Below are 57,671 nucleotides of genomic sequence, written 5' to 3' on the forward strand. Positions count from 1 at the left end.
ACCGCGAGTGGGTGGTGCCCCACTTCGAGAAGATGCTGTACGACAACGCCCTGCTGTGCCGGGTGTACGCGCACCTCTGGCGGGCCACCGGATCGGATCTCGCCCGCCGGGTCGCCGTCGAGACCGCCGACTTCCTCGTACGGGAACTCCGTACGCCCGAGGGCGGGTTCGCCTCCGCGCTCGACGCCGACAGCGACGACGGCACCGGCAGCGGGAAGCACGCGGAGGGCGCGTACTACGTCTGGACGCCGGAGCAGTTGCGCGCGGTGCTGGGGGAGGCGGACGCCGAGTTCGCCGAGCGGTACTACGGCGTGACGGCCGACGGTACGTTCGAGGCCGGCGCCTCCGTGCTGCAACTCCCCGTCGGTGAGAGGCTGGTGGACGCGGAGCGCGTCGAGTCCGTACGGACACGGCTGCTCGCCGCGCGCGAGGAGCGGGCGCGGCCCGGCCGGGACGACAAGGTCGTGGCCGCCTGGAACGGGCTCGCGATCGCCGCACTGGCCGAGACCGGCGCGTACTTCGACCGGCCCGACCTCATCGAGCGGGCCACCGAGGCCGCCGATCTGCTCGTACGGGTGCATCTGGACGACGCGGCCCGGCTGGCCCGTACGTCGAAGGACGGCCGGGTGGGCGCCAATGCCGGGGTGCTGGAGGACTACGGCGATGTCGCCGAGGGGTTCCTCGCGCTCGCGAGCGTCACCGGCGAGGGAGTGTGGCTGGAATTCGCCGGATTCTTGCTGGACATTGTGCTCGACAAGTTCGTGGCGGAGAGCGGTGGCACGCTGTTCGATACGGCCGACGACGCCGAACAGTTGATCAGGCGTCCGCAGGACCCGATGGACAACGCGACCCCCTCCGGCTGGACGGCCGCCGCCGGCGCGCTCCTCTCGTACGCCGCGCACACCGGCTCCGCCGCCCACCGCGACGCGGCCGAGGGTGCCCTCGGGGTGGTGAAGGCGCTCGGGCCGCGCGCGCCGCGCTTCATCGGCTGGGGGCTCGCGGTCGCCGAGGCGCGCCTCGACGGGCCGCGCGAGATCGCCGTCGTGGGACCGGCGGGGGACGGCACAAGAGCGGCGTTGCACCTTGCCGCGCTGCTCGGCACCCGTCCCGGCGCCGTCGTGGCTGTCGGGGAGCCGGACGGTACGGCGGGCGGCCCGTCAGGTGGTGCGGGGGGCGCACCTGAGTTCCCGCTGCTCGCGGACCGGCCGCTCGTCGCCGGCAAGGCCGCCGCGTACGTCTGCCGACGTTTCGTCTGCTCGGCACCCACCACCGAAGTAAGCGAACTAAGAGCCGAATTGGGTGTGTTCGAGTAGGGGCAGGTTCTAGGTGCGTCCTAGGTGGCCTGTTTCCTACGGGTCGTGAATCGGACTGAAACGCAGTATTCACCCGATCGGCCCTTCTCCCGTCACAGGTCCCCCTTATGGTCTTCAACGACCGCACACAGCAGCGCGCCAGGGGGGAACCTGCGCGCCAGGGGGATCTGAGCGGGTGGACCGGCGGCCAGGGGGGCCTTGCCGCGGTCCGCCCCGGCCGAGGGGGGCCAATTGTTCCTGTCCGTGTTCACCGCTGCGCTGATTGCGGTGATATCCATCGCTTTGTTCTGGATGGCCGCCTTCACGCTCTGGTGGCAGATGCACGCCTGGCGTACGCCGGAGACACTGGCCGCCACCAGATTCGACCCGCCCGACGGCGGCCGGCAGGGTTCGTTCTCGCTGCTCCTGCCCGCCCGCCATGAGCAGGCGGTGCTGGAGCACACCATCGAACGGCTGCTGGAATCCAGCCACAGCGCATTCGAGATCATCGTCATCGTCGGCCACGACGACCCGGAGACCGCCGCGGTCGCCGACCGCGCCGCGGCCCGCGCCCCCGACCGGGTCCGGGTCGTCGTCGACACCCACGAGGCCAAGAACAAGCCCAAGGCGCTCAACACCGCGCTCCCGTACTGCACGGGCGATGTCGTCGGCGTCTTCGACGCGGAGGACCAGGTCCATCCCGCCCTGCTCACCCATGTCGACCACGCGTTCCGCTCCACCGGCGCCGATGTCGTCCAGGGCGGAGTGCAGCTGATCAACTTCCACTCCAGCTGGTACAGCCTGCGCAACTGCCTGGAGTACTTCTTCTGGTTCCGCAGCCGGCTCCATCTGCACGCGCAGAAAGGCTTCATCCCGCTCGGCGGCAACACCGTCTTCGTACGGACCGAGGTGCTGCGCGCGGCCGGCGGCTGGGACCAGAACTGCCTGGCCGAGGACTGCGATCTGGGCGTACGGCTCTCCAGCGTCGGCAAGAAGGTCGTTGTCGCGTACGACTCCGACATGGTGACCCGCGAGGAGACCCCCGACTCGCTGATGTCGCTGCTCAAGCAGCGCACCCGGTGGAACCAGGGCTTCCTTCAGGTCTACCGCAAGAACGACTGGCGCCAACTGCCCACGCGCGGACAGCGGATGCTCGCCCGCTACACCCTGATGACCCCGTTCCTCCAGGCGTTCACCGGTGTGATCATCCCGCTGAACATCTGCGTCGCGCTCTTTCTCGACGTACCGGTGACGATCGCGTTCATCAGCTTCCTGCCGCTGGTCACCGCCCTGGTCACCTTTGTCTTCGAGGTCGTCGGGCTCCATGACTTCGGCCGGCAGTACGGACTCCGGGTCCGGCTCGCGCACTACCTCAAGCTCGTCGTCGGCGGCCCCTTCTACCAGGTGCTACTCGCCGGAGCGGCCATCCGCGCCGTGTGGCGCGAGCACCGGGGGCGCAGCGACTGGGAGCTGACCAGCCATGTCGGCGCGCATCTCCGAGAGGAAGTCCACGCGTGACCTCCACGCTCCCCGCGGTGACACCGGACGCGGGTTCGAGAACGGGTATGGGTACGGACGGGCGGAGACCGCCTTCCGGACCTGACAGATCAGACGGCGTTACGGGTACGGGCACGGGGGCAGGGGCGGGGACGGACACGCGCGCCTCGCACACCCCGCACACCTCGCGCGCCCCGAAGCTCTTCGCCCGCCCCGTCGTCCGCTTCCGCCGCTCCCGCGCCGACCTCGTCCTCTGCGGCGTCCTCCTCCTCGCGATCCTCGCCGTCCAGGGCTGGAACATCCAGCACTACCCCACGCTCAGCGACGACGAGGGCACCTACCTCGCCCAGGCGTGGGCCGTCCAGGAGGGCCGGGGCCTCGCCCACTACACGTACTGGTACGACCATCCGCCCCTCGGCTGGCTCCAGATCGCCTTCCTGACCTGGCTGCCGGCGCTCCTGTCGCCCGACTCGATGACCGTCGCGACGATGCGCGTCGCGATGCTGCTCGTCAGCGCCGCCAGCGCGGTCCTCGTCTACGTACTCGCGCGCCGGCTGCTGCTGCCGCGCTGGGCGGCCGGGCTCGCGATGGCGCTGTTCGGGCTGTCGCCGCTCTCCGTGGTGCTCCAGCGGGAGATCTTCCTCGACAACATCGCCGTCATGTGGACGCTGCTCGCGTTCTGTCTCGCGGCCTCGCCCCACCGGCATCTCTGGCACCACTTCGCGGCCGGGATCGCCGCCGCCGTCGGGGTGCTGACGAAAGAGACCATGCTCGTCGTGCTGCCCGCGCTGCTTGTCACGATGTGGCGCAACAGCCACCGCGACACCCGTAAGTTCGCGCTGACCGGCGCCATCACCGCGTGTGTGCTGATCGGGCTCTCGTATCCGCTGTTCGCCCTGCTCAAGGGCGAGTTGCTGCCCGGTGGCGGGCATGTCTCGCTCTGGGACGGTGTGACGTACCAGATGAGCCGGCCGGGCTCCGGCTTCGTCCTCGACCCGGGCTCCGGTTCGTACGGGGTGCTCCAGTCCTGGCTCTACTACGACCGGGTGCTGCCGCTCGGCGGGATCGCGGCGGCCGTGCTGCTCGTGGCGGCCCTGCGCTGGTCGGTCACGGCGCGGGCGCTGGCGGGGCCCGCGCTCGCGGTGGTCATTCTGACGGCGGTGGCGATGCGCCCGTCCGGCTATCTGCCCGCGATGTACATCATCCAGGGGCTGCCGTTCCTGGCGCTGGTCCTGGCGGGCGCGGCGGCCTCCGTCAGCCATGCCGTGCTGCGCAAGTGGCGCCGTCCGGGGGAGGGGCGCGGGCTGTCCGCCGTACGGTGGACGGCGCTGGTGGCGCTGGCGGCGAGCGCCGCCGTACTCGTCGTACCGCGCTGGTACGACGGCGACCGTACGGCGCTGACGGCGGACGACAACGCGTCGTACCGCGCGGCGGCCGACTGGATGGCGACCGAGGTGGCGGACCCGTCCCGGGCGCGGGTGCTGGTGGACGACGCGCTCTGGCTCGACCTCGTCCACGCGGGCTACGAACCGGGCCTGGGCGCCATCTGGTTCTACAAGGCGGATCTCGACCCGGCGGTCACGAAGACCATGCCGGGCGGCTGGCGCGACCTGGACTATGTCGTCGCCTCTCCGACCGTACGGCGCGACGCGCGCGACCTGCCCAATGTGCGGGCGGCGCTGGACCATTCGACCGCTGTGGCCGTCTTCGGGGACGGCGAGGACCGGATCGAGATCCGGCAGATCGTGGGAGGCGACGAGCGATGAGCGATCTTTCCGAGAACGGCGCGGAGCTGCCGGGCGCGGGCGGCGGTAACGGCAGCGGTGGTAGCGGCAGCGGCGGTAACGGCAGTGGCGGTAGGGGAAGTGGTGGCAGCGGCAGTGACGGCGATGTACGCGGGCAACTGAGCCTCGGCGCCCTGGAGTCGACCGCCGTCGCCGAGCCGGGTGCCGTGACCGTCATCATCCCGACCTTCAACGAGGCCGGGAACGTACGGGAGTTGCTGCGCCGGCTGACCGACGCCGTACCGGCCAGGCTGCCCTGCGAGGTCCTCTTCGTCGACGACTCGACGGACAACACCCCGGCCGTCATCGCGTCGGCCGCGCTGGACTGCCCGTTCCCCGTCAACGTTCTGCACCGCGAGGAGCCGGTGGGGGGACTCGGCGGCGCGGTCGTCGAGGGCCTCAGGGCCGCCGGGTCGGACTGGATCGTCGTCATGGACGCCGATCTCCAGCACCCGCCGGCGCTCGTGCCCGACCTGGTCGCGGCCGGGGAGCGCGAGGGCGCCGATCTCGTGGTGGCCAGCCGGTATATCGAGGGCGGCAGCCGGGCCGGGCTGGCGGGCGGTTACCGTATCGCCGTCTCGCGCTCCGCGACCTGGCTGACGAAGGCGCTGTTCCCGCGCCGGCTGCGCGGGATAAGCGATCCGATGAGCGGCTTCTTCGCGATCAGACGGTCCGCTGTGGCTGCTGCGGCCGGTTCAGCGGCCGGGTCCTCGGCGGGTTCCGCGGCCGGGTCCTCGGAGGCTGCATCGGAGGGAGCGGAGGTGCTGCGTCCGCTCGGCTACAAGATCCTGCTGGAGCTGGCCGTACGCTGCCGCCCCGAGCGCCCGGCGGAGGTGCCGTTCGTCTTCGGCGACCGGTTCGCCGGTGAGTCGAAGTCGACGGCGAAGGAGGGCCTGCGTTTCCTGCGTCACCTGGTCGAACTCCGCACGGCCGCCCCGGCCGCCCGGATGGTCGCCTTCGGGCTGATCGGCCTGACCGGCTTCGTACCGAACCTGCTCGTGCTGTACGGGCTGACGGCGGCCGGGGCGCACTATCTGCCGGCCGAGGTGGTGGCCAACCAGTTCGGGGTGGCGTGGAACTTCCTGCTCATCGAGGGGCTGCTGTTCCGGGGGAGGCGAGCGCACCGGCACTGGGCGGACCGGGTGGGCCGGTTCGCGCTGCTGGCCAACGCGGATCTGCTGCTGCGGATTCCGCTGATCGCGCTGCTGGTGACGTACGCCGGGATGGGGGTGCTGCCGGCGACGGTGTGCGGGCTGCTGGCGACGTTTGTGCTGCGGTTCGTGGGGACGGAGGCGCTGGTGTATCTGCCGAAGCGGCAGCGGAGGGCGCCCCGGAAGGGGCGGGGGAAGGGCCGGGGGACGGTGGTGCGTACGGGCAGGCCGGGCGCGCCGGCCGAGCGGATGGAGACGGTCAGCGAGGCGAGCCGATGAGAACACGTACCGGCGCACGGCTGCGCTCCCCCTTCCTCTCCGACCGCACTCGCCCCTCCCGCCGCACCCGTACCGCCTTCCTCGCCGTCACCGCCCTCACCGGCGGTCTGCTGCTCGGCACCCAGCACCCCGCCGTCGCCGGCCCGAACCTGATCAAGAACCCGGGCTTCGAGACGGCGGGCACCGGCGCCGACGGGATGCCGTACTGCTGGGAGCGGTCCGGCTGGGGCGACAACGACTTCAGCTTCGATGTCGTGGCCGACGCCCATTCCGGTACGAAGGCGCTCAAGGTCGAGCTGACGCGCAGCGTCGACGGTGACCGCAAGGCGCTGATCACGGAGTCGGCGGCGTGCGCGCCGGCCGTGACGGAGGGGGCGCAGTACGACCTCTCCGTCTGGTACAAGTCGACGACTCCCGACGCGGCGATCACGGTCTTCCGCCATGACACGGTGGCGGGCTGGCAGTACTGGACGGACCTCAAGACCCTTGATCTGAGCGCCGGTTACCAGCAGGCGTCGGTCCGTACGCCCGTCGTCCCGCCCGGCACCGACCGGATCAGCTGGGGTGTCTCCGTCTACGGCACGGGCAGTGTGACCACCGACGACTACGCGATGGAGGAGGTCGTCGCGGAGCCGCCGGACCCGGTGTGCACGGGGACGGCCGAGGAGTGTGCCGACGGGAAGTGGGAGGTCCTGCCGACGGACAACCCGGTGCGCTCGATGCACTCGGTGGTGCTGAACAACGGCAAGGTGCTGCTGATCGCGGGTTCGGGGAACGACACCGACCTGTTCGAGGCGGGCACGTTCACCTCCGCCGTATACGACCCGGCGACCGGCTCGTACCGTACGATCCCGACGCCCGACGACATGTTCTGCTCCGGCCATGTCCAGCTCTCCGACGGCCGGGTGCTGGTGATGAGCGGCAACAAGGGCTATCCGTCGGCGGACGGCACGGTCGGCTACCAGGGCTACAAGGACTCGTACGTCTTCGACCCGGCCACCGAGACGTACACGAGGACGAACGACATGAACGACGGGCACTGGTACCCGTCGGCGACGATCATGGGCAACGGCGATGTGATGTCCTTCGGCGGGCTGCGCGAGGACTCCAGCGGCTCGGTGACGGCGGAGCGCTGGTCGGCGGCCGAGGAGAAGTGGCTGCCGCTGTGGCAGGTCAACCAGACGTGGTCGTACTGGGGGCTGTACCCGTCGATGATCCTGATGCAGGACGGCCGGCTCTTCTACTCGGGCAGCCATGTCTTCGGCAACGGCACCCCGGGCACGGGCGCGTCGATCTACGACTACGACGCGAACACGGTGACGGATGTCGCCGGGCTCCAGAACAAGGACGAGCGCGACCAGTCGGCGAGTGTGCTGCTGCCGCCCGCGCAGGATCAGCGGGTGCTGACGATCGGCGGCGGCAACATCGACTCGAACCCGGAGGCGAACCGCCTCACGGACCTCATCGACCTCAAGCAGCCCAACCCCACCTATACGCACGGCCCGTTGCTGCCTCAGGGAACGGTGGATCTCGGCACGGGCGCGGGCCCGCAGCCGCAGACGGGCGCGCAGGGCAAGATGTACGGCTCGGCGGTGCTGCTGCCGGACGGCAAGGTGCTGGAGACGGGCGGCGCACTGCACAACCGCGCCAACCCGGTGTTCTCGTCGTCCCTCTTCGACCCGGCGACCGACACCTTCACCCCGGTGGCCCCGGACCCGGAGGCGCGCGGCTACCACTCCTCCGCGTTCCTGCTGCCGGACGGCCGGGTGATGGCGACGGGCGACAACCCGGGCAACGGCACCTGGAACCACAAGGTCTCGCTCTACACCCCGCCGTATCTGCTGAAGGGCCCGCGCCCGGAGATCACCTCGGTCGCCGGGGACCACTGGCTGTACGGCGACACCCGGCGCATCACCGTCGACCGCCCCATCGTGAAGGCCGAGCTGATCCGCCCGGCCGCCGTCACCCACTCCTCCGACCCCAACCAGCGCTTTGTGGACCTGCCGCTGACGGTCGACCCCGACGACCCCCGCACCATCGACCTCAACGTCACCAGCAACCCCAACCTGGCGCCGCCCGGCTGGTACATGCTCTTCGCGGTCGACGCGGCGGGTGTCCCGTCGGTCGCCGAATGGGTCCACCTGGGCGGCCCGGCGGCCCTGGCGGAACGTGCGCTGGAGTCGGCGCACATCCACGACTTCGCGACGGACCTGGCGAAGCCCGAGAAGAAACCGCAGAAGCGGCGCGCGTCGGCGCCCGTACCCCCTCAAGTCGCGGGCTGCGACCGCCACTACGGCCCGCCCGACGTCTGCGTCCCCGCCACCTTCCCGGACAGCCTCGCCACCCCCGCCGCCCGCTGCGACTGGCTGGCCGCGCACGCGTACGGTCGGCTGAAGCTCAACGGCAGGGAGGACCCGCTGGGGCTGGACCGGAACGGGGACGGGCTGGCGTGCGGAAAGGGCGATGTGACGGGAGGCGGTGTGACGGGAGCACACCACCACTGACGCACGACTGACGGTCCGACGTCTGTACATGGGGCTGTTCCTCACCCGGACGGGGAGAGGACCAGCCCCGTCGACGCGAAAATCCGTGGACGGACCGGTGGAGGGGCACATACGGTGTGGCTCCACGCCCTGAGATGGCCGGAAGGAGGCGAGTGCCGTGCGGTTCACACCATTCATGCGCTCCCTTTTCCGCTGTCCCGGCGTGGTTCGCGAGTTCTGACCGGGAGCGCTTCACGCAGTCCGTATCCCGGAGGAATTCCATGACCGGTCCGGTCATCATCCGCGCGCTCTCCGCGAGCGACGCCCATCTCTTCGACGCACTCCCCGACCCGCTGGACGCCCGCGAAGGCCATCGGCGTACGCGCTTCCGCCCCGACTGGAAGCGCGTCGCGCTGCGTGACGGCGAGGTTGTCGCGCGTGGTGCGTGGTGGGGCGGCCCCGACGACGCGGAGCCCGTCAACATCAACTGGTTCGATGTGGCCGAGGGCGAGGAGGCGGCGGGGGCCGAACTCCTGCGCTCCGCGCCCTGGCGGGTCGAGCTGGAGATCAACCTGCCCGGCGGCCGACGGGACGAGCCCATTCTGCGCGCCGCCGCCGAGGCGCGCTTCGCCGCCGCGCGGGCCGCCGGTTACGAACTCCTGGTGGAACGCTTCCTGTACCGCTGGACCCCGGAGCGAGGACTGCCCGAACGGCCCGGACGCCTGCGCTTCAGCCCCGAACCCGACGACGCCGTGTTCTTCGACGCGCTGCGCCGTATCCACTCCGCCACCCTGGACGCTCACGCGATCAGCGCCATCGCGGAGGGCGGCCTCGACCGGGCCGCCCAGGAGGAGCTCGACTTCTTCCACTGGTGCCCCTCCCCGCGGGAGTGGTGGCAGCTCGCACACACCCCGGACGGCGACCTGGCCGGCATCCACATCCCGGCCCACAACCCCAGCGGCCCGACCATCGGCTTCATCGGAGTCCTCCCGGAACACCGCGGCCACGGCTACGCCTACGACCTCCTCGCGGAGTGCACCCACTACCTCGCCGAACGCGGCGCACAGTACGTCAGCGGAGCGACGGACCAGGGCAACTTCCCCATGGCCGCCCACTTCACCAAGGCCGGCTTCCCCATCATCAGCGAACGCGTCAACTTCCACCCGATGGCTACTGACTAGGGTGCCGCTCATGCTCTTAGGCTGGGACTGACCTCCCTGGGCATCGGCCACACCCCAGGGGTGCGGCCGCCGGAGCCGGCCGTGGCGCGACCGGCTCCGGACCGCGTGCTCAGCCGATGGTCTGCCGTGTCTTCCAGTAGCTCGCCGGCGCGATGATCTCGGTGCCGCTGCCGGAGAGGGCCGTCTTGCTGCCTGTGTAGAGGCGTACGGATCCGTTGGCGAAGACCGCCCAGATGTCGGGGATGCCATCCCCGGTGACATCGGGGGTGCCCATGAGATGCGGGATGGACGAACTCAACCAGCCGGAGGCTCCGTACTGAGCATCGGTTCCGGTACCGGAATTCGCCGCGGAGGTAAGCGAGTTGAAGTCGACGCCGCCCGAGGCCGCCTTGATGCCGGTACGCAGGAGCAGCCGCCCGGTGACGTCGGACCGGTAGACGATGTCGGTGACACCGTCGCCGGTGACGTCGAGGACGGTGACGAGGTCGCGGTTGCCCCAGGCGGAGCCGGAGAGCCGCGTGGCCGTCTCGACCGTCGCGCCGTTGTAGCCGATGAGCACCCACAACGCCTCGCCGACGGTGACGAAGAAGTCGGCTTTGCCGTCACCGTTGGCGTCGCCCGCCGAGACGATCTGGCTGAAGGTGTCGGGGGCGGGCGCATTGGCCGGGAGGAGGATCTCGCGGCGCTTGCTGATGTTCACGGCGCCGTAGCCGTCGCCGGGGTAGACCCAGAGCTTTCCGTTGACGCGGACAATGAGGTCCTGGATGCCGTCGCCGCCGTACACATCCCCGTTGTGGGTGATCAGGGCATTGTTGAAGTGGGCGCTCGGAGCCGAGACGAAGGGGGCGAGTTTGTCGCCGTTGGGGTCCTTGTTCGGGTTGTCGCGGTACGCGCCGGGCATCGAGTAGCCCAGTTTCCCGCTGACCTTGGTGAGGTCCTTGTTCATCTGTCCGGCGTACAGCCCCAGATTTCCCTTCTCCGTGACGGTCATCAGGTCGGCTATGCCGTCCCCGGTGAAGTCGCCGGGGGCATCGGCCTTCGACTTGGGCGCGACGTAGAAGAAGTACTTGGTCGGGACGGATACGTTGCCGGCGCCGTCGACAGTCCGTACGAAGAGCACGTTGGGGCCGGCCGACGGGGGCTTCGCGTCCTTGATGGTCGCGCTGACCGTCGTCTTGGTTCCGTCCTTGCGAGCGAGGGAGAAGGGGTAACTGGAATCGTTGAAGCCGTACTCGTAGGCCACGACGTCTTCGTTCAGCGCGCGGAAGGTGAAGCTGCCGGCGGTACCGAACTTGATCTTGCTCCAGATAGTGTCCTCTTCCTTGTTGCCGAAGCCATCGTTGTCCTCGTCGGCGTCGGGGAAGTCCTTCGACGTGACCTCGGGCGGGGTGGGCGCCTTCGTGTCGAAGACGAAGCGGCAGGGCACCTTCTTCGGCGAGTAGCCCGAGGTGGCGCCGATATCATCAAAAGCCTGCACCCGCCACGAGTACACCGTGCCGTTGGTGAGCTTGCTGGTGGAGAAGGAGTTCGTGGTGACCCGGGCGCTTCCGGTGTTTATGCCGACGGACACCTTCCCGGTCGACTTGAGCAGGTCACCGGTGGCGGCCCACTTGCCGGTCGGCCACAGATCGAAGTCCAGATAGTCGAGGTTCTTGTCCTTGTCGGTCGACGATGCGGTGAAGGTGATCTCCCCGGCGGCCATCCGTGCGTACGGCTTGGTCGTGGTGCACTTGGCCTCGGGGTTGAGGTAATGGCCGGTGGGGGCGGTGGGACGGCGGTTGTACTCGATTTCGAGCCTCGGGCTGAAGTCGCTGTTGGCGGCGAACTTCTTCCAGGCGTACTGGGAGTCCTCGTTGACGGCGCGCATGCCGAAGGTGATGGTTTTCCCACCCTTGTCGGCGGCCTGCTGGGCGGCCTTCTTGACGTCGAAGTTCTCGAACGCGTCGGGGCAGCTGGATTTCCAGCCGTGCGCGAAACTCTTGGTACTGATCTTGTTGCCGTTGTGGAGTTTGGGGGCGTTCTTCCAATTGGTCTTCGAGTCGATCTCGCCGGTGAGGTGGACGCTCATGGCCCGCTCGCTGCACGACCAGGCATAGGTTTCCAGGACCGTCAGCTTGGCCGATTTGATGACCGCGCCCTTGATGGTCCCGTCCGTGTCGAAGTCGAGGTTGAAGAAGGAGCGTGAGGTGCCCCAGGTGTCGGACTCGAAGCCGACCCGCGCCTCGTGGGTACCACCCTTGTTGAAGCCCTTGCCGTTGTAGAAGGTCGCCTTCGGGTAGCGGTTGTAGACCGTGGTCCAGTTCTGTATGCCCTTCTTCACCGAGGGATCGATGAAGACAGGAAAGACGGTGGACGGGTCGGAGAGGAGGTTCTTGTCCGGGGTGATGACCCAGTTACCGCCGGAGAGATCCGTTTCGACCAGCGCGCCGTGGGAGTCGGGGGACGGACCGTCGAGCGCGGGCAGCGACAGGGTGGCGGCCGGCCCGCTCTTCGACGGTTCCGGTGTCGGCTCCGGAGGAGCGGTCGGCAGGGGTGTTTCGGAGACCGCCGGAACGGGCTCGTCGCTCGCGGTCGGCAGCTCCTCCTCGTCCTCGTCGGTCTGTTCGTCGGACTGGGGCTCGTCGTCGGCGTCGGCCGAGGGGGTCTCCTCCGGCTCCTCGGGCTCCTCCGGCTCGGACGGCAGCACCTCGGGACCGGTGGGCTGCGCGGTCGCACCCACCTCGCTGTCGGTGACGGCCGGAGCCCCGGCGTTGTCCCACATCACCGGGGTCGGTGACATCGCGACCTCGTCTCCGTAGGCGTTCTCGGCGCTGACGATGCCGGAGGAAGGGTCGAGCCGGAAGGTGAGGGTGGGGGAGGAGAGGCCGTACGAGAGCTGGGCGACGCGCGGGTCGGCGGCGGCGGTGCGGTTCTTCACCACGAGGAGCTGGGCGAATCCCTCGTCGTCGGCGGTGAGCACCAGATCCGCGCCGGGGATGATTTCGGGATAGAGCGCTCGGTTGGTGTCGATGATCGGTTCCGGTATCGGTCCCGGCCAAGTGAGCCGAATGTCATGGCCGTTGGTGTGCAGGGTGACCAGCGGACTCGCCACTCCGTCCGCCTTCGCGGTCGTACCCTTCAGCAGCGAGACCCGGTGCTCCGACGCACGAGACGTACGCGCCTCGCGGTCTCCGTCCCCCTTCCCGCCGGTGTTCTCCGAGCCGGCGGAGAACACCATGCCGGTGTTGGTGGCCCGGGGTTCCCAGCCGCGGTCTGTGCGGTGGAGTGACCGGTCGATCGGCTTCCACTCGCCATCGACCTTGGCGCGGATCGGAGAGGAGTGAACCTCACGGAGCATCTGCCCACCCGGGCGGGCCCAGGTGGTGGAGTTGGCGGTTCGCAGGGAGGCGACCTCCACTCGCTTGCCGGTCTTCGCCGCAGTGGTGATGGCATCGCTCTCGCTCGCCGCCGTCCCCGCCGTCCCCGTCGGCCCCGCCGACCGGGACGGCGGCGGAGCACTGCCGGACCCCGGATCGGCCCCTCGCAGACCCACGTAGGTCAGACCGGTCGCGGCGACGGCGACCGCGCAGGCCGTGGCGATGGTGCGCCGGCCCGGCAGGCGGAAACGGCGTGGCGGCGACGACATGAGTGAGATCCCTCCCCCTTGGCCCCGGTGGCCCGGTGGATCGCCGACCGGAGAAACGACGCTCCTCGCGCGAACCCGGGCAAAGGAGTCCGAGAGCACGGAACAAGCGAGCAGATCATGACCCATCGGTGAACATCCGTCACCCTCCGCGGAGCCGGCCGGCCTCCGGTGTGGAGCGCGGCTCGGCCGGAGCCGCCGCCTCGCTCACTCCTTTCTCGTAGCGGCACGGCCACCCGAGAAGATGTCATAAGGGTGCAAAAGGAGTGAATCTCTCGAACAATTATCCGATGGTGAGGTGTTTCTGGTGTGGTGACCGATGCGGGTCATGTCGCCGGTTGGCGGCCTTTTTGATCGGATGCCTCACGATTCCCGTTCCCTGATGGGTAATTGATCTGCTACCTACCGTGATGATGATCACGTAGTCGCTTTTTCCCTGGTTTTTCTTCACAGCGCCCCCACAGAATCAGCCCGTTCTTGCATGACGTCCTGTGCGGCCCAGCCCGGTGCCGTGCCACATGGTCCGGGGGGATCTGGCGTGTCTCGTCTGTCTGAAACTCGCCGTCGTCGACGCCGTGTCCGCCGCACCGTGGTGCCCGCCGTGGGCCTTGCCCTGCTGGTGACCCTGCTGCCGGCCCAGGCGTTCGCGCTGCCACCGGATCCCGAGAGCGTCGGACTCACCGAAGTGTTCCTGGAGGAACTCGACCAGGAAAAGGAGATGCCGGGCACGATCGTCGACAAGAACCTCGAAAGCCTGAAGACCGAGACCCCCAAAGACCTGGAGCAGGCTCCCACCGGCACGACCACCGTGCCGCCCGCCGCCAGCGGTGAGGTCACCTTCGGCTCCGGAACGGCAACGGCCCCCGCCCGTACGGTCCGTACCGACGGCACGGCCTCCCCGGCAGCCACCCCCGTCGGGAACCTGCCGGTCAGCCTCGGGCAGGCAGAAGGAGAGCCGACGCCCACCGGCACGTGGAAGGTCGCGGTGGCCGGCCGCGCGGAGACCGTGGAGCGCGGTGTGGACGGCGCGGTGGTCACCGTGCAGGCACCGCCCGCCGGAGTGGTTCCGGTGTCGGTGCGGTTCGACTACAAGAAGTTCAAGAACCTGTACGGCGCGGACTGGGCCTCACGGCTGCGCCTGGTGCAGTTCCCCGAGTGCTACCTCACCACGCCCGATGTCGAGGAGTGCCAGGAGTACGAGGAACTGGAGTCGGTCAACAACACCCTCGACGGCACCGTCACCGCCACGGTGGACCCCGCAGCCGAGGGCCTGGCCGCGCCCGTCTCCGCGCCGTTGTCGGCCAGTGACAGCCGTCCCACCGTCCAGCAGGCCGCGTACCGCGGTACGACGAACACCGTCGCGGCGGCGGCCGGTGGCTCCACGGCCGTACTCGGAGTCACCGACTCCGGCGCCGGAGACGGCGGTTCGTTCAAGGCCACCCCGCTCGCGTCCAGCGGAAACTGGGCCGCCGGCGGCTCCTCCGGCTCCTTCTCCTGGTCGTATCCGCTGACCGTGCCGCCCACCCCCGCCGGTCCCTCGCCGAACATCTCGCTGAACTACGACTCACAGCAGGTCGACGGCAAGACCGCGGTCTCCTCGCCCCAGGCGTCCTGGATCGGCGAGGGCTGGGACTACGAACCGGGCCACATCGAGCGGCGCTACCGCTCCTGCAAGGACGACACCAAGAAGCTCAAGGCCGGTACGCCCAACAACACGGCCACGAAGACCAAGACGTCCGACCTGTGCTGGCTGTCGTACAACGCGGTGATGTCGCTGGGCGGTCGCACGGTCGAACTGGTCCGGGTGGGCACCACGAACCTCTACCGCCCGCAGAACGACGACGGCACCCGCGTCGAGCTGAAGACCGGCGGTACCAACGCCGACGACGACGGCGAGTACTGGGTCGTCACCACCCCCGACGGCACGACGTACTACTACGGTCTGAACGCCGTTGGCGGTGGCCATGCCAACACCTCCTCGGTCTCCACCGTTCCTGTTTTCGGCAACCACCCCGGTGAGCCCTGCTACGCCGCCACCTTCGCCGCCTCCCGCTGCGGCGCCGGCAAGCAGCAGGCATGGCGATGGGGCATGGACAAGGTCGTCGACGTCCACGGCAACGCCATGGTCGTCAACTGGAAGCAGGAGACCAACTACTACGCCGTCAACAAGAAGACCAAGACACCGGAGAAGTACGACCGCGCCGCCTACCCGCTCTCCATCGAGTACGGCATGCGCGCCTCCGACCTGACCAAGCCCTCGGCCACTGTCGAGTTCGGTGTCAAGCAGCGCTGCCTCAAGAGTGCCACCGCCTGCGACGCCGCCAACTTCGCCAAGACCGACGACCCCGGCGCGTACCGCCCCTGGTGGGACACGCCCGGCAACCTCAACTGCAAGTCCAACTCCAAGCTGTGCCCGGCCTTCCCCTCCTTCTGGACGCAGCTGCGGCTCGACACGATCACGACGAAGGCGGCCCGCCCCGGCCAGAGCGGGCTGGGCAAGGTGGACACCTACACACTTCGCCAGTCCTTCCCCGCGGAGTGGTACGACACCTCGCCCGGCCTCTGGCTCAACTCCGTGACCCGTACGGGTTTCGCGCCCGGGGACACGACCGGCACCGTCCAGTCCGCGGACGGCGTCAGCTTCGGCCACTACACCGTCGGCTCGTCCTCCCCGTTGCGCGACCGGCTGCGGGACCGTCAGCTTCCCAACCTCGTGACCTCGGGATCGGGGACCAAGAACCCCGGATTCACCCGCCCGCGCATCGGTGTCGTCGCCACCGAGAACGGTGGGGACATCGAGGTCGAGTACACCGGCGGCTGCGCCGCCGAACCCGCCACCGACAAGGGAAAGAAGAACGACACCTGCTACCCGGTGCGGTGGTCCCCGGACGGTGATGTGAAGAAGCCGGCCAAGGCGTGGTTCAACAAGTATGTCGTCGACTCGGTCACGGAGAGGGACCGGGTCACGTCGTTCGGCAAGAACGTCAAGACCTCCTACACGTACACCTCTCCTGCCTGGGACAAGAGCGACGACGAGTTCACGCGGCCGTCACTGCGCACCCACAGTGTGTGGCGCGGCTACGGACAGGTCGCCGTCACCCGGGGCAGCAAGTCCAGCTCGGAGCAGGGCGACCCGAACTCGCAGTCGTACACCGTGACCCGCTTCTTCCAGGGCACGGGCGGCGCGGTCAAGGACTCCAAGGGCGCGGTGGAACTGCTCGCCGACGACGCGGTGCAGTTCGCCGGAATGACCGCGGAGACGCTCACCTACGAGCATTCCGAGGGCCGGCTGCTGAAGCGCGCCCTGACCTTCCCCCGGTCGAAGCAGACCGCGTCCCGCGCACGCGAGGCCGAGGACGGCACGGAGATGGATCCGCTGCTCGCCCAGCGTGTGTGGGTGGCGCGCACCGACGCCATTCAGAGCGTCGAGAGCAGCTGGCAGGCGGTCCGGACCGAGACCACCGTGGACGACACGTACGGGCTGCCCACGCAGCTGGAGATGTCGGTCGTCAAGCCCAACGGAACGGGTGAGACGCGCAGTAACCAGGTCTGCGTCCGGACGACGTATCTCCACAACACCTCCGCCTGGATCATCGGCAAGGCCAGGGAGACCCGCTCCACCGCGACGCCCTGTTCCGCATTCGACACGGCGGACCCCGAGACGCAGCTGCTCAGCTCGGTCCGTACGTCCTACGACGACCAGGCGTGGGGCACCGCCCCGACCAAGGGCCTGGAGACCACACTGGCGGAGATCAACGGCACGGGCAGCGCCCACTCCGTGACCACCACCAGCTCGTACGACGACCTGGGCCGGCTCCGGAAGGTCAGCGAGCCGCTGAGCGGCACGTCGGAGACCGTCTTCACACCGGTCGGCGGTGGCCCCGTCACCGCCGTCAAGACCATCAACGCGATGGGACACACCTCCACCACGACCTACGACCCCGGCCGCGCGCTGCCGCTCACCGTCACCGACACCAACGGCCGCGTCACCCGTACCGAGTACGACGCGCTCGGCCGGGTCGTCAGGGGCTGGTCCCCGTCCCGCGCTGGCAGCAAGAACGCGGACGTGGAGATCGCCTACCAGCCCGCCGTCGCGACGAATAAGGTGACGACTCCGGCCGCCGTGACGGTGAAGTCCCTTGAGGACGACGGCGGTTACTCGCACCAGGTGACGATCTACGACGGTCTGATGCGCCAGGTGCAGACCCAGAGCGAGGCCCACGGCGCGGGCCGGATCATCAGTGACACCAAGTACGACGACCACGGCCTGGTGCGGGAGCAGACCAGCGGATACCTCGCCAAGGGTGGTCCGGAGACCAAGCTCTTCGCCCGTAAATCGGAGTCACTGGTACCGAGCAAGGTCAAGACGCGGTACGACGGCATGGACCGAGTGGTCCGCTCGTCCGTCTACCACGGCGCGGGCTTCAAGTACGCCACGTACACCACCTATACCGACACCACGGTCTATGTGAAGCCGCCCGGCTCCAGCGTTCCGGCGACCAAGAGCTACACCGACGCGATGGGCCGTGTCACCTCCGTACGGCACTACACCGCGGCCGACGGCGTCTCGTCCTACCGGACGACGAACTACACGTACGACGCCCGGGGAAACCAGACCAGGGCCACCGACCCGGCCGGAAACGCCTGGACGTTCAGCTATGACGTACGGGGACGGCTCACCGCTTCCACCGACCCCGACACCGGCTCCAGCTCCTTCGGGTACGACGACGCCGACCGCCAGATCCGAACCACCGACGCGCTCGGCAAGAGCCTCCACACCGAGTACGACGTGCTGGGCCGCACCACGGCGATCCGTGAGGGCTCGGCCACCGCCGCCCCGATCAAGGAGTACAAGTACGACACCGTGTCCGGTGCGGTCGGCCTGCCCGCGGCCTCGATCCGGCGCGACGCGTCCAAGGCCGAGTACATCAACCGGATCACCGGCTACGACACCGACTACCGGCCCACCGGCCGGGAGACGGTCATTCCCGTCAACTCGATGACGACCGGGCTCTCGGGCACGTACGCCTACTCCTACGCCTACACGCCGACCGGGAAGCCACTGTCGGTCACGCTCCCGGCCAAGGGCGGCCTGGCGAAGGAGAAGGTCGTCACGCGCTACGACGACGACGGCCTCCCGGAGTCCACTTCGGGTATCGACTGGTACACCTCGGACGTCACGTACTCCCCGTACGGCGAGGCCCTGCGCAGCGTCAACGGCTCGCAGCCGGGCCGGGTCTGGACGACGAACTTCGTCGACCAGCACTCCGGCAGCCTCCAGCGCACGGTCACCGACCGGGAGAACGGCGGCGTCGGAGAGCCCCGAGTCTCCGACAGCTACTACTCGTACGACGCCTCGGGCAAGATCTCCTCGAACGCCCGCAAGCTCACGGAGACGACCGGCTCCTCCACCTGGGACAACCAGTGCTACACCTATGACGCGCTGGGCGAGCTGGTCCATGCCTGGACGTCGAACATCACTCCCAACCAGGGCGGCACCGGATGCCGCTCCTCGGGCGGCACCAACTGGGGCTACACCAAGACGGGCGCCCCCTCGGGCGGCCCGGTCGCCGACGCCCCCACCCTCGCCACGGACGCGGCGAGCCCCAGCACCAGACTGGCCGCCTCGCTGACCACCGCGGCCCCACTCGCCTCGACGGTCTCGACCGGCACCACCGCCTACCGGCAGACGTTCACGTACGACTGGCTCGGCAACCGCGCCACGCTGACGGACCACAACACCGCCGACGCCACGAAGAACACCACCTTCAAGTACGGCTACGGCACCACGGTCGCGGGCCAGAGCCTCGTCCAGCAGCCGCACATCCTCACTTCGGTCGCCTCCACACCGACCGGCCAGGGCAGCGCCTACTCGAACAACAAGGTGGGCAACACCACCCTGCGCGACCTCGCCAAATCCACCCAGAGCCTGGAGTGGACGGCCGAGGACCAGCTCGACACGATCACCGTCGACGGTGTCACCACCCGCTACGTCTACGACGCCGACGGCAACCGCCTCCTGGAGAACTCGCCCACCGGCTCCACCCTGTACCTGGGCGAGACCGAGCTGACCACCGACTCCACCGGCAAGATCACCCGTGCGTCCCGCGCCTACGCCCAGGCCGGCGCACCCACCGTCGTACGCACCACCACCAACGGCGCGAGCACCGGCCACCAGCTCAACGTCCTCATCACCGACGCGGTCGGCACCGCCAATACCACCGTCAGCCTCACCACCGGCCAGAGCGTCACCCGCCGTGCCTTCAAACCGTACGGCGAGACCCGTGGCACCAAACCCGCCACCTGGCCCAACAAACGCGGCTACCTCGGCTCCGGCATCGACGACACCGCCACCGGCCTGACCCACCTCGGCGCCCGCGAATACGACCAGGCGGCAGGCCGCTTCCTGAGCGCCGACCCGATCATCGACATCACCGACCCGCTCCAGATGAACGGGTACGCGTACAGCAACAACAGCCCGATCAGCAGCAGCGACCCGACGGGGCTGTGCCCGGCGGACATCTGTGGCCACGGAAAGCAGAACCCCTCACAGCACTACGGCGGAGGCCCGAAGGATCCGCCCGCTGACAACAAGAACAGCGGCAACTCGGGCTCCTCCGGCGGTTCCCAGAAGACGGTCACCTTCACCCAGACCGAGACCGTCACGGTGACCAAGCCCGAACCCTGCGGCGGGCTGTGCAAGATCGGCGGCTGGTTCAAGAAGTACAAGACGGAGATCATCACGATCACCGTCGAAGTCACCGTCGGCGTGACTTGCGGCGCCGTAGCGGTGGGCGCCGGCGCAGTCACCGGTGGAGTCGGCGCAGTCGCCGTCGGAGCGAGCTGCGGTGCCATAGCCGGTGCGGCAGGAGCGGCCGTCGGTAACGCCATGAACTCCGACGCCGACCACAGCATCGGGGGCTACGGCGCAGCCATCGGCAAGGGCGCCGTCATCGGCGGCATCAGCGGCGCGGCAGGCGGAGCGCTCGGCAATGTCGCCGCCAAGGGAATCAAAGCCGTCGGCTCAAAGCTCGTCAGCAGAACAGGCGGAGCCAAGGCGGGCGGTGCCGTAGCAGGCGCCAAGGCGGGATCGAAGACGGCAGCAAAGCCGGTCCAGGCATGCTTCCTTGCCGGCACCCCCGTCCTCCTCGCCGACGGCACCACCAAAAACATCGAGGACATCAAGGTCGGCGACCAGGTCCTCGCCACCAACCCCGCAACCGGCGAAACCAGCGCCCAGCCCGTCACCGAACTCCTGCCGAGTGAGGGCGACAAGGAGCTGAACAAGCTCACCATCGCCACCCCCGACGGCAACAAGAACATCACCGCCACGGCCGAGCACCCCTTCTGGGCACCCAAGGAAAACGCCTGGATCAACGCCGCCGACCTCAAACCCGGCACCACCCTCCACACCCCCAACGGCACCACCGCGCGCATCGTCCGGAACGACGCCTACACGGACCACGTCCGCACCTACAACTTCTCGGTCGCCAAACTCCACACGTACTATGTTGTCGCGGGGAAGACACCGGTCCTGGTCCACAATTCCTGTGGCCCGGATATGGGCACTGCTGCTCGTGCCGCTGCAAAGCAGGCGCCGGAAGATGCCACGATGGCTTCGGTTGCACGCATTAAGGGCACGGACATGACGGAGGTTGGCTATTCCGGAGCTTCCTCTCGTCCTGCCTACCTGGAACCTGAGATTCAGAAGGCTGCTGGAGATGGCGGGCAGATGTTTGGGGGCGATGCGGCCAACTGTGCCGAAATACGCGCCTGTAATGCGCTGTTTGCCAATCGCGCGGCTGACTTTGAGGACATGTTCGGACGTTCGCTTGAGTTCAGTGATATCGAATTTCTCACTGTCAGAAGTTCTACGGGCCTACCCGAGGCGGCGTGTCTATCCTGCCAGAGTGTACTAGTGAGGCGTGGCGCGACTGACCTATCGGTCGGAAGGTGAGCATGGAGATGGCTATCTACGGACGGGGTCGCCAGTTGATCGAAGCGGCAGGCTGGAGGCCGGGACGCGCTACCGATGTCTCTGGGCTCGTCCGTGAGATGAGGCTCGTTGGTTTCGATGTGCCGACTGTGGCGCGCCGATTTTTGGAGGAGTTCTGGCAGCTTCGGATCGAGCACCCGCCCAGCATCGAGTTGAATGGCGGAGAGATATTCTGTTGGACCGAGTTTGACCCCATGAGGGTGTGCACTGAGCGTGACGTGAGGATTGCTGGGCGCTGTTCAGGGGTGGCTGGTGAATTCCTGTGCCCTTTGGGTATTGACGCGTTTCACCTCACTGTTTACTTGTCGTCGTCTGGAAAATTCTTCGCCGGTATGGACGCCTCGGTGTTCGCATATGCGGACCGAATTGACGAGTTCTTTTTGAAGCTGGCTGATGGATCCAGGCCGCAGCTCATAGGGAATTGGGGGCTATAAAGCAGCCGTTCGATGCTTCCGAGAAATTGCAGCGGCTCCACCGAGAGGCTTCCGGTGGGGCCGCTGGGGTGTCTGGCGGCAGTAGTTGACGGCGACGTCAGCGGGACGGGTGGTGTACAAAGGGGTGGTTCGTGGGTAATCGGCCCAACAATTCCTTGATCGCGACTGAAGGACTTCATCGCCGCGAACGAGGACTGCTTGACCGTCTTCCACTTCCCGTCCAACGATCGGGAGCCCTGTCAGGATTATTTCTGGCGAGGTATCCGGAGGCGGGGCAGTAGAGCGGCCTCCGGCCGCAGGGCCTCCTGGGACCGGACCGCGTACAGGCCATCGCACTCGCCACCGCGCAGGTGGCGATCGAGCGGCTCAGCGAGATCGCTGCCCATGCGCGGATGTCCGCCGGGCTTGCTGGCATTGCCTGCTAAGGGCGACAGGCGCGCGCCCTGATCGCGTAGGTGATCAACATGCTTGAGTGGGGACGGCCGGTGGGGCTGGGGCCGGGTCGGTCAGATGGGGAAGTTCCCGCGCTTGAGCGACGTGACGAATGACGACCAACTGCCGACGGGGGAGGTGAGAGCCGCTCCGTGTGGGGTTTTGCTGTCCCGTACGGCGGCGGAGGTGGTGCTGGCGAGGTCGGCGACCTCGACGCAGTCTCCGCCCGAGCCGCTGTAGCTGCTCTTGCGCCAGGCCGCGCCGTGCAGGTCGAGGGTGGTCATCCGTGGTTCCTCTCGACTTCCCTGCGGGGCGTATCCGCGAGATCAGGTCGAGGCTGTCCCCTGGGCTCAGGGCGATCGACCGGAGTGCATCAAAGATGAGCGTATATTCCTCGGTCTCCGACGGGGTCTCCATGTAAAGCGTTCCTGTGCGGTGCTCCACGCATCCGACGTCCGAGAAGGCCAGGTTCGGGAAGCTGAACAGGACGAACGACCCGAACAGGCCGGCGTGGGCTCCCGCCCGGTCGGCGATGATCTGGAGTTCACGCCTGGACGGTCCGCCGTCTTGGGCAAGTGCTCAAGCTGCCTGTCCATGACCTCGGCGCTGTCCACTCGGAGTCGCGATGCCACCTCCCCCCGGATCACGCACAGGCTGGGCGGTTTGGCGCCGGTCGGTGCCCCTTGGCGCTCGATCCCTGCTGTGACGAGTGCCTTTACTCCGTCGTGGGTCAATGCAGTCTGAAGCTGCGTTGATGACTGCGCGAGCATAGGTGGGTGTTTGCAACAGGCCCGCGGCCAAGGTGGACTGAAGCGATCGGATGTAGTGCGAGGTCTCCTCGTACCCGATGAAGCCGAAGTGTTCAGCCGCGTCGTCGAGTGTCTTGTTGGTCCGGGGGCGTGGACAACGCTTCGAAGGAGCGTCATCAATGGTGAAGTTTATTGTCCATCTCTTCGAGGAGCCGCTGTTGCGGCGAACTGTCGTGGAGGTCGTCTGACGGGCGGCGACGGAGAGCGGCGCGCCGTTGTATTGCGGTGGAGTCGGCACCCTCGGTGTGTTGGGCTCGGCCCTGCTGATCCTCTCGGAGTTACTCACCAACGCGGCACGCGCACGTGTCGCCCGGGCGGGAGATCGAGACGTGGTACGTGCCACGTGCCTGTGGTGGGCTGCGGATTAAGGTGAATGACGCCTCGGACTAGGTCCTGTCCGGCGGATCACTGGCGGAGCCAGAGTCGGATCGCGGCGGCGGTGACGGTGCCGTGGAAGACGTAGGCCCGTTTGTCGTAACGAGTGGCGACCGCGCGGGAGTTCTTGAGCCGGTTGATGGTCCGCTCGACCTCGTTGCGGCGCCGGTAGCGGTCGCGGTCGAAGCCGGCGGGTCTGCCACCGCTGCTGCCTCTGCGTTGGCGGTTGGCCCGCTGGTCCTTCGGTTCCGGGATCGTGTGCCGGATGTGGCGTCTTCGCAGGTAGCGGCGGTTTCGGCGGGAGCTGTATGCCTTGTCGCCGCTGACGTGGTCGGGCCTGGTTCGGGGGCGTCCGCCCCGTGGCCGGGGGACCCGGATTCGGTCCAGGACCTCGACCATCTGCGGGGCGTCGCCCCACTGACCCGGCGTGAGCAGGAGGGCCATGGGGCGGCAACCGCCTTCGCCGGCGAGGTGGATCTTGCAGGTCAGGCCGCCCCGGGACCGTCCGAGTCCCTCGTCGGGGCGGTGGTGCCGGGGCGTCGTCCTTTTTTCGGGATCTGCGGACGGGCCTTGCGGGCGCCGGCCGCGTGCTGATGGGCCCGGCAGGACGTCGAGTCGATGCCGATCATCGACCAGTCGATCCGCCCGGCCAGGTCGGCGTCGGCCTGGACCGCGTGCAGGATCCGGTCCCAGGTACCGTCCGCCGACCAGCGGCGATGCCGTTCATGGACGGTCTTCCACGAGCCATAGCGTTCCGGCAGGTCACGCCACGGGACACCGGTCCGGACCCGGAAGAGGATCCCGTTGACCACGGTGCGGTGGTCGTTCCACCGGCCGCCCCGGCCACCCAGAGATGGCAGATGCGGCTCCAGCAACGACCACTCGCGGTTCATCAAATCCCCCCGACCCATACCCGAACCAACGAGCGACCGGTCAGAAGGTCACATGATCCGCCGGACAGGACCTAGCGGCCTGCGCCGCGTGTGGCGGGCGTGGATGACTGCGACGGGCCCGGGAAGGTTGTCTGGTTGCATCTCGCCGCTCCTGCCCCGCACGCCGCCTTCGGGGGCGTGGTGGGGTTGTCACGTCTTGTTGTGTGGCGAAGTGGCTGTGGTGGTTGTGGGGGTGCGGTCGGGGTGGACGCTTTGTGTTCATCGTGACAGTTGTCGGCGTTCATTGTGTTCGCTCTGGGTGTTCCCGGGGCGGGGTTACGGTGCGATCGTGTTCGTGGTCGACACAGGTGATCGGCGCGGCTGTACGGCTGATCGGCGCACGTTGGGGGAATCAATGCGCGGGATGGAGAAGTTGGCCGGGGTGCTGCCTCGGGGTGTTGAGGTGTTCAGCCTGCGGCCCGACGGTGTGGTGCTGTTCGTGGACCGGGGTGGGGCGCGGGAGTTGGGGCCTCGGGAGGAGTTTCTGCGGTTCATCGACACGGGGCAGTTCGCCCACTATCTGGTGGGGGACGCGCGGACCTCGCCCGAGCGGCCGTCGAACGCCACGTTCAAGCTCGGGGTCGTCGGGCCGCGCAGCGCGTTCACGCCGCACGCGCACGGCGGGGAGCACATCGTGCTCAGCCTCGGGCACGCGGCGTGCGGGCTGTACGACGTGGAGCGGGGGCGGGTGAGTGAGGTGCGGCTGTTTCCCGGGGCCATGATCCGGATCCCGTCGATGATGCCGCACTCGTTCGCCAACCGGGGCGGCCGGCCGCTCCACATCCTCGCCGCCAACACCGGCTTCGGCATCGACCACGAGGACTACGCCATCACCGCCGACGAGGCCGAGCGCCGGATCGGGGAGACGGGGCGGGCGGCCCGGTCCCTCGGGACGCTTGACCGGGTCGCCACCGACTACGCCCTCCTCGCCGCATCCCTCCGCGACATCGAGCGCCTCCAGTCCACCCGTGGCATCGGCGCCGTCTCCGTACGGGAGCGGCTCGCCGCCCGGTTGCGGCGGGCCGCGTACGCGCTGGAGGGGCCCCGGTGATCTGTCCGCACTGCGCCCAGAATCTGCTCCGCAAGGAGCGGCCCAACATGACGTGTTCCAAGTGTCACCGGGTCTACGCCTTCGATCCCAAGGGCAACGCGCTCAGACTCCATGACCTCCGGGTCCGGAGGCTCGTCCAGAAGCTGTCCGGCGACGGTCAGCTGTCGGTCTCCGTCAGCCAGCTGTGGTTCGCGGCCTCCCGCAGGACACGGCAGCAGGGAAGCGATCTCCCGGGGACGCTGGGGTGTTCCGCCGTAGCGGTCGTGGTGGGGTGCGGGCTGATCGCCCTCGGGGTCAGCATCGGGGAGGAGGCGGCCGTCGCCACCGCGTTCGGGGGGCTCTTCCTCGTGGGTACGGTCATCGCGCTCATCGTGAGCGCCGCCGCCCGCCGCAAGCGCAGACAGGCCCTGCCCTACGACCACTTCAACGCCCTCATGATGGCCCGCTGGATGGTGGTGTACGGCGCGCTCCCGACCGGGGTCGTGGACGAGCGGGTGCTCAAGGGCGTCGTACGGCCGGAGCGGCCGGCGGCCGTGCTGCTCTGCCCCGACACGTCCATCGCCGCGTTCCTGGCCGCGAACGGCGTTCCGCAGCGGTACGGGCTCGCCCTGGTCACCGACGTCGCGGGTGTACGGGACGTACCGGGCGAGGCGCCGGTCATCGTGCTGCACCACGCCGATCCGTTCGGCTGCCGGCTGACCGGACTCGTCCGTGAGGCGCTGCCCGGCCGCCGGGTGGTCGACGCCGGGATGCCGCCGCGCTCCGTGATGAACGTGCCGAACGCGCTGCCCCTGCGCGGCGAGAAGCCGCGCCCCGAGGTGGTCGCCGCGCTCAAGGGCGTGAGCGCGACCGGCGCGCTGACGGGCGCCGAGGTGGCCTGGCTCGCCGACGGATACACCGGCACGCTGGCCGCCGTACCGCCCGCCAAGCTCCTCGCCACGGTCACCCGGGTCGTCGAACGCGTCGCAGGCACGGGTGTTCCGGCGGACCAGCGGGCCAAGGACCTCGGCTTTCTCACCTGGCCGGTGGAGGGCGCCGCGTGAAAGGGCGGCCTCCGCTGATCAATCCTCTGATGGATCCGCTGATCGACCGGGCGCTCGCGCGCGCCCTCGAACGCGCCGTCGCCCGCGCGGGCGCGCCCGGACTGACCGGCCGGATCCGCTTCACCGAGCGCCAGTTGTACTACGAGGTGTGCCGCGCCCTGCGCCCGCTGCACGCGTACCCCCGCCGCGTCCGTCGTACGCCCGCGCCGCCCGTACCGTACGAGCGGTTTGAGGCGGCGCTGCGGCGGTACGCGGACGGGGGCGGTGACCTCGGGGGGCTGCTGGGCGGGGGTGGCGGTGGCGGTAGCCGCGTGGCCCCGCTTGCTGAACCGTGCGAACCCGACCTCTACGACTACGGGCTTCCCCGCCTCCTCGTCTGCCAGAGCCGCTCCGTGGCCCGGATGCTCCTCGCCAACGATCTGCATCTGGAAGCCGCCTGCCCGGTGCTCGCCGCCGACGATCTGCCGCTCGATCCCCGGCTCGTGGCCGGTCTCGGCCGGGTCGACGGCGCCACCGTGCACGTACTGCACGACGCGAGCGCGGCCGGAATGGCGCTCACCGCGCGCGTACGGGACGGGGTGGAGGGGGCGCCGGGACCCGTAAGGGTCGTGTCCCTGGGGCTTGTGCCCCGGCACGCGATGGCCCTCCATCTCGTGGCGGGGAAGGGGAAGGGAGAGGGGCCAGGGAAGCGTGCGGGAGAGGGGCCGGGCCTCCCGGCCGGGCTGCCCGCCACGCTCACCGCCCGCGAGCGCGCCTGGCTGGCGGCGGGACGTTTCGCCGAGGTGGAGTCCGTACCCCCGGCGCGGCTGCTGCGTACCGTCCTGCGCCTGGTGTGCGGACCCAGGACGCCCGTCCACTCCGTGTGGACGGGGCTGCGCACGCTGCGTACGGCGGGATTCATGACATGGCCGGCGGAGAACCGGCCGGGCGGCGAGACAAGGACGACAGACGATGAACCGGCCACGCGAAACCCCGTACAGGGATGAACTCCTCGCCGACAGCAGCGTCCACCGTACGTACGAGGACGGGCGCGAGGAGTGGCGGCGGCGCGATGTCGCCGACGGCCGCCGGGTCGTGCGCTGGCACGACAACCGGGGCGCCGCCGGCACCGACGAGCTGCTCGGCGACGGGATCATCAAACGCCGGTACGCCGATGGCACGGTGACCTACGGCCGGGACATCGGCTACGGCCGTACGGTCTGGGACGGGGGCGAGCGCGTCCTCGTCAACAGGACGTCGTTCGGCGGGCGTATGGGTGCGGTCCTGGGCGGCATCGGGCTCGCGACCCTCGCGGTGACCGCCGCGCAGCTGCCGCCCGCACATCTCACTCCCGAAGAGGAGGAGGCGCTGCGGCAGCAGCAGGCCAATTCCTCGGCCTCGGGCGGTGACAGCGGTGGTGGCGGTGACGGTGGCGGCGGCGGAGACGGCGACTGGTCCTCCGACGACGACAGCGGCTGGAGCGACGACGACTTTGGATAGAGACGAGGACTTTGGACAAAGAGGGAGCTGAGGGAGCCATGGCGCGCTTCGTGGCCTGTCTGGCACCGACCCCCGAGCGGTCGGCGGGCCATCTCGCCGCCATGGGCGCGGCGGTACGGTACGGGGCCGGCGCGGGCGGTGGCGCGGTCCGCACGCCCCATCTGGCGCTGGTCACGGACGAACCGGGGTACGCCACCGGGCCCTTCGCCGCGTACGGCCGTACCGCCGTCGGCGAGGTCACCCTCCACAACCGGCCGGACCTGCTCGAAGCGCTCACCGTCGCCGGTGACCCCGCCCCGCCCGGCTGCCCGGACGGGGAGCTGCTGCTGCGCTGCTGGGTACGGCTCGGCGCGGCCGGGATCCGCGCGGCGGAAGGCATGTTCGCGCTCGCCGTGCACGAGCACGCGGAGGGCGGTGGTCCGGATGAACTCGTCCTGATACGTGACCATATGGGCGCCCGTACCCTCTTCTACGCGCGCGCCGACGACACCTGGACCGCAGCCACCTCCCTGCGCGCGCTGCGCCGCTGGCCCGCGCTCGTCGCCGCCGGCGGCACCGGGCTCGACCTCGCGGCCGTACGGTCCTTCCTGACGTTCGCCTATCTGCCCGGCGAGGAGACACTGCTGCGCGGCGTACGCGAGGTGCTGCCGGGCCGGTGTCTGCGGCTCGCCGCCGACGGGACCGTGACGGAGACGCACTACTGGGAGCCGGAGGAGCGTCTGAAGGCCGGCGGCGACGGTGCTGCCTCGCCCGCGCCGTACGTTCTGCGCCTGCGCGAGCTGCTCGAAGAGGCCACCGCGATGCGGCTGCCGCCGGGCGAGGACGTCGGGGTGCTGCTCTCCGGCGGCGTCGACAGCTCGCTGGTCACGGCCCTCGCCGCCAAGCTGCACGATCACCCCGTCCACACGTACTCCATCAGCTTCGGCGACGAACTCCCCAACGAGCTGGGCTACTCCGGGCTCGTCGCCGCGCACTGCCGCACCCGCCACCGGATCCTCACCGTCTCCGGCGACGCCGTCGCCGCGCGGCTCGCCGAGGCGGCGGCGCTGCTCGACAGCCCGGTGGGCGACCCGCTGACCGTCCCGAACCTGATGCTCGCGGAGGCCGTGGCGGGTGACGGGCTGCGCGTCGTGCTCAATGGGGAAGGCGGCGACCCGGTGTTCGGCGGGCCGAAGAACCTGCCGATGCTGGTGCAGGAGATGCACCGCCGCCGCGGCGACCTTCCCGACGACGGGTACGGGGACGGGTACGGGCACGGCGACGACGTACGCGCCACCGCCTACCTCCGCTCGTACCGCAAGTGCTTCGCCGACCTGCCCGACCTGCTCACCCCTGAGGCGCTGCACGCCCTCACCGGCCTGCCCGCGCCGCAGCGCTTCGTCACCCCGTATCTGCGGCCGGAGGCCCGGGACGGCCGGATGGACCATCTGCTCAACCAGCTCCTGCACTGCAATCTGCGCACCAAGGGCGCCCACCACATCCTCACCAAGGTCGAACGGCTCACCGCCTCGCAGTCCGTCCAGGGGCGCTCCCCGCTCTTCGACCGGCGGGTGGTGGACCACGCGTTCGCGACCCCGCCGCGCTGGAAGCTGAACGGCGCGACCGAGAAGTGGGTGCTGAAGGAATCCGTACGGGACCTGCTGCCCGACACGGTCGTGGACCGGCCCAAGAGCGGTATGCGCGTCCCCGTGCAGCAGTGGCTCGGCGGGCCGCTGCGCGAGCTGGCGGACGATCTGCTGCTCGGGCGGGAGGCGCGCGCCCGGGGGCTGTTCCGGCCCGACACGGTACGGGCGTGGCTGCGCGGCGAGGGGGCGCTGCTGCCCCGGCAGGGCGGGAAGCTCTGGCTCGTGCTCACACTGGAACTCTGGCTGCGCGCCTATGACATCAGTTGATCAGTTCTGGAGGAACCGACCGTGCCCGAAGTCCCCGTGCCTGACACGACCTTGATCGATCCCCGTACGGGCCGGGCCCGCGGCAGCCGCCCCGCCGCCCGTGCGCCCCAGGTCACCGCCGCCGTCGCGGCGGCCCGCCGCGCCCTGCCGGACTGGCGCGCGCTGACACCGAAGGAGCGCTCCCGGCGGCTCCACCGGCTCGCCACGCTGATCGAGGAGCACGCCGACGCCTACGCGGAACGGGAACGGGCCGGTACGGGCAAGCCGGCGCACGAGGCCGCCGGCGAGGTCGAGCAGATGGCGGACCTCTTCCGCTTCTACGCGGGCGCGGTGCGCGCCCAGCCCGCCCCGGCGGCGGGCGCGCTCGTCGCCGGTCACGAGAGCTGGGTCCGCTGGGAGCCCCTTGGAGTCATCGGGGTCGTCGTCCCCTGGAACTACCCGCTGATGATGGCCGCGTGGCGCTGCGCCCCCGCGCTCGCGGCCGGGAACACGGTCGTGGCCAAGCCCGCCGAGACCACCCCGGACGCGCTCGAACTGCTCGCCGAGCACGCGCGCGAGGCACTGGGCGAGGGCGTGCTCACGGCGCTGCCGGGCGACCGGGAGACCGGCCGGCTGCTGGTCGCGGGCGAGGTGGACATGGTCGCCTTCACCGGGAGCGCGGGGGCCGGCGCCGAGGTGGCGGCGCGCGCGGGCACCCGCCGGGTCAGCCTGGAACTGGGCGGCAACAGCCCGGTCGTCGTCCTGCCCGACGCGCCCGAGGACACCTGGGCACAGCTGGCGGCGGCGACCACGTACAACGCGGGCCAGAGCTGCGCCGTCCCCGCGCGGGTGATCACGCTCCGCGCCAACTACGCGTCCGCGCTCGCGGGGCTCGGCGCCGCGATGCGCGAGCGCGTCGCGGGCCGCGACTTCGGCCCGCTCAACAACGCGGACCAGGCGGCCCGTTACGACCGGATCGTGGCCTCCTCGGCGGCGAAGGTGACAGTGAGCGGGGATACGGCGCCGGGCGCGGGCGAGGACGGCGGCTACTGGCGGCCCGCGACCGTACTCGCCGATCTGCCGGACGACGATCCGGCGGTGCTGGAGGAGGTGTTCGGGCCGCTGCTCACCGTGCAGGCGGCGGAGAGCGTCGAGGCGGCCGTCGCCCTGGCGAACGGTGTGCCGCAGGCGCTCGCCGCGAGCGTCTGGACACGGGACCTGCCGACCGGGCTCGCGCTCGCGGCGCGGCTGGACGCGGGGGAGACCTGGCTCAACTGCCATCTCGTCCAGACGGCGGAACTGCCCCACGGCGGCCGGGGCGCGTCCGGCCACGGGACGGACCTCAGCGCGCTGGCCCTGCATGAGTACCAGCGGCCGAAGACGGTGACGGCCCGGCTGCTGATGGCACCGCCCCCTTCCCTCACATGACGCGGCCGTCGCCCTGAGCGTCCCCCTCGGCGGCCGAGTCCGTGCGGCTCGGGTCCGTACAGCTCAGATCCGTGCGGCTCAGAGAGGCAGTCCGTTTTCGAGGCTGTCCAGGGCGCGGTGCACCAGTGCGGGCAGATCCCCCTGGCAGTCGTGCTCGGCCCAGTACAGGCTGACCTCGTTCAGCGCGCTGAGGACCGCCGAGGTGAAGACGCGCAGTTCGAGGTCGTCCGGCTCCCGGCCGGTGCGTTCCGCGAGGATCTCGATGAGCATCCTGGCCGTGACCGACGTGGTCTCGGCCATGCGGGCCCGCAGCGCCGGGACCTGGACCAGCAGCCTGCTGCGCAGCACCAGCTCTTCGTGATCGTTGACCAGGACGTCGCGCAGGGCCTGGTCCATGATGAAGTGGAAGGAGTCCAGCGGGCTTTCGTCGAGGGGCCGGGAACGCAGACTGGCTGCCATGAGCGGGTCGTACTCGTCGGTGAGGACGATGTCCTCTTTGGTCGGGAAGTACCGGAAGACCGTGGACGGGGACACCTCCGAAGCCTCCGCGATCTGCTCGACGGTCGTCGCCTCGTACCCCTGCTCGGCGATCAGCCGGAACGCCGCCCCTCTGATCGCGATCCGGGTCCTGAGCTTCTTGCGCTCGCGCAGCCCCAGGGAGGCCAGCTGCTGTTCGAGCGGGGTGTACGAGGTGGCGGCCATGGTGCTTATTGTCGGGCATCGGTGGTCTCCGGAGCCACCTCCGGCCCAGGTACGGGGCCCGGCCCGCCGTCTCCGGTGGCCGGCCCGGCTCCAGTGGCCGGACTGTCTACGGGGGCCGGCCCGGCGGCGCGGTCCCGGTCCGGGGTCTCCCGCGCCGGATTCGGCAGCAGCAGTGCCACCAGCAGTGCGGAGAACAGCGCCGCGATACCGCAGACCAGCAACGCCAGCCCCAGACCGTGGACATACGCGGCATCCGCCGAGCTGACGAGCCCCGGCGCCCCCAGCCGCTCGGCCACGATATGCGCCGCCACCACGGAGTCCCCGGCGGCGTCCGCGGCGGGCCCCGGCAGCCCCGAGGTGTCGAGCCTCGCCGCGTACCGCGCCGCGACCAGCGAGCCCAGCAGGGCTATGCCGACCGCACTGCCCACCTGCCGGACGGTCATCAGCAGCCCCGAGCCGCTGCCCGCCCGGTCCGCGGGGAGAGCGCCCAGGGCGCCGTCCATCGCGGGCACCACCGAGAACCCGAAGCCGATGCCCGCTATGGAGAGCCACAGGGCCGTGAAGCCGTAACCGCTCTCCACCGAGGTCCGGCTGCCGAGCAGCGCCGCGAAGGCGAGCACCACCAGCCCCGTACTGATCACGGCGCGCGGTCCGAAGCGCTGGGCGAGCGGGCCGCTGATCCGGGCGGCGACCGCCAGCCCGCCCATCATCGGCAGCAGCCGCAGCCCCGTCCCCAGCGCGCTGTTGCCCAGGACGATCTGGAGATAGCCGGGCAGCAGGAACAGCAGCCCCGACATCACGAACATGACCAGGGTCGCGGCCACCGTGTTGAGCAGAAATCCGCGCTCCCGCAGCAGAGCGAGATCCAGCATCGGCCGGGCCGTACCGCGCTCCCGCAGCACGAGCAGGGCGAGCAGTACGACGCCCGAGCAGAGCGCGGTCACCACGAGCGGATCGCCCCAACCCCGGCCCGGGGCCTCGATGATGCCGTAGATCAGCGCGCCGAGTCCGGCCGCTGTGAGCGTGGTGGAGAGGGCGTCGACCTTCGGCGCGGCCGGATCGCTGGTCTCGGGGAGCAGCAGCACACAGGCCGTGATCCCGATGGCCACCATCGGGACGTTGACCAGGAAGATCGAGCCCCACCAGAAGTGTTCGAGCAGCCAGCCGCCGATGACCGGACCCAGCGGCAGCCCCAGGGCGAAGGTGCTGGACACGATGCCGACCGCTCTGGACCGGTCCTTGGCGTCGGGAAAGAGCGACGGCAGCACGGCGAGGCCCAGGGGCATCACCAGCGCGCCGCCGACACCCATCACGGCGCGCGCGACGACGACCATCGCGACACTGTGCACGAGCGCGCCCACGACCGAGCCGGCCAGGAAGAGTACGAGCCCGGCGATCAGCATCCGGCGCCGGCCGAAGCGGTCGCCGAGCAGACCGGCCGGGAGCATCAGCGCGGCGAACACGACGATGTACACGTCCGCCATCCACTGCTGCTCGCCGGTGCTCGCGCCGAGCTGGTCGGCCATCGTCGGCAGCGCGACATTGAGGATCGTCAGATCGAGTCCGAGCACGAGCATGCTCGTGACCAGGGCGCCCAGCGCCCACCAGCGGCGGGTCATGGCAGCCTCCCTTGCGAGTTGATGTCAAGTGACAGTAACTCTCAAAATCGAGGAGCCGTCAATGCCTGCCGGTCAGGTTGGCGACTTGACGCCATCTTGTTTTGTGCGTGTGGCATGTGACGATGAGTAAAGGAATGGCGAACGGTCGGTGATCGAGTACGCGATCGGATGTGGTGATCAAGCGCGGTGATCGGAGTGGTGGTCGGCGTACGGAGGGGAGGCCGGAATGGGGTACGTCATCCACGCGCTGGCCGCTGCCGTGGCGGTGCTGTGCGTGGGGGGATTTCTGCTGGGCGGCGAGATGGCCGTGGTCGGGGTGGTCGTGCTGACGGTCGGGGCCGGGACCTGGCGGGTGGCCGTGGCGTCCCGGCCACGGACACGGCCGCGGCTGCGCTCGCCGTCCTGGCGAGGCAACCGCGGCCGTGGTGTACCGGATGAGGTGCCGGATGCTCGAAATGTGCTGGAAGTTCCGGGTGTTCGGGGCGGTCGGGGTCTTCCCGGCCCGGGTGGGTCAGGAGTGCTGGTAGGCCACCAGCGAGATGCCGACGAAGTGCACGACGAACGCGGCCAGGGTGAAGGAGTGGAACACCTCATGGAAGCCGAACCACCGAGGTGACGGGTTGGGCCGCTTGAGGCCGTAGATCACACCGCCCGCGCTGTACAGCAGCCCGCCGACGATGACCAGCACCAGCACCGCGATGCCGCCCGCGCGCAGGAAATCGGGGAGGAAGAAGACGGCGGCCCAGCCCATCGCGATGTAGCAGGGCGTGTACAGCCAGCGCGGCGCGCCGACCCAGAACACCCGGAACGCGATCCCCGCGGCGGCGGCGGCCCACACGGCCCAGAGCAGGGTCCGCCCCGTCGACGCGGGCAGCAGCAGCATGGTCAGCGGGGTGTAAGTCCCCGCGATGATCAGGAAGATGTTGGCGTGGTCGAGCCGGCGCAGCACGGCCTCGCCGCGCGGTCCCCAGGTGCCGCGGTGGTAGACGGCGCTGACGCCGAAGAGCAGGCAGGCCGTCAGGACATAGATCCCGCAGGCGATCCGGGCGCGGGTGGAGTCCGTCAGGATGATCAGCGCCGACCCGGCGACCAGGACGGCGGGGAACATCCCCGCGTGCAGCCAGCCGCGCAGTTTCGGCTTGACCGGGCTCGACGGCAGGATCCCGGCCGGCCCCCCTTCGGTGCTCGGGGGGTTCGCGGACGGATCGGACGCGGCAGGGTTCATGGGGCTCATGCTACCTACGGTTCCGTAGGTTACGTCTCGGTACAGCGGGTTCCGGACTCGGTGTGATCGGTTCCGCTTCGCGCGCGGAGGGTTCGGGAGGGGTGGGGTACGGAGGGCGCGAGGAGAAGCCGGAAGCGCGGAGGGTCCGGGGAAGCCGGGGGAGGTCCGGGGAGACCCGTGGGCACGGGAAGGGTCAAGACCTGGAAAACGGCCTGGAAAACCCCGGAAGTCGCGCCGGTCTGCCCCGGAACGAGTGGCGATGCTCACGTGTGAGGCCCTCTGGACAGATGGGCACGATCATCGGATGATCAAATGAGTGCGGTCGGCACCGGATGAGCGGCTACGAAGCATCCGGGTCGCAGCCCCCAAGGGGCACAACACCCGAAACCCTCACCAAGGAGCAATCGTGGCGCGCGAAAACGCGGCTCCCCTCACCATCCCCACCCAGCATCAGGACTTGATCTCCTGGGTGGACGAAATCGCAGCCATCACAGAGCCGGACAGGGTGGTCTGGTGCGACGGGTCCGAGAGCGAGTACGAGAACCTGTGCGGGGAACTCGTCGCCAAGGGCACGTTCCGGAAGCTCGACCCGGTCAAGCGGCCCAACTCGTACTACGCCGCCTCCGACCCCTCCGACGTGGCGCGCGTCGAGGACCGTACGTACATCTGCTCCGAGAAGGAGGAGGACGCCGGCCCGACCAACCACTGGAAGGCGCCGGCGGAGATGCGCGACATCTTCACCGGTGACCGGGGTATCTTCCGCGGCGCCATGCGCGGCCGGACCATGTACGTCGTGCCGTTCTGCATGGGCCCGCTGGGCTCGCCGCTCTCCGCGATCGGTGTCGAGATCACCGACTCCGCCTATGTCGCGGCCTCCATGCGCACCATGACCCGGATGGGACAGCCGGTCCTCGACGAACTCGGCGCCGACGGCTTCTTCGTGAAGGCCGTCCACACCCTCGGCGCACCGCTCGCCCCCGGCGAGGCGGATGTGCCGTGGCCCTGCAACTCCACCAAGTACATCTCGCACTTCCCCGAGGCGCGCGAGATCTGGTCGTACGGTTCCGGTTACGGCGGCAACGCGCTGCTGGGCAAGAAGTGTTACGCGCTGCGTATCGCCTCCGTCATGGCGCGTGACGAGGGCTGGCTCGCCGAGCACATGCTGATCCTCAAACTCACGCCTCCCCAGGGCGACGCGAAGTACGTCGCCGCCGCGTTCCCGTCCGCCTGCGGCAAGACCAACCTCGCCATGCTGGAGCCGACGATCGCCGGCTGGACCGTGGAGACCATCGGCGACGACATCGCCTGGATGCGCTTCGGCGAGGACGGCCGGCTCTACGCGATCAACCCGGAGGCAGGCTTCTTCGGCGTCGCGCCCGGCACCGGCGAACACACCAACGCCAACGCGATGAAGACGATGTGGGGCAACTCCGTCTTCACCAATGTCGCGCTCACCGACGACGGCGACATCTGGTGGGAGGGCATGACCGACGAGCCGCCCGCGCATCTCACCGACTGGAAGGGCAACGACTGGACCCCGGAGTCCGGCACCCCCGCCGCCCACCCCAACGCCCGCTTCACCGTGCCCGCCGGACAGTGCCCGATCATCGCGCCCGAGTGGGAGGACCCCAAGGGCGTGCCGATCTCGGCCATCCTCTTCGGCGGCCGCCGCGCCTCCGCCGTCCCGCTGGTCACCGAGTCGTTCGACTGGCAGCACGGCGTCTTCCTCGGCGCCAACGTCGCCTCGGAGAAGACGGCGGCGGCCGAGGGCAAGGTCGGTGAGCTGCGCCGCGACCCGTTCGCCATGCTGCCCTTCTGCGGCTACAACATGGGCGACTACATGGGGCACTGGGTCAAGGTCGGCCAGGACAAGGACGCGGCCAAGCTCCCGAAGATCTACTACGTGAACTGGTTCCGCAAGGACGGCGCCGGCCGGTTCGTCTGGCCCGGCTTCGGCGAGAACAGCCGGGTGCTCAAGTGGATCGTGGAGCGTCTGGACGGTACGGCCGAGGGCGTCGAGACGCCGATCGGCATCCTGCCGACGAAGGAGTCCTTCGACACGGACGGTCTGGCGCTCTCCCCGTCCGAGCTGGACTTCCTGCTCTCGGTCGACAAGGAGGTCTGGCGCGAGGAGGCCGCGCTCGTGCCGGAGCACCTCAACATCTTCGGTGACCACGCGCCGAAGGAGCTGTGGGACGAGTACCGCGCGCTGGTCCAGCGCCTGGGCTGACACACCCGTCCGTACGTTCGCCGGATGAGCGAACGTGCCGCGACCCCCGGAACCGTGCGAGGGCTCCGGGGGCCGCGGTACGTCATACCCGTACGGGGCGAGTTCGTCACGGCCCCACCGAGGAGGACTCCATCGAGGAGGACTCCGCCTACGAGGACTCCGCCGCCGAGGACTCCACCGACGACGGCGAGGCCGCCGATGGCATGGGGGAGGGCCGTCAGCGCGCGCCGATGAGGTCCGGCGTGGCCAGTGCCGCTGTGTGGGCGTCCATCCGCTCCGCCGCGAGGATGGCGGCGCCCGTGTCGGCGCGGGAGGCGGCCACGACCAGGGCGCGGCCCGCCAGGGCCAGGGCGCGGCGGTGGAGGGCGGCCGGGTCGTGGCCGGTGAGGGCCGCGTGGCGGACCGGCGGGGTGCCCCGGAGTCCGGCGATCCGGGTGGCTATGGCCTCGGCGGCCGCGCCCAGCCCCAGTTCGTCGGTGACGGCGAGGAGCGCGGACAGATGTCCGGCGAGCTGGATGTCCAGCTCCTCGTCGCGGCTGCGGTGCGGGAACCCGGCGTCGGCGCCGGCCATGGTGTGGACCGACTTCGTACGGATCGGCTCGTACATGAGAGGGCCTCCTGGCATCGTCAGGAGGCCATCCTACCTTGGATTCAGTCTAAAGTTGAGTGGTGTCCGGGGAGGTTCGGGGGGCGTCCGGGGAAGTTGCGGAAGAGGCATGGCCGCCCGCGCCCCTTCCCTACGGCTGCGCGTACCCCTCCAGGAACGTCCCGATCCGCGTCACCGCGTCCGTCAGGTCCTGCACCGTCGGCAGCGTCACGATCCGGAAGTGATCGGGCTCGGGCCAGTTGAACCCCGTACCGTGCACGACCATGATCTTCTCCGCGCGCAGCAGATCGAGGACCATCTGCCGGTCGTCCTTGATCTTGTAGACCTTCGGGTCCAGCCGGGGGAAGAGATACAGCGCCCCCTTCGGCTTCACACATGTCACGCCGGGGATCTGGGTGAGCAGGTCGTACGCCACGTTCCGCTGCTCCAGGATCCGGCCGCCCGGCTCCACCAGCTCCTGGATGGACTGCCGGCCGTTCAGCGCCGTGGCCACCGCGTGCTGCGACGGCATGTTCGCGCACAGCCGCATATTGGCCAGGATCGTCAGCCCCTCGATGTACGAGGAGGCGTGCGCCTTCGGGCCGCAGACCGCGAGCCAGCCCGAGCGGAAGCCGGCCACCCGGTAGTTCTTCGAGAGCCCGTTGAACGTGAGGGTCAGCAGGTCGGGCGCGATCGCCGCCGTCGGGGTGTGGGTCGCGCCGTCGTAGAGGATCCGGTCGTAGATCTCGTCGGAGCAGACGACCAGATTGTGCCGCCGCGCGATCTCGGTGAGCGAGGCGACCATCGCGTCGTCGTACACGGCGCCGGTGGGATTGTTCGGGTTGATGATCACGATCGCCTTCGTACGATCGGTGATCTTCCGCTCGATGTCGCCGAGGTCCGGCATCCAGTCCGACTGCTCGTCGCAGCGGTAGTGCACGGCCGTACCGCCCGCCAGCGACACCGACGCCGTCCACAGCGGATAGTCGGGGGACGGTACGAGGACCTCGTCCCCGTCGTCCAGCAGCGCCTGCATCGACATCTGGATCAGCTCGGAGACGCCGTTGCCGAGGTAGATGTCCTCGACGTCCAGCTCGATGCCCTTGGTCTGGTAGTGCTGCATGACCGCGCGGCGCGCCGACAGGAGCCCCTTCGCGTCGCCGTAGCCGTGGGCGTCCCCGAGGTTGCGGAGCATGTCCTCAAGGATCTCCGGGGGGCACTCGAAACCGAACGCCGCCGGGTTCCCGGTGTTCAGCTTGAGGATGCGCTGGCCCGCCGCCTCCAGCCGCATCGCCTCGTCGAGGACGGGGCCCCGGATCTCGTAACCGACGTTTGCGAGCTTTGTGGACTGGATGACCTGCATGTCGGCCACCTTACGGCCGTGTAACGGAGGCCGCCTGGTGTTTTTCCCCACGTTGCCCCGCGCGGGTGACGTGCCCGGATGCCCTGCCGGGATGCCCCGCCCGGACGCCCTAGCGGGGGCGGGGCATCCGGGCTCCGAGGCGGCTCCCGGCGCCCCCGGCCGCCGGGCCTAGCGGACCGGGAAGCTGAACGCGTACCCGTTCTCGCGCAGCCACGGCAGCAGCTCCCCGAGCGCCGCCGCCGTCTGCGACCTGTCGCCCCCGCCGTCGTGGAAGAGCAGCGTCGGGCCGTTGCTCAGCTGGTTGCGCACGGTGCGCAGGATCGCCGCCGCGCCCGGCTGCTCGAAGTCCTTGGAGTCCACGTTCCAGCCCACCGGCCGCATCCCGGCCGCCGCCGCGATCTGCCTGCTGTACGGGGTGAACGCGCCGCCGGGGGCCCGGTAGTACAGCGGCTTGACGCCGCCCGACGCCTTCTCGATCTGCCGGGCGGCCTTCAGGATCTGGTCCTTCTGATAGTTCTCCGGCTTGTGGTCCATTCCGGTGTCGTGCGACACCGAGTGGTCGCAGAGCAGATGGCCCTCGGCCACCACGCGCTTGACCAGCTCCGGGTGCGCCTCGGCCTGCGGGCCGACCATGCAGAAGACCGCCTTGGCGTGGTTCTTCTTGAGGATCTTGAGGATCTTCGGGGTCCAGACCGGGTCCGGGCCGTCGTCGATGGTGAGGTTGACGGCCTTGCCGCCGTCCTCCGCCGCGTGCGCGATGTCCATGTTCACCAGCGGGGCGGGGAGCCGCGCGTCGGGCTTCGACGTCTGTTCCGGGATGCTCGGCGCCGTACGGGCCGCGGGGGCCGCCGGGGCTGTCGGGGCTGCCGGGGTCTCATGGCGCTGGGAGGGTACGGACAGGCCGGCCCCGTTCCCCGCCCCGGCCCCCGGCGCCTTCGCGTCGTCCGTCGGGACCGCCTGCTGTCCGCCGCATCCGGCGACCAGCGCCGCCCCGGCGAGCACGAGCGCCGTCGCCTTCAGCGCCCGGGCGCCCGCCGACCGTACGCCACCACGTGCCCCGCGCGCCGCTTTGTGTGTCATGTCCCCCACCACTTCTGCTTCTGTTCCGCCACGTACGGGAGAAGAGACGAGCGAAGGCGCGCGGAGGATCCGCTTTCGGCGCTTCGGTCACCCGTTTGTGACTCCGCCCCCGGTCCGATCCGCCCAGCTCAGCCCGCGACCGCGCGCAGCGCCCCCGGCCGCCGTCCGGTGAGGGAGTCGAGGGCGGCGGCCGTCGCGTCGTCCGCCGGGAGGTGGATCAGCAGCCGCTGTCCGTCGGCCTCCGGGAGGGCGAGGGTCTCCTCGACGAGCCGCAGCTCGCCCGCCGCGGGGTGCGCGATCCGCCGTACGCCCGCGTTGCTCGCCGGCGCCGCCGGCAGGTTCGCCCAGCGGTCGGCGAAGGGAGCGCCCGCGGTGAGGGTCAGTTCATGGACGACGGTACGGAGGTGCTGGTCGTCGGGGGCGGAGTCGGCCCTGAGCCGGGTGACCATCCCGTCGGCGACGCCCTCCCAGTCCGGATGCGCGGACCGGGCCCGCGGGTCGGTGAACAGGAACCGCGCCAGGCTGGGCGCCGGCGCGTCCAGCAGCCCGAGCGGGCCGAAGACCTGCCGGTAACCGTCGGTGTGGGCCAGCACCTCCGTCAGCCGGTTCAGCAGTACGGCGGGCGTGGGCTCCAGCCGGTCCAGCAGGGCGCGCAGCGACGGCCGTACGGTACGGGACGGGGGCCGGCCCGCCCCCGGGCAGAACTGCGTCGAGCCGCTGACCGCCTTGAGCGCGTGCACCAGCGCCGTACGGTCGTCGGCGGTGAAGCGCAGCGCCTGGGCGAGCGAGGCGAGTACCGCGAGCGACGGATTGCGGTCCCTGCCCTGTTCGAGACGGGTGAGGTACTCGACGCTGATCCCGGCCAGCGTGGCCAGCTCGGACCGGCGCAGCCCCGGCGTACGGCGCCGGGAACCGGCCGGGAGCCCGACATCGGCGGGGGACGTGGCCTCGCGCCGCGCGCGCAGGAAGAGGCCCAGTTCGTTGTCGCTCACCCGGGCAATCTACCGGCTGCCGCGGACCGGAGGCGCGGGACCGGGCCCGTACCGAGAAGGCCGAGGCGCGGAAACGGGATCGTACCGGGAGGACCGAGGCGCGGAACGGGCCCGCACTGAGAGGACCGAGGCGCGGAACGGGCCCGTACCGAGAAGACCGAGGTGCGGAATGGACCCGTACCTCGAAGATCGAGGCGTGGGACGGGCTCGCGGCGGGGAGTGTCAGGGCGGGCTCGTATCGTGGCCCTGGCGCTACCAGCCTGCGCCCGGCCTTCCTCCGCGCCTCGGGAGCAGTCATCCTGACCCGGTTCCCGAGCGCACCGCGCCCGCACCTCCTGACCCGTGCCGTGCCCGCGCTCACTTCGCTGAGAGGTCCCCCGTGTTCATCGCCTTCGCCGTCATCGGCATCCTGCTCGCCCTCGCCCTGACCGCGTCCGCCGTGGGCGACATCACCCGGGCCGAGGCGATCGTCGCCTCGCTGTCCAAGGTCGGGGTGCCGGACTCCTGGTACGTCCCCCTCGGCCTCGTCAAGATCGCGGGCGCGGCCGGGCTCGTGATCGGGCTCTGGGTGCCGTTCCTGGGCGCCGCGGCGGCGATCGGCGTGATCCTCTACTTCATCGGCGCGCTCATCATGCATCTGCGCGCCAAGGACAAGGGGTTCGCTCCGGTCATCCTCTTCATCGTGCTCGCGGCGGCGGCGCTGGTGCTGCGCCTGGCGTCCGCCTGAGGACGTAGGCCCCACAGGGCTCAGAAAAAGGTACGGACGAGATCCGTCACCGTGCCGTCCGCCGTCACCAGCGGGATCAGCTGCCACTTGTCGAACGACGTGCACGGGTGCGACAGCCCCATCCCGACCCAGTCGCCGACCTCCAGCTCGGCCCCCGGTCCGGTCGCCAGCCAGCCGTGCTGGTCGGACAGGCGCGTCACCGTGATGCCGGCCGCCGGGCGGATCGCGCCCGTACGCGCGTCCCGTACCACCTGGGCCTCCGGCAGATGCAGGTCGTACGCGGCGTCCCGCTTGCCCGCGTTGACGAACGCCTGGCCGGGGGAGGGGCGGGAGACGACCTGGGCCCAGAGGCGGAAGGCGGGCTGGAGGGCGCCCTCCTCCGGTACGCGGTTGAAGGGCGTGAGGGCGCGGTACTGGCCGTCGTCGTGTGTGACGTACGCGCCGGAGCGCAGCAGCTTCAGTACGGGACGCGAGAGCGCCGGGATCTCCGCGAAGACGTCCGCCACCGTGTCGAACCAGGCGCTGCCGCCCGCGCTGACGATGATCTCGTCGGTTTCGTCGGTCTCCGCGAACCGGCCCGCCGCGTCGAACTCCACGGCCAGCGCGGTCAGCCGGCGCAGCCAGGCGCGGACGCTGACCTCGTCGGCCTCCGGCACCTCGCCCTCGTACCCCGCCACCCCGACCAGTCGCAGGGTGGGTACGGCGGCCACCGCGTCCGCGACGGCGGCGCACTCCGCCTCCGTACGCGCGCCGGTACGCGCCCCCTCGCCCGCGCCCAGTTCGACCACGACCTCCACCGGACGGCCCGCGCCCGCCGCCCGGAGCGCCTCGTCCATCAGCTCGACGCCGCGCACGGAGTCCACGTAGCAGACGAGCCGGAAGCCGGGATCCCGGTCCAGCTCGGCGGCGAGCCAGCGCAGCGCCACCGCGTCGACCAGCTCGTTGGCGAGGAAGATCCGCCGGATCCCGAACGCCCGGTAGACACGCGCCTGGTGGGGGACGGCGGCGGTGATGCCCCAGGCGCCGTGCGCCAGCTGGCGCGCGAAGAGCCGCGGGGACATGGAGGTCTTGCCGTGCGGCGCGAAGGCGAGGCCGTGGCGTGTGGAGTAGGTCTCCAGCAGGGCGAGATTGTGCTCGACCGACTCGGCGGAGAGGGCGAGAACGGGGGTGGTGAAGCCGCCGGTGAACAGGGAGCGGCGCTCCGCGGCGAGCGCGCCGACGGTCATCCCCTCGGCATCCGGGGGCAGCCCCTTGAAACGGTGGTCGATCCGCTCGGTGCTCAGGTCTTCCGCGCTCAGGAACCGCGTACTCGGCTCGTCGGTCACGGGCCCTCCCCCTCGTCCATAGACGCGTACGTTGCACTGCGTGCAACGCCCATTGCGTATGTCGCTCGGCGCTGTCTAACATCCGAGCCGACAGCGGGTCAATGGTGCCTTCGAGATCCGGTGCCTTCGAGATCTGCCCGGCCAGGAGGAGTGCCCCGAGTGACCGCGACCGCAGCCACGGCAGCAGACGACCACCCCGGCGGGGACGGCATGGAAGCCGTGGAAGGTGTGGAAGTCGTCTGCCTCGGGGAATCCATGGTCACCTTCCTCCCCTCCCGCCCCGGCCGCCTCGCGGACGTCCCGTCCTTCGACCGTACGATCGGCGGCGCCGAGTCCAATGTGGCCTGCGCGCTGGCCGCCGCCGGACACCGGGTCCGGTGGGTCAGCAGGGTCGGCGCGGACGGCTTCGGCGACCATCTGACCGAGGCGATCGCCGCGTACGGCGTCGACACCTCGGGGGTACGCCGCGACCCGGAGCGCCCCACCGGCGTCTACTTCCGTACGGCCACGGACCGCGCCACCGACGCCCACGAGGTCGCCTACTACCGCGCCGGCTCGGCGGCGAGCGCCATGGCGCCGGGCAATCCGCCCCGGGACGGCCTGTGGGCGGGCCGTGTCCTGCACCTGTCCGGTATCACGGCCGCGCTCTCCGACGGCTGCCTCGTCCTCATGCGCGAGCTGACCGCCCGCGCCCCGGGCCGTCCGCTGCTCTCCTTCGACGTCAACCACCGCCCCGGCCTGTGGCGCCGCCGGGACTCCGACACCCGGGTCCTGCTGGAGCTGGCCCGGGGCGCCGATCTGGTCCTCGTCGGCGAGGACGAGGCGGCGGAGGCGTGGGACCTGCACGGCGCCGACGCGATCAGGGCCGCGCTTCCCGAGCCTGCGACGCTGGTCGTCAAGCGCGGCGCCGCGGGCGCCATCGCGTACACCCGCGCACAGGACAAGGACAACACCGACACTGTCATCTCCGTCCCCGCGCCGCGTGTCGACGTCGTCGCGCCCGTCGGCGCCGGGGACGCGTTCGCCGCCGGGTTCCTCTCCGCCACCCTGCGCGGCCTGCCCGTCGCCGCCCGGCTGCGCCACGGCCACCTCATGGCCGCCGCCGCCCTCACGGTCCCCGGCGACCTGGGCGCGCCGCCCTCCCGGGCCATGGCCGACCGGCTGGCCGCGCTCGACGAGGCCGGCTGGGGGACACTTCGGCTGGGCCCCGGCTGGACGGCGGACACGGAAACGGGCACCGAGACGGTGACAGAACCAGACACGGAGGTACGCAGTCCATGAGCCAGAGTGTCGACCGGGCGCTGAGCATCCTTCCGCTGCTCGCGCGGGGCCCCGCCGACCTGGGGCAGGTGGCCGACGCCCTCGGCGTCCACAAGTCGACCGCGCTCAGACTCCTCCGTACGCTCCACGACCACGGCCTCGTCTACCGCCAGCAGGACGGCCGCCACCGGCTGGGCGCGCGCCTCTTCGCGCTGGCGGCGGAGGCCGTCGAGAACCTCGACGTACGCGAGATCGCGCACCCGCATCTCCGCGCGCTCAACGAGGAGTGCGGCCACACCGTCCACCTCGCGGTGTACGAGGAGAACGAGGTCCTCTACATCGACAAGGTCGAGAGCCGCTATCCGGTACGGATGTACTCGCGCGTCGGCAAGCCCGTCGCGATCACCGTCGCCGCCGTGGCCAAGCTGCTCCTGGCCGACCTGCCCGAGGGTGAGCGCCGCGCGGTGGCCGGGCGCCTCGACTACCCCCTCTACACGTCCCGTTCCACGCCCCACGCCGCCGCCTTCCTCAAGGAGCTGGCGACCGTACGGGAACAGGGCTGGGCCGCCGACCTCGGCGGCCACGAGGAGTCCATCAACTGCGTCGCCGCGCCCATCCGGGGAGGTGACGGCCGGGTCGTCGCCGCGCTGTCGGTGTCCGCGCCGAATGTCGTCGTCACGGCGGAGGAACTCCTCGGCCTGCTCCCGCTGGTGCGCCGCACGGCCGAGGCGATCGGCGGGGAGTACTCGGGCACCACCGTCCCCGCCCAACAGCCGCGCCAGAAAGCCACGTGAGGCCAAGGGCCAAGGGAGGCGCGGCCGGCCTTCTCAGCCCTCCCAGCCCTCTCAGTCCTCCTGGAGCCGCTCCACCGCGTACCCCGTCACACACCCCACCACCAGCACCGCGTTCGACATCAGCACGCCCTCCGCGACCAGCCCGTCCCACTGGAGCGCCATATTGACCGCCTGCGCCGCCACCGGGACGGCGAACACCGCCAGCAGGTGCTGGAGTTGGTGATCGCGGTACGGATCGCTGTGGACGCGGCCCGCCGCCCAGGTGGCGAGGGCGATGCACACGGCGTTCGGCAGATGGATCAGCATCAGCCGGCCGGCGAAGGTCTCCAGTCTGTCGTCGGAGGCGAGATAGTCGTAGACCAGCGTGGCCTGGAGATACTCCGTGAAGAGCAGCGCGATGATGCCGGCCGCCCAGGCGCGCATCAGGGCGAACACGGGCGCGCCGCGTCCGTCGTCCCGCCGCGCGGGCGCACCCGGGTACTCGTACCGCGTCATCGCCCCTCACATCCGAACAGATCGCCGTGCATCAAGTCCCCGTATGTTGATGAGTGTGGTGTGTCACCGACCGCGCGATCGCGCTGTTCCTCAGACCACCGTGAACAGGAACACGGCCGTGAAGCCCGCCGCCGCCAGTCCGCACCCCGTCACCAGCAGCACGTACTGCGCCACCGGCGACCAGCTGCCGCGCCCCGCGACCGTCGCCGTGCGCTCCGGGTCGGCCGGGTCGTACGCCACCGTGACGGGTGCGCCCACCTCCATCGCGCGCGTCGCCAGGTCCTCGAACTCGATCTCCCGGCCGGCCGGCAGCCGGAAGGTGAAGAAGTACCGCTGCGCGTCGGACCGGTTGAACGGCTCGGTCTCGACCCGTACGCAGCGGCCCACCGCCCGGCCGCCCGCCCGCAGTGCCCGGAGCACCGCCGCGAGCCGGCGGCCGTAGTACGCGGTGAGCCAGCCGAACAGCAGCATCATGCCCACGAAGAAGACGTAGTCACCGCCCGGGATGTCCATGGGCGCCGCCTACTTGAGGGTGATGGAGTCGAGGATCCGCCGCAGGTCGTCGTCGCCGAGCTTCCCCTTGACCGCGTCGATCCGTACCGCGTACGCCTTCTTCGCGGTGTCGATGCCCGCGACGATCACGCCCTTGACGCGGGAGCCCTTCTCGGTGAACTCGAAGTCGACGCGCCGCGCCTCCGCCTTGGCGCCGTCGGGGCCGTTGACCTCGATCTCCGTCTGCCGCTTGAGGGTCGAGCCGAGCGCGATGCCCGCCTCGGCGCCGATCGCCGCCTCCTCCGGTGTGTCGGCGTTGGTGAAGCCGAGCTGGACGCTGATCATGCCGACGTCCTTGCCCTTCTCGCCGTCCTCGCTCTTCTCGCCGTCCTCGGTGAGTTTCGCCGCCGCCGCGTTGTACTTGCCGCGTTCGGCCGCGCTCAGCGGGGTGAAGGCGGGCGGGTACGCGACGGTGACCGTGGCGGTGCGCAGGGTGCCCCAGCCCTCGGGGAGGGCGCCGCTCGCGCCCGTACCGCCGCCGCCCGTGCCCGATTCGGCGCCGCAGCCGGCCGTCAGGGTGAGGAGGACGGCGGTGACGGCGGCGGTGACGGCGGCGGTGACGGTGGTGGCCGGCCACCGGAGGGGCCTGTGGCTGTGGACTCTGGTGTTCATGGCGTCTGCGCTCCTGTCGCCGGCGGGTCAGTTCGCACAGTAGCTGTACGGGACATAGGTACGGCTGTCTCCGTGCGGAGCGCCGAGGAACTCGGCCTTGTTGAGGGTCTCTTCCTTCTTGTGCGTGGAGACGGAGAAGCCGAGGCTCAGCCCGAGATTCAGTTCGAAGCCGTACTCCGCCGCCTGTGTGTCGCCGGTGTAGTTCGTCCGGCTGGAGAGCCCCTCGTCGAAGAGCAGCTGCCCGAACGGGTCGTCGGCGCCGGGCCGTCTGGTCGGGGCGTGATCGTCGAACATGTACGAGAAGGGGGCCGCGTTGTCGCCGCCGCCGTCCAGCCACTTCTGGGCGATCGCGCGCTGCCGGTCGCCGTCGGAGCCCGGCGGGATGATCACGGAGTTGGTGACGATGTCGATGCCGGTGGTGCCGGAGCCGTCCGTCGCCTTTCCGCCGCCGCCCCGCTTGTCCTTGCCGCTCTTGCCGTTGTCGCCGCCGAGGCCCCCGCTGTCGCTGGTGCTGTCCTTCTCGACCGTACGGGTCATGTCGATCCGCAGCAGCTCACCGGACTTCTTGTCGTACGTGACGGTGATCGTGCCGGTCTGGGTGGAGGAGATGGCGGCGCCGCCGCTGATCGGCCCCGCCTCGTAGCCGACGTTCGAGCCGTACTCGATCGCCGCGCTGTATGTGTACGCCTTCGTCCCGTTGAACTTGTTGTCGGTCCAGGTCACTTCGGGGGAGAACTTGAAGTTGCCGCCGAGGGTGGCGCCCAGCTTCTTGTCGTCGCCCGCCGACACCTTCAGCCCGGCGGACGCGGCGGCCTCAAGCCCGATCTTGCCGTAGGTGATGTGCCGGTCGCCGAGCCGCTCGTTGATGCGATTGCGGAGCTTTTCCTCCTCGGCCATCGGACCCTTGCCGAAGAAGTACAGGATGCTGTTGCCGAGACCGCCGCCCTGTGCGTTGGTGTTCCGGTTGGACAGCTCGTACGCCTTGAGCAACTCGATGTCGTCCCGGAAGGCGGCGGCCTCGGCCTCGCTGTCGAAGACCCATGTGTCGCCGTTGGTGACCTTGATACCGGCGCCGAGTTCGACCTTGTCGGCTCCGAACTTGCCTATTTTCGCGCCCGGTTTCCAGTCCTTCTTGGCGGCGACGGAAGCGGCGTCGGTGAACGTCATCATGACCCGCTGGTCGTTCTCGTCGACCTTGCCGTCCCCGTTGATGTCGGTCTTCGACTGGAGGGTCGTCTGCTGGAAGCCGTACTCCTGGCCCCACTCGATGAAGAGCACCTTCGCCTTGGCGCCGGCCTTGTCGGCGAACGAGGTGACCTGGCAGAGAGCGGGCTCGTAGGCGGCGTCGGTCTTGGCCTCCGGGTCCTTCTTCCCGGGCGCGCCCGGCACGCACGGGCCGCTGAAGGTGACAAGACACCGCAGCTGGGCGGCGACGGTCCGGTCGACACCCGTGCCGACCATCGCGCCCGCCACGGCCGCCACCACCACGATGACTCCCACGTACTCGGTGCCCGTGGCGCCCCGGTCCCGCCCAGGACGCCTCCGTCTCCGTACCGTTTGCCGACTCATCCGAACGCCCCCGTGCACGACCGCGTATCTTTTCGCACGCGGAATCGGAATGGGAGCGTACTGACGTGGGCACAGGGGTGGCGTGGGCCCGTGGGCCCAACGTGGGCCCAAAGGGGAGCTGGGGCCGCGGAATTCACAAACATGGAATTTTCATTGAAACACCAGTGAACTGCTGACTGCTTCGCCCGACTTTGCCAGTGGTTACCGCCCGGTTAGCCGATCACCGACATCCGATAGGTGTTCTCCGCACCCCAGGTCGTGGATAAAGTGCTCGACCAGAAGCCCAGAAGCATCCAGCGGGAGAGAACTGCGGATGCCGGATAATCCGGTGTCCGGAGCCGAACGGGGAACCAGCGTGCCGACCGCGATCGCAGTCACCAGCCCTGATCTGGTGCTGCCACCAACGGACCATCAGACGCCCACCGCTGCGCTGCTACAGTCGCCCGAAGCCCAGCCGCTGGACGCCGCGCTCGCCGACATGCAGGTCCTTGTCGAGCAGCACGGCTATGTCGTCGCCCTCTACCCCGCCACGATCCCGGTGGCGCACGAACGGCGGCTGCACACCGTCCGGTCGATGCTGGAGAGCGACCGGATCGCGCTGCTCAAGCTCGATCTGCCACCGCTCGGCATCGCCGTACTCGTACGGCAGTTGCGGCAGCTGTCCATCTGCGACTTCAGCGCGGGCGTGGTCGCCTCGGCGGCCCGGCTGCTGTCGCACTACATCTACGCCGGAGCGCTGCTCCACACCGTTGCCAAGCTCGACCGGGTGCCGGTGACCCTCAAGGCGCACGCCAAGTCCTGGGTGCCCGGTTCGCAGTTCGGGGTGGTCGCCAATCCGGCGCCCCAGCTGATCAAGATCGGGTCCGGAGAGCTGACCGGACCCGACTTCGCCACCCGGCTGATGGTCGCGAAGGGACAGTCCCAGTCGGACTGGGTCACCGCGACACTGGCGCCGGCGTGGCAGGTCCGGGGTATCGAGGAAAGTGCCCTTCCTGCCGATTCGCGGCGCTGGTGGGGAACGGCCAAGATGGTCGAATTCGCCGCCTTCATGCCGGATATCTCCACTCTTTATCAACTGGTCTCCTCGGTCCGCCGGGAAGTGTGTTCCTGGTGCGGTATCGAACTCATAGGTGACCGCTGCGGTTTCTGTTCGGCGCCACTCATCCCGGCCGGTCCGCCGGCCGCTTCGGCGTCGGCGCCGAGCGGGTCCTCCACGTCGAGCGCGTCGACCGCGTTGGCCATACGGGCCGTGTCGGGTACGTCGGTTGTGCCGGTCAGGTCGGTCGCGCCGGCGGAGAAACAGGGGGCTCCCCAGCGGCGGGGCACCTGACCCGACCCGCACCGCACCCCGTCCCGGACTCTCCCCGCTCCCTCTCCTTCGTCCCTCTCCTCCCTCTCTCCCCCTCCCGTCCCCGCCCAGGCTCTACGTCCCCCGTCACCGAACGAGGTTGTCCCGCTCATGAATTCACGGCAACGCCGCGGCGTCATACTGCTTCTCCTCTCGGTCCTCTGCGCCTTCGGTGCCTTCGCCGGTGTTCTCTCGGTGATCAGCGACGTGAACTCGAAAGTCGGCCCCGAAGTGCGGGCGTACCGACTGAAGTCGGACATCGCGCCGTACACGCCGCTCTCGCCGGACCAGTTCGAGAAGATCACGATGCCCCGGCGCTGGCTCTCCAAGAACGCCGTGACGGATCTGTCCATCGTCAGCGGGAAGATCGCCGTCACCCAGCTCAAGGAGGGCTCGCTGCTCCAGGACGACATGATCGTCAAGCGGCCCGCGCTCGCCAACGACGAGCAGGAGATCGCCATCATGATCGACGCCGCGACCGGTGTCGCCGGCAAGATCACCCCGGGCGCCCTGGTCAATATCTTCGCCACCTTCGCCGGCAACAACGACGGCGCCAAGGCGGAGTCCCGGATCATCGTCCCCAACGCCAAGGTCATCGACGTCGGCCGGCTCACGGTCCTGGAGCCCGACGAGAACGACCGCAACCGCAGTGCGGTCAAGCAGGCCGTGCCGATCACCTTCGCCCTCAAGACGAAGGACGCCCAGCGCGTCGCGTACGCCGAGTCCTTCGCCCAGCACGTACGACTGGCCCTCCTCGCCGACGGCAGCCCGACGACGCTGCGGCCCGGTGAGAACTCCTACACCCTCGAAGGGGACAAGTGAGGGACGCATGACCACCCGAATCCTCCCGGTCGTCGGCGAAACCGACGCCGCCCGGTCCATCACCACCCTGCTCAGCCAGCTCCCCGACGCGGAGCCGGCCGGGCCGGTCGGTGACTCGACCACCCTGATCGACACCCTGGCCCGGCTGGCCGCCGAGTCGATCGACGAACTGCCGGAGGTCGTGCTGGTCCACGAGCGGATCGGCCCGGTGCCGGCGCTCGAACTGATCCGGGAAGTCGCCCTCCGTTTCCCCGCGGTGGGCGTCGTCCTGGTCACCACGGACCCGAGCCCCGGGCTGTTCTCGGCCGCGATGGACTCCGGCGCGCGTGGTCTGGTCAGCATGCCGCTCTCGTACGAGGAACTGGCCCAGCGCGTCCAGGCGGCGGCCGCCTGGTCCGTGGGGGTACGGCGCCATCTCGGCCAGGGCGCCGATGTGTTCACCGGCCCCGGCGGCACCGTGATCACGGTCAGCGGCGCGAAGGGCGGCGTCGGTACGACCCTCACGGCGGTCCAGCTCGCGCTGGCCGCGAAGGCGTCCGGCATGAACACCGCGCTGGCCGATCTCGACCTCCAGTCCGGCGACATCGCCTCGTACCTCGATGTGCAGTTCCGCCGCTCGATCGTGGACCTGGCATCGATCCAGGACATCTCCCCCCGGGTCCTCCAGGACGCGGTCTTCATCCACCCGACCGGGCTGGGACTGCTGCTGGCGCCGGGGGAGGGGGAGCGCGGCGAGGAGATCAACGAGCGGTCCGTACGGCAGATCGTCAGCGCGCTGCGCAACCGCTACGACGTCGTGGTCGTCGACTGCGGCACCCAGATGAACAGCGCGAACGCCGCCGCCATCGAGATGGCCGACACGACCGTACTGCTGACGACGCCGGATGTGGTGTCGGTGCGCGCGGCCAAGCGCATGGTGCGGCTCTGGGACCGGCTCCAGATCCGTAAGGCCGAGGAGACCGTGACCGTCGTCAACCGCCATACGCGCAGCACCGAGATCCAGCCCCCGCTGATCGAACGGATCACCGGCACCCGGGTCGCCAAGGTGACGATCCCCGCCAACTTCAAGGAGTTGCAGGCGTCCGTGGACGCGGGCCGGATGCAGGACCTGGAGGCCAAATCCACGGTGAAGCAGGCGATGTGGGGGCTGGCCGGAGAGCTGGGGCTGGTGAAGATACCGGAGCCCACGGAGAAGAAGCAGGGCAAGTTCAAGGGCGAGGCGGACCGGGGCTCGATCCGGGTCCGCCGCGGCCGTTCGAAGTGATGGACCGGACGGACAGACCGACGGACAGACCGGCAGACAGACCGACAGGCAGGGTTCACGAGGTCGAGGGGGCACGTTGCGCCATGGGCGTTCAACTGAGAGGCAGAGTCGCCGCGCGGCTGCGTGACGACCGGGGACAGGCCGCGATCGAGTTCACCGGCATGGTCCCGGTCATCCTGGCCACGGTCATCCTGCTCTGGCAGGCCGCGCTGATCGGCTACACGTTCTCGCTCGCGGGGAACGCGGCGGACGAGGCGGTACGGGCCGGAGCGGTGGCCCCGGAGGGGGCGCGGACGCCGGCGTGCCGGGCCGGGGCGGAGAAGAACGTGTCCGGGGCGTGGCGGGTGACGGGTGTGAGCTGCTGGTCGGACGGGTCCGAGGTGAAGGCGAACCTCTCGATCCGGGTGCCGCTGCTCTTCCCCGGCGTCAACATGCCGTTTACGGTGCCTGCCCACGCCTCCGCGGTAAGGGAGAGCTGACGATGCTGACCACGCTGACAATAGGGAAGCGCCTGCACGGCACCCCGCCCGGGAGCGGCCGGTCCCGCGACCGGGGCCAGGCCGCCGTCGAGTTCGTCGGGGTGATCTCGCTGCTGCTGGTGGCCGCCCTGGCGGCGATCCAGCTCGGCATCGCCGCGTACGCCATGCAGCAGGCCGGTACGGCCTCCCGCGCGGCGGCCAGGGCGGCTACGTACCGCGAGTCCACGATGACGGCGGACCAGGCGGGGCGCGCCGCGCTGAGCGACTGGCTGGCGAAGGGCAGCGGCTTCACCGTGGTCGGGGGGAACCAGCAGGTGAAGGTCACCGCCAGGGTGCCGATCCCGTCGGTCCTGCCGCTCTTCGACCTGCCGGACGCCCGGCGCAGCACGGTCATGCCGCTCGACTGACCGGGGTACGGATCACCTCGCTCACCCTCAGCAGAAGTACGCACCACCACCGCACCGCCACCACCGCACCACACCGGCAGAACCAGGGAGTTGAGGTCATGAGCCTCAGAGCGCGCATCAGCAGCCCCGAACCGACGAACGGGCAGAGCGAGGAGAGCCTTCTCGTCGGGGTCTACCGCGCCAAGCTCCTGGAGGAGATCGACCTCGCGGAGATGTCCGCGCTCGCGGCGGCCGAGCGCCGGGCCCGTCTCGAACGCGTGCTGAGCCACATCATCAGCCGCGAGGGCCCGGTCCTCTCCACCGGCGAACGCACCCAGCTCATCCGCCGGGTCGTCGACGAGGCCCTCGGGCTCGGCATTCTGGAGCCGCTCCTCGAAGACGCCTCCATCAGCGAGATCATGGTGAACGGCGCGGACCAGGTCTTTGTCGAGCGCAACGGGCGGCTGGAGCTGCTGCCGATGCGCTTCACCTCCAACGAGCAGCTGATGCAGACCATCGAGCGCATCGTCTCGACCGTCAACCGCCGTGTCGACGAGGCAAATCCGATGGTCGACGCCCGTCTCCCGTCCGGCGAGCGCGTCAACGTGATCATTCCGCCGCTCTCCCTCACCGGCCCCATCCTCACCATCCGCCGCTTCCCGCGCGCCTTCACCCTTCAGGAGATGATCGGCCTCGGCTCGCTGGACGAGCAGATGATGGTCCTGCTGGCCGGGCTGGTGCGCGCGAAGTTCAATGTGATCGTCTCCGGGGCCACCGGCACGGGCAAGACGACCCTGCTCAACTCGCTCTCCGGGCTGATCCCCAACGGCGAGCGCATCGTCACCATCGAGGACTCGGCCGAACTCCAGCTCCAGCAGTCGCATGTGATCACGCTGGAGAGCCGCCCCTCGAACGTCGAGGGCAAGGGCCAGATCACCATCCGCGACCTCGTACGCAACTCCCTGCGTATGCGACCCGACCGCATCATCGTCGGTGAGGTCCGCGGCGGGGAGACCCTCGACATGCTCCAGGCGATGTCCACCGGTCACGACGGATCGCTGGCCACCGTCCACGCCAACAGCGCGGAGGACGCGCTGATGCGGCTCCAGACGCTGGCGTCCATGTCGGAGGTGGAGATCCCGTTCGTGGCGATCAAGGACCAGATCAACAGCGCCGTCGATGTCATCGTCCAGCTCACCCGGCACGCCGACGGCTCCCGCCGGATCACCGAGATCGCCATTGTCGACTCGCACGGCCGGGAGGAGTACCGGATCGTCTCCGTCTGCCGCTATCACGCGCGGCCGATGAGTGCGGACGGGCGGGTCCACGGCACGTTCGAGTACTACCCGCTGCCGCGCCGGATCGCGGAACGGCTCTACCTGAAGAGCGAACCCGTACCGCCGGCCTTCGGGGTCGCGACCTCGGAGAAGGAGCTGGCCGTACGCAGGACGGCGGCCTGAGGCACACGCGCCGCCACCACCGACCGCCGACCACCGACCCCATGCAGCCCCTGTCCCCGTACCCCGTCCCCCGTCACCCCTCCCCGTCCCCCCTCCCCGTCCCCGTCCACCGAGAAGGTCCCGCACGACATGGATAATCTCCCGCTCCTGACGATCGGCGTCACACTGCTCACCTGTGTGCTCGGGGTCGTCGGCGTGCACGTGTACGCGTCGGGCAAGACGCAGCAGCAGATGCTCATCGACCGGATGTCCTACACGGGACCGATGGAGACGGCCACCGGCCGGCGCCGCCGCTTCGCGGGCTTCGACCGGTGGCTGCGCAGGACGTCGCTCGGCAAGCGCATCGAGCGCAAGATCGGGGCGACGGGCCTCGATCTGACGGTGGGCGAGTACGCCGTGTACGTCGCGGGCGGAGTGCTGTCGCTGTACTTCGTCGTCGGCGCGGTCTTCGCGCCCTTCTTCGGGGCCCTGGCCGTGCTGATCGGGGTCTGGGGCGGCAACGCCTTCCTCAACTGGCAGCGGGTGAAACGTACGGAGGCGTTCATCAACCAGCTCCCCGAGCTGACCCGGGTCCTCGCCAACGCCACCCACGCCGGGCTCGCGATGCGCACCGCGCTCGCGATGGCCGCCGAGGAACTGGAGGATCCGGCCGGCGAGGAGCTGCACCGGGTCGCCGACCAGCTCGCCGTCGGGCACTCGCTGGACGACGCCCTCGGTGAACTCGCCGACCGGCTGCCCTCGCGCGAACTGGTCGTGCTCGTCACCACGCTGGTGCTGTCCAGCCGGGCGGGTGGCCAGGTGGTCAGCTCGCTGCGCAACCTCACGGAGACGCTGGAGGAGCGCAAGGAGACCCGCCGTGAGGTCAAGACGATGCTCTCGCAGGTGAAGGTCACCGCGCTGGCGGTCCCCCTGCTCGGCCTCGGCTTCCTGCTGATGATCAACGCGACGACACCGGGCGCGCTGGACAAGATGACGGGTTCGGTGGTGGGCCAGGTGGGGACCGTCGTCGCCTTCGCCCTGTACGCCGTCGGCTATCTCCTGATCGGGCGCATGTCCCGGGTCAAGGTCTGAGAAGGGAGGGGACAGACACATGATGGGACTTCTCTACGCCGTCCTCGTGGGGCTCGGTGTGTACGGCGTCTTCCACGGCGTCCGCATGTACCGCGCGGACGCCCGGCTGCCGGGAGACCTCGCGCTGGCCCTTGAGGTCGGTGCCACCCGTACCACCGCCGTGGGTTCGGGGATCGACCGGCTGGGCATGCGCTGGGCGCCCAGCGTGCTCAGGATGATGGGCCCCAAGCGCGTCGACGCGCTGCGCCGGCGGCTCGACATGGCGGGCAACCCGGGCGGTATGACCGTCGACCGGTTCGCCGCCCGGCGCGCGGTGTACGGCGCCCTCGGCGCGCTCGCCGCCCTCGCGATGCTCGCCAGGGGGCAGACGGTCGTGGCGCTGGTGGCGCTGGCGTACGGTCTGGTCTGGCCCGATGTGATCATCAGGGCGTCCATCCGGCGCCGTAAGACGGATATCGAGCGCACCCTGCCCGACTTCCTCGATGTCCTCGCCGTCGTCGTCTCCGCCGGTCTGGGCTTCCGTCAGGCGCTGGAGCGGGTCGCGAGCAAGTACAGCGGCCCCTGGGCGGACGAACTGAGCGTGACCCTGCGCCAGATGGACATGGGCGTCAGCCGCCGCGACGCGTTCGAGCAGTTGCGCAAGCGCAACGCGTCGGAGCAGGTGTCGATGTTCGTCACGGCGCTCCAGCAGGGCGAGGAGCTGGGCGCCCCCATCGTCGACACGCTGATCCAGATAGCCAACGACATGCGCCGCGCGGACGCCCAGAGCGCCCGGCGCAGCGCGGCCCAGGCCGTACCGAAGAGCACGCTTGTCGTGACCATGGTGATGCTGCCCGCCACCATGATTCTGATCGTGCTCAGCTTCTACTACGGATCCGGCGTCGACTTCGCGAGCATTCTCTCCGGATGACAGGGACCTCGGAGGCGGCGGAGACGGCAGGGACGGCGGAGACGGCGGAGACGAACGGGGGTGGGGACGTGGAGACGGACGTGACGATACGGACGACCCGCACCGTCAGGCTGACCGCGCCACGACGACGGCGCTCGCGGCCGACGATCCCGTTGAGACGTTCGCCCGACGCGCCCAAAAAGCCCCGTCCGTCCAGTACACCCAATGCATCCAGTACACCTGATCCATCCGATTCGATCGATCCATCCGGTCCGTCCGATCTGTTCGAACGGGAGGTGACCCCCATGGCTCAGAAGACCCTCACCCTCACGGGCGGGAACACCAGCGAAGTACCCCGCTCGGCGGTAACCGCCCCGAGCCGGCTGCCCCCGCTGCCCATCCAGGTCAACGCCCTCCAGGCGCTCTGCCGGCAGACCTTCGGCTTCCGGCTGGCGATGATCGCGCTCGCCGCGCCCTTCGCCCTCGCGCGCACGTCCTCGCCGCTGGGGACCTGGCTCGTCAGCGCGTCCGTACTCGTCACGTTCATGGTGTCGTACGTACTGCTGCGCGACTGGGAGCGGTTCGGGCCGATCCTGCTGCGCCATCCCGCGCTGCTCGCCGCCGACATGTCCTTCGGCGCGCTGCTCCTGGTGACGGCGTCCCCGGACTCGACGCTCGCGTACGTCACGATCTGCACGCCGCTGCTCGCCGGGCTCGTGTACGGCTGGCGCGGCGCCGCCGTCTTCGCCGTGCTCCAGTCCCTGATCGTCGCCGCCGCCTACGCAGTCAACCCCGACGCGAAGGCCGGGTTCACCGCGCTGCTCCTGCCGGGCCTCTGCGTCATCGCGGGCGCGATCGGCAGCACCCTGCGCAACCTCATGCTCGGCTTCGGCGCCGCCAGCCAGGCCCTGACCGAGGCGCGCGCCCGGCTCGCCGTGGCCGGCGCCGTCGAGGAGGAACGGGCCCGGCTCGCCCGCGAGATGCACGACTCGGTGGCCAAGACCCTGCACGGCCTCGCCATGGCGGCCGACGGCCTCGCCGGCTCGGCCGGCCGGCTCGACCCCGGGACCGTCAAGCGCCAGGCGGAGCTGGTGGCGCGGTCGGCGCGCCGGGCGGCGGCCGAGTCGCGCGAACTGCTCTCGGACCTGCGGCGTGAGTCCGGACTCGACGGCGGCGTGGACGTCCTGGCCGAACTCGCTTCCCGTACGAACGACTTCGCGCGCCGCCACGGGGTCGAGGCGACCTTCCGGCAGATCGGCAACGCCTCCGTACCGCCCCTGCCGCACGCCGTCGCGCGGCACGCGCTGACCATCGCGACGGAGGCGATGGAGAACGCGCAGCGCCACGCCCGCCCCAACTACGTGAACGTCGCGGCCGGGATCGTGGGCGATGTGCTGCGCATCAGCGTCTACGACGACGGCCCGGGCCTGCCGCCCGGCACCACCCTCGACGACCTCCGCCGGGCGGGCCACTTCGGCCTGGTCGGGATGGTCGAACGGGCCGCCTCCATCGGGGCCCGGATCCGGATCGGACGCGGCAGGGCGGCCCGGGGCACGGAGGTACGGCTGGATCTCCCGGCGGTGGTTCTGGCCACGACGGGGGCAGAACCCGCAGGGGCCCCGCTACTGACCTGACCCACTCACCCACGTCAGCCACCCCCCCCACCCACGTCCCCTCAACCC

At 70.0% G+C, this 57,671-nt stretch carries 43 protein-coding genes and 1 pseudogene (1 of these 44 running past the window's edge); 27 read left to right on the forward strand and 17 right to left on the reverse strand.

Features of this window, described 5'->3' with window-relative positions:
* The 6 genes from DVK44_RS22625 to DVK44_RS22650 form a co-directional block, all read left to right on the forward strand.
* Nucleotides 1–1,313 carry the 3' portion of a thioredoxin domain-containing protein gene (locus DVK44_RS22625; protein WP_114661310.1) on the forward strand. Its footprint begins 763 nt before the window's first position, so the window shows 1,313 of its 2,076 coding nt (coding positions 764–2,076); the start codon falls outside the window, past its left edge; it ends in the stop codon at nt 1,311–1,313.
* Nucleotides 1,314–1,604: 291 nt separating this feature from the next.
* The gene (locus DVK44_RS22630; protein ID WP_408055410.1) at nt 1,605–2,810 is read left to right on the forward strand and encodes a glycosyltransferase; all 1,206 of its coding nucleotides are present in this window, start codon (nt 1,605–1,607) and stop codon (nt 2,808–2,810) included.
* A complete protein-coding gene (locus tag DVK44_RS22635; protein WP_228447324.1) occupies nt 2,807–4,555 on the forward strand; it encodes an ArnT family glycosyltransferase in 1,749 nt (582 codons plus the stop codon). The genes DVK44_RS22630 and DVK44_RS22635 overlap by 4 nt, the downstream gene beginning before the upstream one ends.
* Nucleotides 4,552–6,003 (forward strand): glycosyltransferase, encoded by a 1,452-nt coding sequence (locus tag DVK44_RS22640; RefSeq protein ID WP_181957502.1) that lies wholly within the window; start codon nt 4,552–4,554, stop codon nt 6,001–6,003. Before DVK44_RS22635 ends, DVK44_RS22640 begins: the two co-directional genes overlap by 4 nt.
* The gene (locus DVK44_RS22645) at nt 6,000–8,507 is read left to right on the forward strand and encodes a galactose oxidase-like domain-containing protein (protein ID WP_114661311.1); all 2,508 of its coding nucleotides are present in this window, start codon (nt 6,000–6,002) and stop codon (nt 8,505–8,507) included. Before DVK44_RS22640 ends, DVK44_RS22645 begins: the two co-directional genes overlap by 4 nt.
* A gap of 260 nt (nt 8,508–8,767) precedes the next feature.
* Nucleotides 8,768–9,667, forward strand: coding sequence for a GNAT family N-acetyltransferase (locus DVK44_RS22650; protein ID WP_114661312.1), 900 nt, complete (start codon nt 8,768–8,770; stop codon nt 9,665–9,667).
* Nucleotides 9,668–9,776: 109 nt separating this feature from the next.
* Here the strand turns inward: DVK44_RS22650 and DVK44_RS22655 are convergent, their stop codons facing one another.
* Nucleotides 9,777–13,292, reverse strand: coding sequence for an FG-GAP-like repeat-containing protein (locus DVK44_RS22655; RefSeq protein ID WP_114661313.1), 3,516 nt, complete (start codon nt 13,290–13,292; stop codon nt 9,777–9,779).
* Nucleotides 13,293–13,890: 598 nt separating this feature from the next.
* On the opposite strand from DVK44_RS22655, the gene DVK44_RS22660 reads away from it, so the two are divergent.
* Entirely contained in the window at nt 13,891–21,246 is a 7,356-nt protein-coding gene (locus DVK44_RS22660; RefSeq protein WP_228447325.1) for a polymorphic toxin-type HINT domain-containing protein, read from the forward strand.
* A 2-nt stretch (nt 21,247–21,248) separates the two neighbouring features.
* Entirely contained in the window at nt 21,249–21,719 is a 471-nt protein-coding gene (locus DVK44_RS22665; RefSeq protein WP_114661315.1) for an SUKH-3 domain-containing protein, read from the forward strand.
* 506 nt (nt 21,720–22,225) lie between these two features.
* Here the strand turns inward: DVK44_RS22665 and DVK44_RS22670 are convergent.
* The 4 genes and pseudogenes from DVK44_RS22670 to DVK44_RS22680 form a co-directional block, all read right to left on the reverse strand.
* Nucleotides 22,226–22,435 carry a DUF397 domain-containing protein gene (locus tag DVK44_RS22670; RefSeq protein WP_114661316.1) on the reverse strand — a complete coding sequence of 70 codons (210 nt, stop codon included), beginning with the start codon at nt 22,433–22,435 and terminating at the stop codon, nt 22,226–22,228.
* A 94-nt stretch (nt 22,436–22,529) separates the two neighbouring features.
* Nucleotides 22,530–22,798, reverse strand: a pseudogene (locus tag DVK44_RS37945) (Scr1 family TA system antitoxin-like transcriptional regulator); the annotation flags it as partial.
* Complete coding sequence (locus tag DVK44_RS37950) at nt 22,731–23,303, reverse strand: Scr1 family TA system antitoxin-like transcriptional regulator (protein ID WP_408055352.1); 573 nt, start codon at nt 23,301–23,303, stop codon at nt 22,731–22,733. The gene DVK44_RS37950 and the pseudogene DVK44_RS37945, both read right to left, overlap by 68 nt.
* A gap of 62 nt (nt 23,304–23,365) precedes the next feature.
* A protein-coding gene (locus DVK44_RS22680; RefSeq protein ID WP_114661317.1) for an IS5 family transposase occupies nt 23,366–24,246 on the reverse strand; the annotation gives its coding sequence in 2 pieces (ribosomal slippage) (nt 23,366–23,886 and nt 23,886–24,246; 882 coding nt in all).
* 385 nt (nt 24,247–24,631) lie between these two features.
* Between DVK44_RS22680 and DVK44_RS22685 the strand changes: the two genes are divergently transcribed.
* From DVK44_RS22685 to DVK44_RS22710, 6 genes are read left to right on the forward strand one after another with little or no spacing between them, the layout of a single operon-like run.
* Entirely contained in the window at nt 24,632–25,318 is a 687-nt protein-coding gene (locus tag DVK44_RS22685; protein ID WP_228447326.1) for a cupin domain-containing protein, read from the forward strand.
* A 47-nt stretch (nt 25,319–25,365) separates the two neighbouring features.
* Nucleotides 25,366–26,361: a hypothetical protein gene (locus DVK44_RS22690; protein WP_162794016.1), complete on the forward strand. Its 996-nt coding sequence runs from the start codon at nt 25,366–25,368 to the stop codon at nt 26,359–26,361.
* A gap of 29 nt (nt 26,362–26,390) precedes the next feature.
* The gene (locus DVK44_RS22695) at nt 26,391–27,347 is read left to right on the forward strand and encodes a hypothetical protein (protein ID WP_181957503.1); all 957 of its coding nucleotides are present in this window, start codon (nt 26,391–26,393) and stop codon (nt 27,345–27,347) included.
* Nucleotides 27,313–27,840 carry a hypothetical protein gene (locus DVK44_RS22700; RefSeq protein WP_114661320.1) on the forward strand — a complete coding sequence of 176 codons (528 nt, stop codon included), beginning with the start codon at nt 27,313–27,315 and terminating at the stop codon, nt 27,838–27,840. Before DVK44_RS22695 ends, DVK44_RS22700 begins: the two co-directional genes overlap by 35 nt.
* A gap of 38 nt (nt 27,841–27,878) precedes the next feature.
* Nucleotides 27,879–29,732: an asparagine synthetase B family protein gene (locus DVK44_RS22705; protein WP_114661321.1), complete on the forward strand. Its 1,854-nt coding sequence runs from the start codon at nt 27,879–27,881 to the stop codon at nt 29,730–29,732.
* A 21-nt stretch (nt 29,733–29,753) separates the two neighbouring features.
* Nucleotides 29,754–31,139 (forward strand): aldehyde dehydrogenase family protein, encoded by a 1,386-nt coding sequence (locus DVK44_RS22710; RefSeq protein WP_114661322.1) that lies wholly within the window; start codon nt 29,754–29,756, stop codon nt 31,137–31,139.
* A gap of 78 nt (nt 31,140–31,217) precedes the next feature.
* On the opposite strand, the gene DVK44_RS22715 is transcribed toward DVK44_RS22710, so the two are convergent.
* From DVK44_RS22715 to trhA, 3 genes are all read right to left on the reverse strand, one after another.
* Nucleotides 31,218–31,841, reverse strand: coding sequence for a TetR/AcrR family transcriptional regulator (locus tag DVK44_RS22715; protein WP_114661323.1), 624 nt, complete (start codon nt 31,839–31,841; stop codon nt 31,218–31,220).
* Nucleotides 31,842–31,846: 5 nt separating this feature from the next.
* Entirely contained in the window at nt 31,847–33,460 is a 1,614-nt protein-coding gene (locus DVK44_RS22720; protein WP_114661324.1) for an MFS transporter, read from the reverse strand.
* Between the two features lie 511 nt (nt 33,461–33,971).
* Complete coding sequence (gene trhA, locus DVK44_RS22725; protein ID WP_408055353.1) at nt 33,972–34,694, reverse strand: PAQR family membrane homeostasis protein TrhA; 723 nt, start codon at nt 34,692–34,694, stop codon at nt 33,972–33,974.
* 397 nt (nt 34,695–35,091) lie between these two features.
* On the opposite strand from trhA, the gene DVK44_RS22730 reads away from it, so the two are divergent.
* Entirely contained in the window at nt 35,092–36,915 is a 1,824-nt protein-coding gene (locus DVK44_RS22730) for a phosphoenolpyruvate carboxykinase (GTP) (protein WP_114661325.1), read from the forward strand.
* A gap of 217 nt (nt 36,916–37,132) precedes the next feature.
* Here DVK44_RS22730 and DVK44_RS22735 read toward each other — a convergent pair whose 3' ends face one another.
* From DVK44_RS22735 to DVK44_RS22750, 4 genes are all read right to left on the reverse strand, one after another.
* Complete coding sequence (locus DVK44_RS22735; RefSeq protein ID WP_114661326.1) at nt 37,133–37,522, reverse strand: SCO4983 family protein; 390 nt, start codon at nt 37,520–37,522, stop codon at nt 37,133–37,135.
* A 130-nt stretch (nt 37,523–37,652) separates the two neighbouring features.
* Nucleotides 37,653–38,864 carry a pyridoxal phosphate-dependent aminotransferase gene (locus DVK44_RS22740; protein ID WP_114661327.1) on the reverse strand — a complete coding sequence of 404 codons (1,212 nt, stop codon included), beginning with the start codon at nt 38,862–38,864 and terminating at the stop codon, nt 37,653–37,655.
* Between the two features lie 168 nt (nt 38,865–39,032).
* The gene (locus DVK44_RS22745) at nt 39,033–39,944 is read right to left on the reverse strand and encodes a polysaccharide deacetylase family protein (RefSeq protein ID WP_114665369.1); all 912 of its coding nucleotides are present in this window, start codon (nt 39,942–39,944) and stop codon (nt 39,033–39,035) included.
* A gap of 128 nt (nt 39,945–40,072) precedes the next feature.
* The gene (locus DVK44_RS22750) at nt 40,073–40,936 is read right to left on the reverse strand and encodes a helix-turn-helix domain-containing protein (RefSeq protein WP_114661328.1); all 864 of its coding nucleotides are present in this window, start codon (nt 40,934–40,936) and stop codon (nt 40,073–40,075) included.
* A 379-nt stretch (nt 40,937–41,315) separates the two neighbouring features.
* Between DVK44_RS22750 and DVK44_RS22755 the strand changes: the two genes are divergently transcribed.
* Nucleotides 41,316–41,663 (forward strand): DoxX family protein, encoded by a 348-nt coding sequence (locus DVK44_RS22755; protein WP_114661329.1) that lies wholly within the window; start codon nt 41,316–41,318, stop codon nt 41,661–41,663.
* A gap of 20 nt (nt 41,664–41,683) precedes the next feature.
* Here the strand turns inward: DVK44_RS22755 and DVK44_RS22760 are convergent, their stop codons facing one another.
* Nucleotides 41,684–42,988: an amino acid deaminase gene (locus DVK44_RS22760; protein ID WP_228447328.1), complete on the reverse strand. Its 1,305-nt coding sequence runs from the start codon at nt 42,986–42,988 to the stop codon at nt 41,684–41,686.
* Nucleotides 42,989–43,198: 210 nt separating this feature from the next.
* Here DVK44_RS22760 and DVK44_RS22765 point away from each other — a divergent pair, with 210 nt between their 5' ends.
* Entirely contained in the window at nt 43,199–44,269 is a 1,071-nt protein-coding gene (locus DVK44_RS22765; protein WP_114665371.1) for a sugar kinase, read from the forward strand.
* Complete coding sequence (locus DVK44_RS22770; protein WP_114661330.1) at nt 44,266–45,042, forward strand: IclR family transcriptional regulator; 777 nt, start codon at nt 44,266–44,268, stop codon at nt 45,040–45,042. The genes DVK44_RS22765 and DVK44_RS22770 overlap by 4 nt, the downstream gene beginning before the upstream one ends.
* Before the next feature lie 51 nt (nt 45,043–45,093).
* Here the strand turns inward: DVK44_RS22770 and DVK44_RS22775 are convergent, their stop codons facing one another.
* The 4 genes from DVK44_RS22775 to DVK44_RS22790 form a co-directional block, all read right to left on the reverse strand.
* Complete coding sequence (locus tag DVK44_RS22775; RefSeq protein WP_114661331.1) at nt 45,094–45,537, reverse strand: hypothetical protein; 444 nt, start codon at nt 45,535–45,537, stop codon at nt 45,094–45,096.
* Between the two features lie 90 nt (nt 45,538–45,627).
* Nucleotides 45,628–46,050, reverse strand: a complete 423-nt coding sequence (locus DVK44_RS22780) for a DUF3592 domain-containing protein (protein WP_114661332.1) — start codon at nt 46,048–46,050, stop codon at nt 45,628–45,630.
* Between the two features lie 9 nt (nt 46,051–46,059).
* Nucleotides 46,060–46,701, reverse strand: coding sequence for a hypothetical protein (locus DVK44_RS22785; protein WP_114661333.1), 642 nt, complete (start codon nt 46,699–46,701; stop codon nt 46,060–46,062).
* 27 nt (nt 46,702–46,728) lie between these two features.
* Nucleotides 46,729–48,201, reverse strand: a complete 1,473-nt coding sequence (locus tag DVK44_RS22790; RefSeq protein ID WP_228447329.1) for a hypothetical protein — start codon at nt 48,199–48,201, stop codon at nt 46,729–46,731.
* A 382-nt stretch (nt 48,202–48,583) separates the two neighbouring features.
* On the opposite strand from DVK44_RS22790, the gene DVK44_RS22795 reads away from it, so the two are divergent.
* The 9 genes from DVK44_RS22795 (at nt 48,584) to DVK44_RS22835 (ending at nt 57,623) form a co-directional block, all read left to right on the forward strand.
* Nucleotides 48,584–49,600, forward strand: a complete 1,017-nt coding sequence (locus tag DVK44_RS22795; RefSeq protein WP_228447330.1) for a hypothetical protein — start codon at nt 48,584–48,586, stop codon at nt 49,598–49,600.
* A 129-nt stretch (nt 49,601–49,729) separates the two neighbouring features.
* Nucleotides 49,730–50,440 (forward strand): Flp pilus assembly protein CpaB, encoded by a 711-nt coding sequence (gene cpaB / locus DVK44_RS22800; protein ID WP_114661335.1) that lies wholly within the window; start codon nt 49,730–49,732, stop codon nt 50,438–50,440.
* Between the two features lie 7 nt (nt 50,441–50,447).
* Complete coding sequence (locus DVK44_RS22805; protein ID WP_114661336.1) at nt 50,448–51,704, forward strand: AAA family ATPase; 1,257 nt, start codon at nt 50,448–50,450, stop codon at nt 51,702–51,704.
* 83 nt (nt 51,705–51,787) lie between these two features.
* Nucleotides 51,788–52,183, forward strand: coding sequence for a TadE/TadG family type IV pilus assembly protein (locus DVK44_RS22810; RefSeq protein WP_114661337.1), 396 nt, complete (start codon nt 51,788–51,790; stop codon nt 52,181–52,183).
* Nucleotides 52,184–52,185: 2 nt separating this feature from the next.
* Nucleotides 52,186–52,590 carry a TadE/TadG family type IV pilus assembly protein gene (locus DVK44_RS22815; RefSeq protein ID WP_114661338.1) on the forward strand — a complete coding sequence of 135 codons (405 nt, stop codon included), beginning with the start codon at nt 52,186–52,188 and terminating at the stop codon, nt 52,588–52,590.
* Between the two features lie 98 nt (nt 52,591–52,688).
* Entirely contained in the window at nt 52,689–54,029 is a 1,341-nt protein-coding gene (locus tag DVK44_RS22820; RefSeq protein WP_114661340.1) for a CpaF family protein, read from the forward strand.
* Nucleotides 54,030–54,158: 129 nt separating this feature from the next.
* On the forward strand, nt 54,159–55,100 hold the full coding sequence (locus DVK44_RS22825; RefSeq protein ID WP_114661342.1) for a type II secretion system F family protein: 942 nt from the start codon (nt 54,159–54,161) through the stop codon (nt 55,098–55,100).
* A gap of 22 nt (nt 55,101–55,122) precedes the next feature.
* A complete protein-coding gene (locus DVK44_RS22830) occupies nt 55,123–56,010 on the forward strand; it encodes a DUF5936 domain-containing protein (protein ID WP_114665372.1) in 888 nt (295 codons plus the stop codon).
* Nucleotides 56,011–56,294: 284 nt separating this feature from the next.
* Nucleotides 56,295–57,623, forward strand: coding sequence for a sensor histidine kinase (locus DVK44_RS22835; RefSeq protein ID WP_114661343.1), 1,329 nt, complete (start codon nt 56,295–56,297; stop codon nt 57,621–57,623).
* The last annotated feature ends 48 nt before the right edge of the window (nt 57,624–57,671 follow it).

It is taken from the genome of Streptomyces paludis (assembly GCF_003344965.1).
Lineage (GTDB): Bacteria > Actinomycetota > Actinomycetes > Streptomycetales > Streptomycetaceae > Streptomyces > Streptomyces paludis.

Excerpts from the sequence above, each read along its gene's own strand:
- DVK44_RS22830 (WP_114665372.1), top strand. The coding sequence starts at position 55,123 with ATGGGACTTCTCTACGCCGTCCTCGTGGGGCTCGGTGTGTACGGCGTC.
- DVK44_RS22715 (WP_114661323.1), bottom strand. The coding sequence starts at position 31,841 with ATGGCCGCCACCTCGTACACCCCGCTCGAACAGCAGCTGGCCTCCCTG.
- DVK44_RS22640 (WP_181957502.1), top strand. The coding sequence starts at position 4,552 with ATGAGCGATCTTTCCGAGAACGGCGCGGAGCTGCCGGGCGCGGGCGGC.
- DVK44_RS22650 (WP_114661312.1), top strand. The coding sequence starts at position 8,768 with ATGACCGGTCCGGTCATCATCCGCGCGCTCTCCGCGAGCGACGCCCAT.
- DVK44_RS22685 (WP_228447326.1), top strand. The coding sequence starts at position 24,632 with ATGGAGAAGTTGGCCGGGGTGCTGCCTCGGGGTGTTGAGGTGTTCAGC.
- DVK44_RS22700 (WP_114661320.1), top strand. The coding sequence starts at position 27,313 with ATGAACCGGCCACGCGAAACCCCGTACAGGGATGAACTCCTCGCCGAC.
- DVK44_RS22805 (WP_114661336.1), top strand. The coding sequence starts at position 50,448 with ATGACCACCCGAATCCTCCCGGTCGTCGGCGAAACCGACGCCGCCCGG.
- DVK44_RS22655 (WP_114661313.1), bottom strand. The coding sequence starts at position 13,292 with ATGTCGTCGCCGCCACGCCGTTTCCGCCTGCCGGGCCGGCGCACCATC.
- DVK44_RS22820 (WP_114661340.1), top strand. The coding sequence starts at position 52,689 with ATGAGCCTCAGAGCGCGCATCAGCAGCCCCGAACCGACGAACGGGCAG.
- DVK44_RS22740 (WP_114661327.1), bottom strand. The coding sequence starts at position 38,864 with ATGCAGGTCATCCAGTCCACAAAGCTCGCAAACGTCGGTTACGAGATC.
- DVK44_RS22835 (WP_114661343.1), top strand. The coding sequence starts at position 56,295 with ATGGCTCAGAAGACCCTCACCCTCACGGGCGGGAACACCAGCGAAGTA.
- DVK44_RS22735 (WP_114661326.1), bottom strand. The coding sequence starts at position 37,522 with ATGTACGAGCCGATCCGTACGAAGTCGGTCCACACCATGGCCGGCGCC.
- DVK44_RS22810 (WP_114661337.1), top strand. The coding sequence starts at position 51,788 with ATGGGCGTTCAACTGAGAGGCAGAGTCGCCGCGCGGCTGCGTGACGAC.
- cpaB (WP_114661335.1), top strand. The coding sequence starts at position 49,730 with ATGAATTCACGGCAACGCCGCGGCGTCATACTGCTTCTCCTCTCGGTC.
- DVK44_RS22775 (WP_114661331.1), bottom strand. The coding sequence starts at position 45,537 with ATGACGCGGTACGAGTACCCGGGTGCGCCCGCGCGGCGGGACGACGGA.
- DVK44_RS22825 (WP_114661342.1), top strand. The coding sequence starts at position 54,159 with ATGGATAATCTCCCGCTCCTGACGATCGGCGTCACACTGCTCACCTGT.
- DVK44_RS22705 (WP_114661321.1), top strand. The coding sequence starts at position 27,879 with ATGGCGCGCTTCGTGGCCTGTCTGGCACCGACCCCCGAGCGGTCGGCG.
- DVK44_RS22630 (WP_408055410.1), top strand. The coding sequence starts at position 1,605 with ATGGCCGCCTTCACGCTCTGGTGGCAGATGCACGCCTGGCGTACGCCG.
- trhA (WP_408055353.1), bottom strand. The coding sequence starts at position 34,694 with ATGAGCCCCATGAACCCTGCCGCGTCCGATCCGTCCGCGAACCCCCCG.
- DVK44_RS22645 (WP_114661311.1), top strand. The coding sequence starts at position 6,000 with ATGAGAACACGTACCGGCGCACGGCTGCGCTCCCCCTTCCTCTCCGAC.
- DVK44_RS22745 (WP_114665369.1), bottom strand. The coding sequence starts at position 39,944 with ATGACACACAAAGCGGCGCGCGGGGCACGTGGTGGCGTACGGTCGGCG.
- DVK44_RS22815 (WP_114661338.1), top strand. The coding sequence starts at position 52,186 with ATGCTGACCACGCTGACAATAGGGAAGCGCCTGCACGGCACCCCGCCC.
- DVK44_RS22785 (WP_114661333.1), bottom strand. The coding sequence starts at position 46,701 with ATGAACACCAGAGTCCACAGCCACAGGCCCCTCCGGTGGCCGGCCACC.
- DVK44_RS22765 (WP_114665371.1), top strand. The coding sequence starts at position 43,199 with ATGGAAGCCGTGGAAGGTGTGGAAGTCGTCTGCCTCGGGGAATCCATG.
- DVK44_RS22670 (WP_114661316.1), bottom strand. The coding sequence starts at position 22,435 with ATGACCACCCTCGACCTGCACGGCGCGGCCTGGCGCAAGAGCAGCTAC.
- DVK44_RS22795 (WP_228447330.1), top strand. The coding sequence starts at position 48,584 with ATGCCGGATAATCCGGTGTCCGGAGCCGAACGGGGAACCAGCGTGCCG.
- DVK44_RS22780 (WP_114661332.1), bottom strand. The coding sequence starts at position 46,050 with ATGGACATCCCGGGCGGTGACTACGTCTTCTTCGTGGGCATGATGCTG.
- DVK44_RS22690 (WP_162794016.1), top strand. The coding sequence starts at position 25,366 with ATGACGTGTTCCAAGTGTCACCGGGTCTACGCCTTCGATCCCAAGGGC.
- DVK44_RS22695 (WP_181957503.1), top strand. The coding sequence starts at position 26,391 with ATGGATCCGCTGATCGACCGGGCGCTCGCGCGCGCCCTCGAACGCGCC.
- DVK44_RS22720 (WP_114661324.1), bottom strand. The coding sequence starts at position 33,460 with ATGACCCGCCGCTGGTGGGCGCTGGGCGCCCTGGTCACGAGCATGCTC.
- DVK44_RS22665 (WP_114661315.1), top strand. The coding sequence starts at position 21,249 with ATGGAGATGGCTATCTACGGACGGGGTCGCCAGTTGATCGAAGCGGCA.
- DVK44_RS22770 (WP_114661330.1), top strand. The coding sequence starts at position 44,266 with ATGAGCCAGAGTGTCGACCGGGCGCTGAGCATCCTTCCGCTGCTCGCG.